Below are 46729 nucleotides of genomic sequence, written 5' to 3' on the forward strand. Positions count from 1 at the left end.
GCCGCCCGGCGCCGGGGCCGCCGGGCCGTCGTCGCCCGCACCGCTGGCCACCTATGCCGTGCTGCCGCAGGCCGGCCTGGCCACGCTGGTGCAGCCGGTGGTCCCGGCCCGGCGCTGGACCTGGCCGCAGGCCTTGCCGCGTGGCCTGCAGCCCGCCGGGCGGGCACTCGCCGCGCTGGCGCACCTGGGCCACTTGGCCGTGTCGGTGCGCCAACGGGGCATCCTGCTGCGCGTGGCGCTCACCGCCCTCATCCTGCACCGCTGCCTGCCGCCGGCCCGCCGTGAAGGCGATCCCGCCATGGACACCTGGGGCGAGTGGTGGGCCGGGCTGAAGGTGGTCGTCCAGGCCAGTGAGCGGCGCGAGATGCGCTACCGCCTCACCCTGGCCCTGCAGGATGTGGTCCACGACCCCGGCGGCCGCTGGCGCCAGGCGCTGCCGACCGAGCTGCACCTGCATGGGCTCAAGACCGTGGACCCCGGCGCCAGTTGGGGCGAACTCTGGGATTGGGGCCTGCAGCGCCTGGGCTGGCGCTGGCGGGGTCGCACCGGGCCGGCCCCCCGCCTGCGGCCCAGCTACCTGGAGCAGGTCACGCAGCTGCAGGTGCGGCTGACCGACGCTGGCGGCCGCCTGCAGGCCGACACCCGACGCTGGCCCATGGACCTGCGGCAGATGCTCGGCGAGCTGCCGCTGCGCCTGACCGGCGGGGGCGACCTGCCCAGCGCCTTGCTGGCGCTGGCCGCGTACCCCGGGGTCTTCGGCCGACTGCTGGTCAAGACCCGCCTGATCGACTTCCGTCTGCCCGTACGCTCCGGCCGGCCCCAGCGCGACGGGGCCTCGACCGACGAGCTGACCCTGCGTGTGTGGCAGGACGGCCGCGAGCACCGGCTCATTCCCCGCACCTACAAGCTGGAGGTTCCGCTCGGCCTGTCCAGCAGCGATCCACCCGGGCAGGACCTGCGCCGCCGCATCGCCCTGCGCCTGCACCGCTACCGCGCCCAGCCTGACCGGCCGCCCACGGTGCAGGCCGGGCATTGGCAGGATCAGCCGGTGCGTCGGGTGCGCAGCGTGCTGCTGGTCCACGCCTTCGGCCAGTCGGGCCGTAGCTTTACCCTGGACTCCGCGCCGCAGAGCCTGGCCGGCACGCTGGTGGAGTCCGGCTACGAAGTCTGGGTGCTGGACCACCGGCTCAGCACCCGGCTGCCGGCGCACCACCTGCCGTCCACCATTGACCAGATCGCCCGCTACGACCTGCCCGCCGCGGTGCGACATGTCCGCCAGGTGCTGGCCCGCGAACTGGGGGACGGTCCCGGGCAGGCGCCCCTGCAGGTCTTTGCCATTGCCCAGTGCATCGGGGCGGCGGCCAGTGCCATGGCCCTGCTGGCCGGGCGCCTGCAGCCCCCAGGCCAGCCGCCCGCCCTGGCGGGGCTGGTGATCTCGCAGACCCATCCCCATTGCGTGGCGTCGCCCCTCACCCGGGCCCGCACCTGGCTGCCTGCCTTCCTGCGCGACACCCTGCGGCTGCCGCGGGTGCCGTTTGCGGTGCGCGATGGCGCCGAGAGCGGTCTGCTGGCCATGGCCGACCGACTCTTCAGTGCCCTGCCCATCGCGCCGCAGGAGCAGTGCCCCGCCCGGGCCGAGGGCGATCACGACGAGGACGACTGCGCCACCTGCCGCCGCATCCGCTACATCGAGGCGCCGCTGTTCAAACACCGCAACCTGGCCTATGCCACCCACCGTGACCTGCCACGGCTGTTCGGCGATGCCAACCTGCGCCTGTTTGCCCACGCCGCCCGTTGCACCGAGGCCGAGCACCTGGTCAACGAGGACGGCGCCCCGGCCTATGTCAGCGACCGCCAGGTGCTGCGCCATTTCCGCCTGCCCCTTATCTTCCTGCACGGGCAGGAGAACGAATTGTTCGACGTGGAAAGCGCCCGCCGCAGCGCGGCCCACTACGCCCGGGTCCATCCGGAGTTGGCCGACCTGGTGGCCCGCGCCCTGGGCCAGCCCGAAGGGCCGCAGCACCCGGCGCGCGCCGCCTTCATCGTCCCCGGCTATGGCCATCTGGATGTGCTCATCGGCCAGCAGGCCCGTGCCGACGTGTTCGAGCCCCTGGTGCGCGCGCTGGACCACCTGGGCACCCAGGACGTGCCCCGCCCCCGGCCCCACCGTCTGGGCGCCACCCTGCGCCTGCCGCTGGACGGGCCCTGCCTTGGCGGCCTGCGGCGGGAGGCGGGGCGGCTCCACCTGGAACTCGCCTTCCGGGTGGATGACCGCTTCAGCGATGGTCAGCGCGGCCCGCAGGCCGCTGCCGGCGACCGCACCTGGGCCTGGGTGCGCAGCCACCCGGGCGGGCTGGGCGATCCCCTGGCCGCCGGGCTGCACGCGCTGGCACTGGAGGACTGCCCGGCGCTGACCGGCGACCTTGGGGGGCAGCAACCGTCCTGGCGCCGCGATGTGGCCCAGCGCCGCGTGGCCAGCGGCGCACTGGCCCTGCCGACGGCGGGGCTGGCCGACCGCGGGGGCCTGGCGCTGGAGGCCTTCACCGTGCATGAGGTGATCGTGGGTGACGGCGCACCCTGGCCCGCGGACGTCCTGCCCTGTCCCCCCGGCCTGGACCTGGCGCAGCCCGGCCCGGCGCTGGCGGCCTGGCTCGAGGCCCTGTGGCAGGGGCGCCGCCGGCGCCTGCAGGACCTGGCCGAGGAAGACCGGCCGCACCAGCGCACCGCGTCCATCCTGCGTCTGCGTCCCGAGCATCCCGAACAGCGTCTGGCGCAGCTGGCGCCCGCGGTCCTGCAGCCTTGGTTGAGGCCGGAGGACGACGGGACCTGTCACCTCGCGGTGGGCAGCTGCCGCTATCCGGGCTTCGCCGTGGACGCGGCACGGGTGGACACTTGGCTGGCGGACCTGGAGCAGGCCCAGCGTGAAGGCGCCGCCGCGCCTGCCCTGGCCCTGTTGCTGGGCGACCAGATCTATGCCGACGCCACCGCCGGCTTTGCCGACGCCCTGAGCCCGGTGGAGCGCTACTGGGACCGTTACCGGCAGGCCTTCTCCCGGCGGCGGCCCGATCCCCTGGGCGGGCCGCGCCCTGCCGGCCTGGGCGACTGGCTGGCGGGCTTGCCCAGCCTGTTGGTGCCTGATGACCATGAATTCATCGACAACCACCCCGACGGGGCGCCGCTGGTCAAGGCGCCGCCGGCGCACCATCGACGGGCTCAGGGGGTCACCCGGGCCGTGGCCCACCAGGCGCTGCGGGCCTACCAGTTCGCCCACACCCGGGGTTGGCAGGTGGCCGACGGGGCGTGGCAGCTTTCGCTGGGGCCGGTGCGCCTGCTGGTGCTGGACACCCGCAGTCACCGTCGGCCCGCCACGCCCGATGGCGACCCCGGCGCGCTGTTCAGCCCCGGACAGTGGGACGCGGTGACGCGGTGGCTGGCCGAGGCGCCGCGCACCGGGCAGCTCCAGGTGCTGGCCACCGGCTCGGTGCTGCTGCCCGGCCTGTGGCGTCACACCCCCATGCAGGCCGGGCAGGTGGACACCCTGCAGGCCCGTCCGGCCGAGCGCTACCGCCTGCTGCAGGCCCTGGCCCAGGCCCATGCGCAGAGCCTGGGCGCGGCGCGCTTCCTGCTGCTGTCGGGGGATTACCACCTCTGTGCAGCCGCGCGCCTGCAGCGGCAGGGCATGCCGCTGGGTGCCTGCCTGGTGGTGCCGCCGCTGTTTGCGCCGCTGCCCTTTGCCGACGCCCGGGCCGAGGACCTCCACTGGCAGGAGGAGCTGCCTGACGGCCTGGCCCTGGAGCCGCTGGAGGTGCGGCGGGGCAGCGGCCTGGGCCGGCTGTCGGTGCAGCGGTGTGAGGGCGGCTACCAGGTCCGGTTCCGGGCGCGGTTGCGCCGCCTGGAGCTGTTTGACGACCCTCAGGCCGTGCAGGAGGTGGACTGGACGCTGACGCTTTGAGCGGCGCCGGTCTCGTGTCCCGGAACCGCTGGGCTCAGGCCACGGCGGGCAGTTCGGCCAGGCGCAGCCCCATGCGGGCCACGGCATAGACCGCCTGGGCCCGGCTGTGCACCCCCAGCACCTGCAGCACCACGGCCACATGGGTCTTGACGGTGGTGTCGGAGATGCCCAGCTCACGGGCGATGGTCTTGTTGGACTTGCCCTGCACCAGGCGCAGCAGCACCTCGCGCTGGCGCGGGGTGAAGTTGGGTTGCTGCTCCTCCTGGTACTCGCTGGCCAGCGCCAAGGCGGGCAGGTACACCCCGCCCTGCAGCACCTGGGCCAGGGCCTTGGACAGGTCCACGGAGTCGTGGGACTTGGGGATGTAGCCCAGCGCGCCCTGCTCGATGGCCTGGCGGACCACGGCCGGGTCCTCGCCGCCGGCCAGCACCACCACCGGCACATCGGGCGCCACCTCATGCACCCGCACCAAGGCGGTCAGGCCGCTGACGCCAGGCAAGTTCAGGTCGGTGCAGACCAGATCGGGTGGCGACGTGGCCTGCAGATGGGCCAGCCCTGCCTCCAGGGTGGCCGCATGGACCACCTGCATCCGGGGATCCAGGCGCTGCAGCAGCAGCTCCAGGCCTTCACGGAACAGCGAATGATCGTCGATGAGCAGGATCTTCATGCGTGGCGGCAGACGGTGGCGTACAGGAAGTTTGGGCGGCAGGCGGGCAGGGCCCGGCACGCCGCCGTACACGAAGTCCGGCAGTATGCCCAGGCCCGCCGCACCGTGAATCCTCCGTTTGGAGTGCCGCCACCGGGTCCGGTCGCTGGGGCTGCTTCTGGCACACTCGCGCGCTTCCTGAATCCCGCCTGCTGCCTGCCTTGGACACCGCCCAGAAGATCCTCATGCAGATCGCGGCCGAACTGAAAGTTCGCCCCGCGCAAGTCAATGCCGCCGTCAACCTGCTGGATGGCGGGGCCACCGTGCCCTTCATCGCCCGCTACCGCAAGGAGGCCACCGAGGGCCTGGACGACATCCAGCTGCGCGAGCTGGAGGCCCGCCTGGCCTACCTGCGCGAGCTGGAGGACCGCCGCGCTGCCGTGCTCAAGAGCATCGACGAGCAGGGCAAGCTCACGCCCGAGCTGCGTGCCGCCATCGACGCCGCGCCGACCAAGCAGGAGCTCGAAGACCTCTACCTGCCCTTCAAGGTCAAGCGTCGCACCAAGGGCCTGATCGCCCGGGAGGCCGGGCTGGAGCCCTTGGCCGACCAGCTCTTTGCCGATCCCACGCTGGACCCGCTGACCCAGGCGCAGGCCTTTGTGGCCGCCTACGAAGGCGGCGCGGCCAAGCTGGCAGAGGCCGGCTTTGCCGACGCCTACGCCGTGCTGGACGGCGTGCGCGACCTGCTGGCCGAGCGTTGGGCCGAAGACGCCGCGCTGGTCGGCAAGCTGCGCACGTGGCTGTGGGACGAGGGCCTGCTCCGGTCCAAGCTGGTGGAGGGCAAGGACCCCCACCACGCCGACCATGCCAAGTTCCGCGACTACTTCGAGTACGACGAGCCCATCCGCACCGTGCCCAGCCACCGTGCCTTGGCCGTGTTCCGTGGCCGCACCCTGGAAATCCTGGACGCCAAGCTGGTGCTGGACGAAGAGGTGGTGCCGGGCCAGCCGACCCTGGCCGAAGGCCGCATCGCCCACCACCTGGGCTGGCGCCACAGCAAACGGCCCGGCGATGAACTGATCCGCAAGACCGTGGCCTGGACCTGGAAGGTCAAGCTGGCGCTGAGCCTGGAGCGCGATCTCTTTGCCCGCCTGCGCGAGGAGGCGGAGAAAGTGGCCATCAAGGTCTTTGCCGAGAACCTGCGCGACCTGCTGCTGGCCGCCCCGGCCGGCAAGCGCGTGGTCATGGGTCTGGACCCGGGCATCCGCACCGGCGTGAAGGTGGCCGTGGTGAGCGACACCGGCAAGGTGCTGGCCACCGCCACCGTGTACCCGCATGAGCCCAAGTGCGACTGGGAGGGCAGCCTGCACACCCTGGGCAAGCTGGTGGCCACCCATGGGGTGAACCTGATCGCCATTGGCAACGGCACCGCCAGCCGAGAGACCGACAAGCTGGCCGCCGACCTGATCAAGCGCGTCGCCGCCCTGGCGCCGGACGTGAAGCTGGAGAAGGTGGTGGTGAGCGAAGCGGGCGCCTCGGTCTACTCCGCCAGCGAATTCGCCAGCAAGGAGCTGCCGGACCTGGACGTGAGCCTGCGGGGCGCCGTCTCGATTGCCCGTCGCCTGCAGGACCCGCTGGCCGAGCTGGTGAAGATCGAGCCCAAGAGCATTGGCGTGGGCCAGTACCAGCACGACGTCAACCAGAGCGAGTTGGCCCGCACCCTGGACGCCGTGGTGGAGGACTGCGTGAACTCCGTGGGCGTGGACCTGAACACCGCGTCCGCCCCGCTGCTGGCCCAGGTCTCGGGACTGTCCAACACGGTGGCCAACAGCATCGTGCGCTGGCGCGACGCCCACGGCGCCTTTGCCAACCGCCAGCAGCTGCTGCAGGTGACGGGGCTGGGTCCCAAGACCTTTGAGCAGGCGGCGGGCTTCCTGCGCATCCGGGGCGGCGACAACCCGCTGGACCTCTCCGGCGTGCACCCCGAGACCTACCCGGTGGTGGAGAAGATCATCACCGCCGCGGGTCGGCCGGTGGCCGAGCTGATCGGCAATGCGGACGTGCTGCGCAAGCTGCGGCCCGAGGCTTTTGCCGATGCCAGGTTCGGTGCCATCACCGTCAAGGACATCCTGATCGAGCTGGAGAAGCCTGGCCGCGATCCGCGTCCCGACTTCAAGGTGGCCCGATTCAACGACGGCGTGGAAGACATCAAGGACCTGCAGGAGGGCATGGTGCTGGAGGGCACGGTGTCCAACGTCGCCCAGTTCGGCGCCTTTGTTGACCTGGGCGTGCACCAGGACGGCCTGGTGCATGTGAGCCAGCTGTCCCACAAGTTCGTGAGCGACGCCCGTGAGGTGGTCAAGACCGGCGACATCGTCAAGGTCAAGGTGCTGGAGGTGGACCTGGCCCGCAAGCGCATCAGCCTGACCATGAAGATGGACGCCCAGCCGGGCGCCAAGCCGGGTGGCCGGGGCGACAACCGCTTCCAGCCCGCCGGCCGGCAGGAGCGCGAAGGGGCAGGGCGTGGGGCGGGTGGAGCCGGTGGGGGCGGACGCGGTGCCCCGCAGCCGGCGGCCCAGGGCGCCATGGCGGCGGCCTTCGCCAAGCTCAAGCGCTGAGCGCGCCTTCGGCGGTCCCCGCGTCAAACGTTGCCCAGGTCACGCCCATGAAGGCCCTGCAGATCCTGGCCGGACCGGCCGCCCTGGCGCGTCTGCGTGAGGGACCCCTGCGCCCGCAGGAGGTGCGGGTGGTGCCCGGCGCTGCCGGGGGGCCCAAGGGCTTGATCCTGGGGCCGATGGACCGCTTCCTGTTCGGCCACTGGCTGCCCCAGGGCGGGCACACCGTGCACCTGCTGGGGGCGTCCATCGGCGCCTGGCGCCTGGCGGCGGCCTGCCTGCCCGACCCGGTGGCGGCGCTGGACCGCCTGACAGCGGACTACATCACCCAGGACTATCCGCACGCACCGGGCCAGGCGCCTACCGCGGCCACGGTCAGCCAGGTGTTTGGCCAGACCTTGGCGGCCCACCTGGGCGGGCAGGGCGCGGCGCTGCTGGCCCATCCGCAGTACCGGCTGCATGTCTTCACCAGTCACGGCCGAGGCCGTTGGCTGCAGCGGGAGGGCGCGCGCTGGCGCACGGGGCTGGGCTACGGCCTGGCCCTGGCGGCCAATGTGTGGCGCCGTCCGGCCATGGCCCGCTGGCTGGAGCGGGTGGTGTTTTCCGACCCGCGCAGCCCGCTGCCCCTGCCGCTGGACGACTTTCCTGGCCAGCAGGTGGCGCTGACCGCCGGCAACCTGCTTCCCGCCGTGCTGGCCAGCTGCTCGATCCCGTTCTGGCTGCAGGCGGTGCATGACATTCCTGGCGGCCCGCCCGGTGCCTATTGGGATGGCGGCATCACCGACTACCACTTCCATCTTCGCTACGACCGGCTGGGTGCCCCCGCGCCGGGGCAGGACCCGGGCTGGGCGCTGTATCCGCACTTTCAGCCCACGCTGGTGCCGGGTTGGCTGGACAAGTCGCTGTCCTGGCGTCATGGCGCCACGCCGGCGCTGGACCGGGTCATCGTGCTGGCGCCGCGGCCGGAGTGGCTGGCACGCCTGCCCAACGCCAAATTGCCCGACCGCCAGGACTTCAAGGTCTATGCCCAGGACCTGCCCGGCCGCATGCGCGCCTGGCGCCAAGCCGTGGCCGAGAGCCAGCGCCTGGCCGACGAGCTGTCCGACTGGCTGGCGGGCGGCCCCGTGCCACCCATTGCGCCCTTGCCCTGACGGGGGGCAGGCGCGCGGGGCGCTCAGGCAGGCAGGGTGGCCGCCGCCATTTCGTCCCGGCCCAGGCGGGCGGCACGCACCATGGCCGCAGCGCGCTCGGCAATCATCACCACTGCGGCATGGGTGTTGCCGCTGACGATGCGCGGCATCACCGAGGCGTCCACCACCCGCAGGCCGTGCAGGCCCTGCACCCGCAGCGTCGGCGACACGACGGCCAGCCGGTCCTGGCCCATGCGGCAGCTGCCCACCGGGTGGTAGATGGTGTCGGCGTGTTCGCGGATGAAGGCGGCGATCTCGTTCTCGGTCCGGGCCGCGCGCGACGCGGCCCGCTCCACACCGCCCAAGGCCATCAGGGCCGGTTGGGCCAGCACCCGGCGGCTGAGCTGCACGCCCCGCACCAGGCGGTCCAGGTCATCGGGGTCGCTCAGGAAGGCCGGATCGATGCGCGGCGGTACCTCGGCATGCGGACTCTCCAGGCTGACCCGACCCCGGCTGCGCGGCTGCAACAGGCACACATGGAGCGAGAAGCCGTTGCCCCACACCAGCTCCCGGCCATGGTCCACCAGTTGGGCCACCACGAAATGCCACTGCAGGTCTGGCACCGTCTCCTCCTCATGGCTGCGCAGGAATCCGCCGGCCTCGGCAAAGTTGGTGCTGATCAACCCGCGCCGCTCCCGGCGCCAGGGGCCCCAGGCCCGCGCCAGGGCGGCCAGGCCATCCACCGAGAGCGCCACTCCCCCGGTGGCCTGGGGGGCCTGCACCGCCAGCACCACGTCGGGGTGGTCGTGCAGGCCGAGGCCCACACCCGGCAGCGCATGCCGCACCGGCAGGCCCAGCCGCAGCAGCTCAGCCGGCTCTCCGATACCCGAGCGCAGCAGCACTGCCGGCGAGAGCAGGGCACCGGCGCACAACAGCACCTCATGGCGGGCCTGCAGCGTCTGCAGGTCGCCTGCCAGGCGCACACGCACGCCTCTGACACGCCCGTCCTCCACCACCAGGTCCTGCACTTCCGCCCAGGTGTAGACCTTCAGGTTGGGACGCTCCAGGTGCGGGCTGAGGTAGGCACGGGCGGTGCTGCAGCGCTGACCGTCGCGCTGGGTCACCTGGTACGCCCCCACGCCTTCGAGTTCCGGCCCGTTGAAGTCCGGGTTGTGGGCCCAGCCGGCCTGGACCCCGGCATGGATGAAGGCCTCGCGCAGGGCCGGCGGGCTGCGCAGGTCGGCCACATTGAGCGGACCGCCTGTGCCATGCCAGCGGCTGGCGCCGCGCTCGTTGTGCTCCGCCCGGCGGAACCACGGTAGCACCTCGCGCCAGCCCCAGCCTGGGGCGCCGTGGTCGCGCCAGTGGTCATAGTCGCTGGGGTGGCCGCGCACGTAGACCATGGCATTGACCGAGCCGGAGCCGCCCAGCACCTTGCCCCGCGGCTGGTAGCCCCGGCGTCCGTTCAGGCCCGGCTGCGGGGTGGTCTCCAGGCCCCAGTTGTGGCTGCCGGTGCGTGCCATCACCGCCAGGCCCGCCGGCCACTGCACCTGCCGGCTGGTGTCGGCGGGGCCGGCCTCCAGCAGGGCCACCCGCACCTCCGGGTCCTCGCTCAGTCGGGCAGCCAGCACACAACCGGCGCTGCCGCCGCCGACGATGACGTAGTCGAAATCCATGCGCACTCCCCAGGACCGGCGGGATGCGCCATGTTCGCCGGCTGGCGACGGCCACGCCTCGGCACAAGCCCGGGGGGCCGGCTTATACTTGCCACTTTCAACCGGCATCAGGACTTGGAAAGGCAGCACGGGTTATGACACCGCGAACTACTCCCTCCCATCCGGAAGAGGTTTAGTCGGCCGCGGCTCAACTCCTGCGCATTCCTGCGCCAGCCCATACCCCCCAAGACGCGGCCTCCAGGCCGCGTTTTTGTTTTCCAGCAGGGTGCACCGTCGCCGGCCCGTCCGGGCCCCGCGCGCCACCCGCCCCAGGAGCTTTGCATGATCACGATCACCCTGCCCGATGGCTCGAAACGCGAGTACCCGGCACCCCTGACCGTGGCCGACGTGGCCGCCTCCATCGGCACAGGCCTGGCCAAGGCGGCGCTGGGCGGCAAGGTGGGCTCGGGCGAGGCCGCCCGCCTGGTGGATACCAGCTTCCTCCTGGCGCAAGACACGGCCCTGGCCATCATCACCGACAAGCAGCCCGAGGGCCTGGAGCTGATCCGCCACTCCACGGCCCACCTGCTGGCCTATGCCGTCAAGGAGTTGTTCCCCGAGGCCCAGGTCACCATCGGCCCGGTGGTCGACAACGGCTTCTACTACGACTTCTCGTACAAGCGCTCCTTCACCCCCGAGGACCTGGCCACCATCGAGAAGAAGATGACCGAGCTGGCCAAGAAGGACGAACCGGTGGTGCGCCGCGTGCTGCCCCGCGATGAGGCTGTCGATTACTTCAAGGGCCTGGGCGAACACTACAAGGCCGAGATCATCGGCAGCATCCCGGCCGATCAGGAGGTGAGCCTGTACCGCGAAGGTGCCTTCGAGGACCTGTGCCGCGGCCCCCATGTGCCCAGCACCGGCAAACTCAAGCACTTCAAGCTGATGAAGGTGGCCGGCGCCTACTGGCGCGGCGACCACCGCAACGAGATGCTGCAGCGGGTGTACGGCACGGCCTGGGCCAGCAAGGACGACCTGCAGCAGTACCTGACCATGCTGGAGGAGGCCGAGAAGCGCGACCACCGCAAGCTCGGCCGCGAGCTGGACCTGTTCCACATCGACGAGCACAGTCCGGGCACCGTGTTCTGGCACCCCAAGGGCTGGACCCTGTGGCAGGAGGTCGAGCAGTACATGCGCCGTGTGTACCGCGAGAACGGCTATCTGGAGGTCAAGGGGCCGCAGATCCTGGACAAGACCCTCTGGGAGAAGACCGGCCACTGGGATAAATACCGCGAGAACATGTTCACGACGGAGTCGGAGAAGCGTGACTATGCGCTCAAGCCGATGAACTGTCCCGGCCACATCCTCATCTTCAAGCAGGGTGTGAAGAGCTACCGTGACCTGCCGCTGCGCTACGGCGAGTTCGGTCAGTGCCACCGCAACGAGCCCACCGGCGGCCTGCACGGCATCATGCGCGTACGGGGCTTCACCCAGGACGATGGCCACATCTTCTGCACGGAGGACATGATCCAGTCCGAGGTGGCTGCCTTCACCGCGTTGCTCAAGAAGGTGTACGCCGACTTCGGCTTCACCGACATCCTCTACAAGCTCTCGACCCGCCCCGAGAAGCGCATCGGCACCGAGGAAAGCTGGGACAAGGCGGAGGCCGCGCTCGCACAAGGCCTGAAGGCCGCCGGCTGCGACTTCGAGTACCTGCCCGGCGAGGGCGCCTTCTACGGCCCCAAGATCGAGTACACGCTCAAGGACGCACTGGGCCGCCAATGGCAATGCGGCACCATCCAGGTGGATCCCAACCTGCCCGAGCGCCTGGATGCGGAGTTCGTTGGCGAGGATGGTCAGCGCCACCGTCCGGTGATGCTCCACCGGGCGATCGTGGGCAGCCTGGAGCGGTTCCTGGGCATCTTGATCGAGCAGCATGCGGGCGCCCTGCCCGTCTGGCTGGCTCCCACGCAGGTGGCGGTGGCCGGCATCACCGATGCGCAGGCAGACTACGTGCAAGATGTGGTCAGAACACTCCAGAAGCAGGGTGTTCGGGCGGTGGCAGATTTACGCCATGACAAGATCACCTATAAAATCCGCGAGCACTCGATGCAAAAGGTTCCGTACATCCTCGTCGTTGGCGACAAGGAAAAGGCAAGCGGGGCCGTCGCGGTGCGTGCCCGGGGCAACAAGGACCTGGGCGTGATGTCGCTGTCCGACTTCCAAGAGAAGCTCGCCAGCGACATGGCGTCCAAGGTCTGAGGTTCACCCCGGTTTTCTCGCACCGGTTTCATTCATACACCAGTCCCCCCGCTTGCCTGGGGGCCTTTTGAGGGTTTGCACCATCGCTACCTTTGCCGACCGGCGGATGCCGAACGTCGAGCGCAAGCATCGACTCAACCGCGAAATCACGGCCCTGCATGTGCGCCTGAACGGCGTCAACAACGAGCCGCTGGGCATCGTCGCCATCCAGGACGCCCTGCGCATGTCGGCCGAGGCCGACGTGGATCTGGTGGAGATCGCCGCCCAGGCCGATCCCCCGGTCTGCCGCCTGATGGACTACGGCAAGTTCAAGTATCAGGAGCAGAAGAAGGCCGCCGAGGCCAAGGCCAAGCAGAAGGTCATCGAAGTCAAGGAAGTGAAGTTCCGTCCAGGCACGGACGACAACGACTTCGACATCAAGCTGCGCAACCTGCGGCGCTTCATCGCCGAGGATGGCGACAAGGGCAAGGTCACGCTGCGCTTCCGCGGTCGTGAGATCACCCACCAGGAGCTTGGCATGAAGATGCTGGAGCGCATCCGCGAGGAACTGGCGGATGTGGCGGTGGTCGAGCACATGCCCAAGCTCGAAGGCCGCCAGATGATCATGGTGCTGGCGCCCAAGAAGAAGTGATCCCGGGCCGCTGCGGCGGCCGCCACTTCACGAGATTCCATTTTTCCCGCGATAATGCGGGGTTTGCTGCTGGCGGTTGGTCGCTGCCAGTGGCGTTGTCCGTGGTGTGCCGGCTTGTGCCGGTGTGCGGCGGACGTCCAAGCCGTTGCAGGCCAACAAGCACCGCCGGTCGTCGGCGGTCGCCTGCAGGGGTCACCTACAAGGAGCAGTCATGCCCAAGATGAAGACCAAGAGCAGCGCCAAGAAGCGCTTTCGCGTGCGTCCGGGCGGTACCGTCAAGCGCGGTCAGGCCTTCAAGCGTCACATCCTGACCAAGAAGTCCACCAAGACCAAGCGTCAACTGCGCGGTGCTGCCAACGTGCACGAGACCAACATGGGCCACATGGCTCAGATGCTGCCGTTCGCCGGCCTGTAATCCACCTCAGACACAAGGAGTTAGAACATGCCTCGCGTCAAACGTGGTGTTACCGCCCGCGCTCGTCACAAGAAGATCCTCGCCCTGGCCAAGGGTTTCCGCGGTCGCCGCAAGAACGTCTTCCGCATCGCCAAGCAGGCGGTGATGAAGGCGGGCCAGTACGCCTACCGTGACCGCCGCACCAAGAAGCGCGTGTTCCGCCAGCTGTGGATCGCCCGTATCAACGCCGCCGCGCGTGGTCTGGGCCTGACCTACAGCCGCTTCATCGCCGGCCTGAAGAAGGCCCAGATCGAGCTGGACCGCAAGGTGCTGTCGGACATGGCCATCCACGATCCGGCTGGTTTTGCCGCCATCGTCGACAAGGTGAAGGCCCAGCTGAGCTGATCCCGACTCGGTGCCACCGCTGGCCCCGCCGGCGGTGCGCCCGTCCGACCTCCAAGGCCGTCACCCACCGGGACGGCCTTTTTTCATTTGTCCTCCGCTGCACGCCTTGCGCTGCACGCCCCCACGATGAACGAACTCGATCAACTGGTGAGCCGGGCCGAGGCCGACTTCGCCGCCGCCGCCACGCCCGCCGACCTGGAGAACGCCAAGGCGCGCTACCTGGGCAAGGCCGGCCAGGTCACTGAACTGCTCAAGGGCATGGCTGCGCTCCCGCACGAGGAGAAGAAGGCCCGTGGTGCCGAGATCAACGTCGCCAAGCAGAAGATCGAGGCCCTGCTCAACGCCCGCCGACAGGCACTGGCCGACGCCGAGTTGCTGGCGCAGCTCAAGGCCGAGTCGCTGGACGTCACGCTGCCGGGTCGCCTGCGGGGCACGGGGGGGCTGCATCCGGTCTCCCGCACCATGGAGCGCATCGAGGCCATCTTCGGCTCGATGGGCTTTGACGTGGCCGACGGTCCCGAGATCGAGGAGGACTGGTTCAACTTCACCGCACTGAACACGCCGGCGGATCACCCCGCGCGTTCGATGCATGACACCTTCTACGTGGACACCCAAGCGCCGGACGGCTCCGGTCATCTGCTGCGCACCCACACCAGCCCGATGCAGGTGCGCTATGCGGTGCAGCATGTGCAGACGCACCGTGCGCGCCTGGATGCGGGTCTGCCTATGCCCGAGATCCGCGTCATTGCGCCGGGCCGCACCTACCGCGTGGACTCCGACGCCACCCATTCGCCGATGTTCCACCAGTGCGAAGGCCTGTGGATCGGCGAGAACGTGAGTTTCAAAGACCTGAAGGTCGTCTTCGCCGACTTCTTCCGCACCTTCTTCGAGACTGACGAGCTCGACATCCGCTTCCGTCCCTCGTTCTTCCCGTTCACCGAGCCGTCGGCCGAGGTGGACATCGCCTTCGGCTCCGGACCGCTCAAGGGCCGCTGGCTGGAGGTGGCCGGCTCGGGACAGGTGCATCCGAACGTGGTGCGCAACTTCGGCCTGGATCCGGAGCGCTACATCGGCTTCGCCTTCGGCATGGGCCCGGACCGCCTGACCATGCTGCGCTACGGCGTCAACGACCTGCGGCTGTTCTTCGACGGCGACCTGCGCTTCCTGTCGCAGTTCCGCTGAGCTGAACCTGGGCGGCCGGTGCCGCCCCCCCGCACGAACACCTGATCCGAAGAGCATCAACATGCAATTCCCCGAGTCCTGGTTGCGCGAGTTCTGCAACCCGCCGCTGTCTACCCAAGCCCTGGCCGACCTGCTGACCATGGCCGGCCTGGAGGTGGAGGAGATGGCACCCGCCGCCCCGCCGTTCACCGGCATCGTGGTGGCCGAGATCCTGGAGGCTGAGCAGCATCCCAATGCCGACAAGCTGCGGGTGTGCAAGGTCCATGCCGGCCCCTTCAGCCCGGATGGCCCGCTGCAGATCGTCTGCGGCGCCCCCAACGCCCGTGCCGGCATCAAGATTCCCCTGGCCACGGTGGGGGCTGAGCTGCCCCCAGGCGAGGACGGCAAGCCTTTCAAGATCGGCAAGGGCAAGCTGCGCGGTGTGGAGAGTTTTGGCATGCTGTGCTCCGCCCGCGAGCTCAAGCTCAGCGAAGACCACGGCGGCCTGCTGGAGCTGCCGGCCGATGCGCCGGTGGGCACCAACCTCCGCGAGTACCTGCAGCTCGACGACACCCTGTTCACCCTCAAGCTCACGCCCAACCTGGCGCACTGCTTGAGCGTGTACGGCATTGCCCGTGAAGTCTCGGCCCTGACCGGCACGCCGCTGACCACACCCGCCATCGCCGCCGTGGCGCCGCAGCATGACCAGCAGTTGCCGGTGCGCATCGAACACACCGACCTGTGCGGCCGTTTCTCCGGCCGGGTGGTGCGGGGCGTCAACCCCAAGGCCCAGACGCCCGACTGGATGGTGCAGCGCCTGGCCCGCTGCGGCCAGCGCACGGTCAGCCCGCTGGTGGACATCTCCAACTATGTGATGTTCGAGTATGGCCGCCCCAGCCACATCTTTGACCTCGACAAGATCCAAGGCGGCCTGCAGGTGCGCTGGGCGCGCGAGGGCGAGACGCTCAAGCTGCTCAACGGCAACACCGTGACGCTGGATGCCCAGGTGGGCATCATCGCCGACGAGCAGGCGGTGGAATCGCTGGCCGGCATCATGGGCGGCGACGCCACCGCGGTGTCTGACGACACCCGCAACATCTACATCGAGGCCGCCTTCTGGTGGCCGGCCGCGGTGGCCGGCCGCTCGCGCCGCTACAACTTCTCCACCGATGCCGGCCACCGCTTCGAGCGGGGCGTGGACCCGGTGGGCACCGTGGAGCACATCGAGCGCATCACTGCCCTGGTGCAGTCCATTTGCGGCGGTGAGGCCGGCCCCATCGACGACCAGCAGCCGGCCATGCCGCAGCGCGCGCCGGTGACGCTGCGCGTGGCCCGGGCCAGCAAGGTGATCGGCATGCCCGTGAGCCAGGCCGACTGCGCCGGTGTGCTCGGCCGCCTGGGCCTGTCCTTCACCGAAGGCGAGGGCACGCTCACCGTCACGCCGCCGAGCTGGCGCTTTGACATCGCCATCGAGGAAGACCTGATCGAGGAAGTGGCGCGGGTCATCGGCTTTGACAAGCTGCCGCAGACTCCGCCACTGGCGCCGGTGTCGGCCCGCGTGCGGGTGGAAGCCCAGCGCAGCCGTCACACCGTGCGCCACGCCCTGGCCGCCCTGGATTTCCAGGAGACGATCAACTTCAGCTTCGTCGAGGCCCGCTGGGAGCAGGAGCTGGCGGGCAACGCCCACCCCATCCAGGTGCTCAACCCCATCGCCGCACCGCTGGCGGTGATGCGCTCCAGCTTGGTGGGCAGCCTGATCCAGGTGCTCAAGTACAACCTGGCCCGCAAGGCGCCGCGCGTGCGCGTGTTCGAGCTGGGCCGTGTCTTCGTACGCGATGCCAGCGTGGCCTCCACCGTCAGCACGGTGGCCGGCGTGCGCCAGCCCATGAAGGTGGCGGCCCTGGCCTGGGGCCCCAAGGCCTGCGCCCAGTGGGGCGTGCCGGAGAAGGCCGTGGACTTCTTCGACCTGAAGGGGGATCTGGAGGCGCTGATGGCGCCGCGTCGCGCCACCTTCCGTGCGGCTGAGCATCCGGCGCTGCATCCCGGTCGCTGCGCCGAGGTGTTGCTGGATGGGGTGTCCGTCGGTCACATCGGTGAACTGCACCCGAAGTGGCGCCAGGCCTATGACCTGCCCAGTGCGCCGGTGCTGTTCGAGCTGGATCTGGATGCCGTGCAGCAGCGGGTGGTGCCGGTCGCCCAGCCGGTGCCGCGCCAGCAGTCGGTGCTGCGCGACCTGGCGCTGGTGGTGGCCGAGGGCGTGCCGCATGACGCGCTGATGGCCAGCCTGCAGGATGACCCGCAGCAGCTCATCCGGCAGGCGGTGCTGTTCGACATCTACCGCCCGTCGCAACCCACGGCTGACATCGCCGCGGGTGAGCGCAGCATGGCGGTGCGCCTGGAGTTGCGTGACGACGACGCCACGTTGACCGAGGAGCGCATTGAGGCGACAGTCGCCAGCGCCGTGCAGCGTGCGGCCCAGGCCCATGGCGCACGTCTGCGCGCCTGAGTCCGCAGGATGGAACGCCGCGCAAGCGAGGGAGACGACGGATCCATGAGCAAGAACGAGCCGGGCGCGGAGCGCCCCCTGATCGACGGTCCCATCCTCACCGAGGTGGAGACCCCCACGCTCACCAAGGCTGAGCTGTCTGAACTGTTGTTCGAGCGGCTGGGCCTGAACAAGCGTGAATCCAAGGACATGGTGGACGGCTTCTTCGACATCGTCAGCAGCACCCTGGTGGCGGGGTCCGATGTCAAGCTCTCAGGCTTTGGCAACTTCACCATTCGCCGCAAGGCCCCGCGACCCGGCCGCAACCCGCGCACCGGTGAGCTCATTCCGATCGCGGCCCGCCAAGTGGTGACCTTCCACGCCAGTCACAAGCTCAAGGACATCGTCCAGGGCGAGCTGCCGCCCGACGACGGGGCCTGAGCCGGTTTCCAGCCCCCCGTGGTCAACGCCCCTCCTTGTGAGGGGCGTTTCGTTTGCGGGGGAGGTGCTGCAACCCGGGCTTTGCCCAAATGTTTCGCGCTACGCAAATGTGGCCCGCTGCGCTACCCTTGCCGGTTTGGGCGCCAAGCCGTTGCGCCCTTCCGGGCGCTTTCCTGAAGCGCCCGCCGCCTTCCCCACCGAGAGACGACTCCCCCGACCGCCATGACCGTTGAGCGAGGTGCAGAGTCCCTGCCAGACATTCCCGCCAAGCGCTACTTCACCATCGGTGAGGTGGCGGAGCTCTGCGCCGTCAAGCCGTATGTGCTGCGCTACTGGGAGCAGGAGTTCAGCCAGCTGCGTCCGATGAAGCGACGCGGCAACCGACGCTATTACCAGCACCATGAGCTGCTGCTCGTGCGCCGCATCCGTGAACTGCTCTACGAGCAGGGCTTCACCATCAGCGGGGCGCGCAACCAGCTGGGGGGCGGCAGCGGTCCTGCAGGGCCCGAGGCGGTCGACGCCATGCCGGAGGCCGGGGAGGCGATGGCCCTTGGCGCGGTGGGCGGGACCTCGGTTGAGATGGCGGCGGACGAGTCCGTCCCTCTTGCGGCCTCTGTGCAGGCGCCAGAGGCGGTTGAGGGCACGCCTGGCGTGGTCGATTGGGCCTTTTTTCGGACCGAACTCAAAAACATCAAAAAACTCTTGCAGGACCCGTAATGTCGTGCCTATAATGCTATCTTTCAGTCGGGGTGTAGCGCAGCCTGGTAGCGCACTTGCATGGGGTGCAAGGGGTCGCGAGTTCGAATCCCGCCACCCCGACCAAGAAATGCAGAGCCCGGTTCCAAAAGGAACCGGGCTTTTTGCATTCTGGCCGGCCGAATTTTTCGAAAGATCGACCCGCGAATGGCGGGTGCGTGTCTGCTGGTGTGGGGCAGCGCGGTGCGCCGCGGCCTGTGCAGCCAAAGGCGGCTGCCAGCGCGTCCGAGGGTGGGCTTGCCGCAGCCAGGCGGGCTGCGCGCGGTGCAAGCCCCGGTGGCGGCAGCCTGCTGCGTGGTCAGTCCGACAGCGTCACCACCACGGGCGTGTGGTCGCTCGGGCGTTCGTTTCGACGGGGCTGCTTGTCGATGGTGCAGTCCTTGACCTGGGGGCGCAGCGCTTGGCTGACCAGGATGTGGTCGATGCGCAGGCCCTGGTTCTTGCGGAAGGCCAAGTTGCGGTAGTCCCACCAGCTCCAGCTCTTCGGGGGCTGCTCGAACAGTCGGAAGGCGTCGTGCAGGCCCAGGCTCAGCAAGGCCTGGAAGTGCCCGCGCTCCTCGGGCGTGCAATGGATCTGGCCGGCCCAGGCGGCGGGGTCATGGACGTCACGGTCCTCGGGGGCGATGTTGAAGTCACCCATGAGCACCAGCCGTGGGTGACGCACCAGCTCGCCGGCCAGCCAGTCGCGCAGCGCTTGCAGCCACGCCATCTTGTAGGTGAACTTGTCCGAGTCGGGGGCCTGCCCGTTGGGGAAGTAGCCACCGATGACCCGGATGCCTCCCACCGTGCCGGCGATCACCCGGGCCTGCTCGTCGGCGAAGCCTGGGATGTTGCGCTGCACCTCGTCCAGCCCAGCGCCGGCGCGGGCCAGCAGGGCCACGCCGTTGTAGGTCTTCTGGCCATGGAAGGCCACTTCGTAGCCGGCGGCCTGCAGCTCGGCGACAGGAAACTTGTCGTCGGTGAGCTTGGTTTCCTGCAGCACCAGCGCGTCCACCGGGTGGGTGGACAGCCAGTCCAGCAGCTGTGGCAGGCGCACCCCCAGGGAGTTGACGTTCCAGGTGGCGAGTTGCATGCGGGTGTCCTTGTGGGCGGGGGGCGGGGCAGTGGGAGCGTGCGCTCAGATGTGGAGCCAGGCGAGGATGCCGATACCGACCCCGGCGATGCCGGAGCCGATGGTGGCCCATTCCAGCCAGCGCCGCTTGGTCAGCAGGGCGATGGCGGCCAGGGCGATGGCGATCTGCAGCAGGGTGGTGGCCTGTGCCCAGCGGTGATGCTGGTGCATCTGGGCCTCGGACTGTTTGTCCCAGTCCCTGGACTCCGCCTCCAGCTTCTCGGCCTGGACCTTGATGTCAGCCTTCTCGGTTTTGTAGCGCGCGATCTCCTGCTGATAGGCGGATTTCTTGTCGTCAGGCACCAGGGTCAGGGCCAGTTCGGCCAGGTTCTGCTTGCCGCTCTTGGCCTGGTAGTAGTTCCACTGGTTGGAGGCCTCGGTCTTCTTGATGGCCGCGTTGTTCTTGTACAGGGCGGCATTGGCCTGGGTGGCACCACCTTGGTAGGAGAACAGGGCGCCGATGCAGGCCAGGATGGCGGTGATCACCGCCAGCTGGCCGGCCATGCCTGCCGGTTCGTGCTGGGCGGCGTGCTCCAGTTCATGGTCGTGAGGGCCGTGGACGTGGAATCCGTGTCCGGACATGGGTTTCTTTCTGGTTGAAGGTGAGGTGGAAAGGGGTCAGGCCGTTGGCGTGATGCGGGCGCGGCGGCGGTAGGTGACGAAGGCAAAGTGCAGGCCGGGGTCGTGGGCGCTGGTGCCGGGCAGGCGTTCAACCTCGTCGAAAGCCTCTCGCGGCCAGGCCGGAAAGTACGCATCGCCGGCCATGGGCTGGCCAATCTCGGTCAGCACCAGGGTGTCGGCGGCGGGCAGCGCGGCCCGGTAGAGCTCGGCGCCGCCGATGACGAACAGTGGGCCGGCCTCAGCGGCGCCCAGGGCCAGGGCCTGGTCCAGGGCGTGGCAAGGTTCGGCCCCGTCGGCCTGCCAGTCGGGTTGCCGGGTGAGCACCAGGTTGCGTCGGCCGGGCAAGGGGCGAAAGCGCGGCGGCAAGGAGTCCCAGGTCTTGCGGCCCATCAGGACGGCATGGCCGGTCGTCAGCCGCTTGAAGTGGGCCAGGTCTTCCGGCAGGTGCCAGGGCAGGCGGTTGTCCAGGCCGATGACGCCGTTCTGGGCCACGGCGGCGACCAGGCAGAGGCGGGAGGCGGAGAGGTCGAAGGGCATCGGCGCATTTTCGCAGCCGGAGGCGTCCGACCGCCCGGGTCGCCGCCTGCGCGGCGCTCAGGCCGCCAGCGGCCAGGCCGATGCGGGGAGAGCGGGGGTTTGCAGGTCGATGTCCGGGTGGTCTGTGCCCGTCATGAAGCCCAGCAGCGGATGGTCGCGGTGCGCCCACTCACGCCGGATGTGGGCCACATCGAGGCTCAGGATGCGGTGTGGCAGCTGCCCGGCGTGGGCCAGGGGCACCCAATGGTCGTCGGACCAGACATTGGCAAAGCCGATGCGCTGGTAGATGCGGATCAGCGCCGCCCGGCGGGCGCCGATGACCAGCCAGCGCAGGCCGCGGGCCTCGGCCACCAACCAGGTGGCCTTCATCAGGGCCAGTCGCACCTGCGCATCAGCGTCGGGCATGACGGCCAGGCGCGTCACCTCGGCGCGGGCTTGCTGTCGCAGGTGGGCCGGCAGCTCGACGCTGGCTTCCAGCATCAGGGGGCCTTGGTGGCTGAACTGCATGCGAGCGGTGCCCACCGCACGCCCGCTGGCCTTGTCGCGGCACAGCAGCACCAAGGTCTCGGGGGCCAGGTCCAGCGCATCGGCTTCGGCCAGGGCCTGCCGCCAGTCCGGCAGGCGACGCCCGTAGGCTTCGGCCCGCACGGCACAGGCGGCGGCCAGGTCTTCAGGGCCTTGGCAGGGGTGCAAATGAAAGCTCAGGGACTGGCGCGGGCGTGCGGTTGACGGTGGCGCCGAGCTTTGGAGGCGCTGGCGGCACTGGAGGCTCAGTGAGGCCGGCGAGGGCTGGTCAAGCGGCGCGGCAGCTGGCGGGAACACGACGTCGTTCATGGTGGGCTCCTGGGCGGTAGGGAGGGTCATCGCCATGCGGCGATGTCCAGAGCCTAGGGAGCGCTGCGGCGCCTCAAGGGCCGCAGAACACGTCGGGAGGTGCAGTTATTAACGCAAAAGGCAGGGGTTGTGCTGCGCTAGGTGGCAGGCGTGGGCCTGACGGGCTGCGACAGAGCAGGGATGCGGTGGGAAAGGGGCGCGGGTGGGCCGCCGGGCAGCGGTGGTCGGGTCAGGTCAGACGGCGACTGGCGCCTTGATGGCCGGATGGTGCTGGTAGTCCAGCACCTCGAAGTCCTCGAACTGGTAGTCGAAGATCGACGCCGGCCGCCGTTTGATGTGCAGCACCGGGTAGGGCAGGGGCGAGCGGGCCAGCTGGGTCTGCACCTGCTCGAAATGGTTGGTGTAGAGGTGGCAGTCGCCGCCGGTCCAGATGAAGTCGCCCACCTCCAGATCACACTGCTGCGCCAGCATGTGGGTCAGCAGGGCGTAGCTGGCGATGTTGAACGGCACTCCCAGGAAGATGTCGGCGCTGCGCTGGTACAGCTGGCAGCTCAGGGTGCCGCGGCCGCCCGGTGTGGTGGCCGGTGCCACGTAGAACTGGAAGAAGGCGTGGCAGGGCATCAGGGCCATCTGGCCCAGGTCGGCGACGTTCCAGGCGCTGACGATGATGCGGCGGCTGTCCGGGTTGGTGGTGAGCTGCTGCACCACCTCGCTGATCTGGTCGATGTGGCCGCCATCGGGTTTGGGCCAGTTGCGCCACTGCACGCCGTAGACGGGGCCGAGTTCGCCATCGTCGCGCGCCCACTCGTCCCAGATGGTGCAGCCGCGCTCCTGCAGCCACTTCACGTTGCTGTCACCGCGCAGGAACCACAGCAGTTCCAGGATGATGCTTTTCAGGTGCACCTTCTTGGTGGTCACCAGCGGAAAGCCTTCCTGCAGGTTGAAGCGCATCTGGTGGCCGAACACGCTGCGGGTGCCGGTGCCGGTCCGGTCCCCCTTGGCCACGCCGTGTTCCCACACATGGCGCATGAAGTCTTCGTACTGCGAGCGGATGGGGCGGTCGGTCACGGCGGTGCGGGGGCGAGAAGGTCGGGGCGCGGATTATCGCGGGCGGCGGGTGGCCCTGATCGAGGCGTGTCGAACTGCATGGCCGCCAGCCGGGCATACAGGCCGCCCCGGGTCACCAGCTCGGCATGGGAGCCGGTTTCCACGATGCGGCCGTGGTCCAGCACGATGATGCGGTCGGCGCGCTGCACCGTCGCCAGGCGGTGGGCGATGACCAGGGTGGTGCGGTCTTTCATGGCCGCCTCCAGGGCGGCCTGCACCATGCGCTCGCTCTCGGTGTCGAGCGCGCTGGTGGCCTCGTCCAGCAGCAGCAGGGGCGGGTTCTTGAGGATGGCGCGGGCGATGCTGATGCGCTGGCGCTGTCCCCCGGACAGGCGCACGCCGCGCTCGCCCAGGAAGCTCTGGTAGCCCTCGGGCAGGGCGCGGATGAACTCGTCGGCGAAGGCGGCGCGGGCGGCGGCGATGACCTCCTCGTCGCTGGCCTCGGGCCGGCCGTAGCGGATGTTCTCCATCGCACTGGTGGAGAAGATGACGCTGTCTTGCGGCACGATGCCGATGCGCGCGCGCAGCGCTTCCAGACCGGCCTGGCGCACGTCCACACCGTCCACCTGCACCTGGCCGGCGGCCACGTCGTAGTAGCGCAGCAGCAGCTGGAAGACGGTGCTCTTGCCCGCGCCGCTGGGCCCCACCAGGGCCACGGTCTCGCCGGGACGAACCTCCAGATCCAGGGCGTCCAGCGCCGCCTGGGCGGGCCGCGAGGGATAGTGGAAGCGCACGCCGGCCAGACGCACCGCGGAGCCGCCCCGCGTGGCGGGCAAGGGGACTGGCTGGGCCGGGGCCTGGACGGGTGAGCAGGCGGCCAGCAGCTCCATCAGGCGCTCGGTGGCACCGGCCGCGCGCAGCAGGTCGCCATAGACCTCGGAGAGCACCGCCACCGAACCCACGAAGACGATGACGTAGAGCACCGTCTGCCCCAGGTGGCCTGCGCTGATGTCGCCGTGCAGCACCGCCTGCGTGCCCAGGTACAGGCCCCAGAGCAGCGCGCCGAAGGTGGCGGTGATGATGAAGCCCACCAGCAGGGCGCGGATGCGCGAGCGGCGCCGGGCGGTGTCAAAGGCCGCTTCGCTGGCGGCGGCAAAGCGCTGGGCCTCGCGGCTTTCCTGGGTGTAGCTCTGCACCACCGGCACGGCGTTGAGCACCTCGGCGGCCACGGCGCTGGCGTCGGCCACCCGGTCCTGGCTGGCGCGGGACAGACGGCGCACCCGGCGACCGAACACCACCGCCGGCAACACCACCACGACCAGGATCCCCAGCACCTGGGCCATGACCGCCGGGTTGGTCACCACCAGCATGAGCAGCGCTCCCAGACCCATCACCAGGTTGCGCAAGCCCAGGCTGAGCGAGGAGCCCACCACAGCCTGCACCAGCGTGGTGTCGGTGGTCAGGCGCGAGAGCACCTCGCCGGTGGCCGTGGTCTCGAAGAACTCCGGGCTCTGGCGCACCACATGGGCATACACCGCGCTGCGCAGGTCGGCGGTGACGCGCTCGCCCAGCCAGGTGACGGTGTAGAAGCGCAGCGCCGAGAACAGGCCCAGCGCCGCCCCCACCGCAAACAGCAGGCCGAAGTGGCCGCGCAGCGCCATCACCCGGGTGCCGGGGTCGGCCGCCGCCAGGTCCGGATGCACCAGGCCCTGGTCCACCAGGGTGCGCAGGGCCACCGGCAGCGCCAGGGTGGCGGCTGCGGCCAGCACCAGGAAGAGGACCGCCAGGCCGATCTGCAGGCGGTAGGGGCGCAGGAAGGGCAGCAGGCCTGAGAGGGATCGGGGCGACTGGCCGCGCGGGCGCTCGCCGGAGGCGGGGGGTTTGGACATGGGCGGGCAGTGTAGGCAAGGCCACAGGTCCTGCGGGGGGCGCCGCAAAGGCCCGCCTAAATAGTGGCCTATTCAATCATTGCCTTATCAATCATTGACTAGGCAAATAAAATCTCGAAATGGCTCCCGATACCCCTCCCACCACGGGCTTCTACCGCCCGGGCCAGTACCAGCCCGACCAGAGCGTGGGCTACCTCATGCGCCGGGTGCTCAGCTCCATGCTGGCCCAGATCGATGCCGACATGGCCTCCGAGGACATGACCTACGTGCAGTGGCTGCCGCTCTACAAGCTGGCGCGTGGCGAAGGGGCCTCGATGGCGGCCCTGGCGCGCGACCTGGGCATTGACCCGGCTGCGCTCACCCGTTCCATCGACCGCCTGGAGACCAAGGGACTGCTGCGCCGCGAGCGCTCCGCCACCGACCGGCGGGTGGTGCAGCTGGTCCTGACCCCCGCGGGCGAGCAGGCGGCCGAGCGCATGGCGCCAGTGATGGCCAATGTGCTCAACCGCCACCTGCAGGGCTTCTCCGAGGCCGAATGGCAGACCCTGCTGGGCCTGCTGCGTCGCATGCTGGCCAATGGTCAGGCGGCACCGGGTGTCCCGGTTGCCGTCCTGGGGCCCCGCACGGGCGACGCACCTTCCACCCCTTCAGATACCGATCCGCGATGAACTTGCCCAGACCCGCGATGCCACCTGCGTGGCTGCTGCCGGGGGCGGTGCTGGCGCTGCTGGCCGGCTGCGCCCAGCCCGGACCGTCCCATACCCCCTTGGCCCTGACCACGCCGGCCCAGGTGGGCTTGGCGCCCGAGGACGCTGGGCAGGCCGCCCCCGCCCCGCTGGCGGCCACCCTGCTGCCGCCCACACCCGAGGCCGCCGGCTTGGGTGATGCCGCCTTGACGGCGCTGATGCGCGAGGCCCTGGCCGGCCAACCCAGTCTGGCGGCCGCGCGGGCCCGCCTGGCCCGCGCCCAGGCCGCTGCCGGTCTGAGCCAGGCCAGCCATGGCCCGCAGGTCCAGCTCTCGGTGGACGCCACGCGGCAGCACTACACCGCCAACGGCATGATTCCGCCACCGGTGGCCGGCAACACCTACAACAGCGGCACGGTGCAGGTCGGCGCCAGCTGGGCGCCCGACTTCTTTGGTCAGCATGCCGCCGAGCTGGCCGCCGCCGTGGGCCAGGCCCGCGCCGCCGAGGCTGAGCAGGTGGCCGCTGCGCAGCTGCTGCTGGCCCAGATGGCCCGGGCTGAGGTGAACCTGGCCCGCTTGCTCGCCCAGCAGGACCTGCTGGCGCGCAGTGCCACGCTGCGCCAGCAGGCGCTGGCCCTGGTGCGGCAGCGGCACAACGCTGGCCTGGACACCCAGGCCGATGTGGCACAGGCCGAGGTGGCGCTGAAGGACCTGGCCACCCAGCAGGCCGCGCTGGCCGAGCAGGTGGCCGCCGTACGCCTGCAGTTGGCCTCCTTGGCGGGCCAGCCCGCCCGCGTCATGGACGACCATGCGCCGCGCCTGTCGGCGCTGCGCCTGGCACCGCTGCCTGCGCAGCTGCCGGCTGACCTGCTGGGCCGCCGCCCCGACCTGGTGGCTGCGCGCTGGCGGGTGGAGGCCGCCACCCAAGACGTCAAAGGGGCCCGTGCCCAGTTCTATCCCAACCTCAACCTCACCGCCTTCATCGGCCTGAACGCCCTGGGCCTGGACCAGGTGCTGCAGGGCGACAGCCGCCAGTGGGGGGTGAGCCCGGCACTGCGCCTGCCCTTGTTTGACGGCGGGCGCCTGCGTGCCCAACTGGGCGGCCGTCAAGCCGAGGCCGATGCCGCCATCGCCCAGTACAACGGCCAGGTGTTGGAGGCGGTGCGCGAGGCGCGAGACGCCCTGGTCAGCCTGCTGGCGCTGGAGCAGCAACAGGTACAGGCGCAGGGTGTGGCCGAGTCGCTGGGTCGGGCGCAGGACTTGGCCGGGCAGCGGCAGGCCGCCGGCCTGGGGGGGCGACTGCCGGTGCTGCAGGCTGAACTGCAGGCCCTGGCCCAGCAGCGGCTGCTGCTGGACCTGCAGGCCCGGAAGCTGGATGCCGGCGTGCTCCTGCACCGCGCCCTGGGCGGTGGCTGGTCCTGAGGGATCGCCCTGCGGCATTGGTTGCGGTCCCTTCCGGGGCCTTTTCATGACGACCCGCGTGGTGCCGGTCAGAGGCGGACTCCACGCCCCCAAGACGGGATGAGAACTTTCATGGCTGAGACACTTCCTGAACAAGAGGCGGGCCAGGCCCGCCGCCGTGGCCTGACCGCCATTGGGTTGGCCGTGTTGCTGGCAGGTGCCGGCTACGGCATGTGGCACTGGCTGGCCGGGCGCCACCTGGAGCACACCGACAACGCCTATGTGGCCGGCAACGTGGTGCAGATCACCGCCCAGCAGCCCGGCACCGTGGTGGCCATCCAGGCCGATGACACCGATTACGTGCGTACCGGCCACCTGCTGCTGCGCCTGGACGACGTGGACGCCCGCCTGGCCCTGGAGCAGGCCGAGGCCCAACTGGCGCGCAGCGTGCGGGAGGTGCGCCATGTGTTCGCCAACAACAGCACCTTGCAGGCCCAGCTCCGCAGCCGTGAGGCGGAGGTGGCCCGCGCCCAGGCGGACCTGATCCGCGCCCAGGAGGACACCGCCCGCCGCAGCGGCTTGGTGGCCAGTGGTGCCATCGGCCGCGAGGAGCTGGAGCATGCCCAGGCGCAGGTCAAGGTGGCGCAGGCCAGCGTGGCGGCCGCGCAGGCTGCCCTGCTGACGGGGCGCGAGCAGCTCTCGGCCGGCCGCACCCAGACCGAGGGCCTGAGCGTGGCCGACCACCCGGCGGTGCAGGCGGCCGCCACCAAGGTGCGCGAGGCCCACCTGGCGCTGCAGCGCACCCAGCTGCTGGCGCCGCTGGATGGCCATGTGGCCAAGCGCGGCGTGCAGATCGGCCAGCGGGTGCAGGCGGGTGCCCCCTTGATGACCGTGGTGGCGCTGGACAAGGTCTGGGTGGACGCCAACTTCAAGGAGAGCCAGCTGCAGACCCTGCACATCGGCCAGCCGGCCACGCTCACGGCGGATGTGTACGGCAAGGAAGTGGTCTTCCACGGCACGGTGGCCGGCCTGGGCGCCGGCACCGGCGCGGCCTTTGCCCTGCTGCCGGCGCAAAACGCCACCGGCAACTGGATCAAGGTGGTGCAGCGCGTGCCGGTGCGCATCGCATTGGATCCGGCCGAGCTGGCAGCGCACCCGCTGCGGGTCGGGCTGTCGATGACGGTGGTGGTGGACACCGCCGACCAGCGCGGCAAGACCCTGGCGGACGCCCCGCGCAGCACACCGGTGGTGGCCACCGAGGTGTTTGCCGCGCAGCAGAAGGCGGCCGATGAGGATGTGCGCCGGGTCATCGCCCGCGCGCTGGCGGGGCGGGCGTCGTGAGCGCGCCGGCGCCGCCGGCCGGCCCGAGGCCCCTGCAGGGCACTGCACTGCTGCTGGGCACGGTGTCGCTGTCGCTGGCCACCTTCATGAACGTGCTGGACTCGTCCATTGCCAATGTGTCCATACCGGCCATTGCCGGGGACCTGGGGGTCAGCCCGGCGCAGGGCACCTGGGTCATCACCAGCTTCGGCGTGGCCAATGCGATCTCGGTGCCGCTGACGGGCTGGCTGGTGCAGCGCCTGGGCGCTGTGCGGCTGTTCGTCTGGTGCGTGCTGCTGTTTGTGCTCACCAGCTGGCTGTGCGGCTTTGCGCCCTCTCTGGAGTGGCTGGTGGCCTTTCGCGTGGCCCAGGGGCTGGTGGCCGGACCGATGATCCCGCTGTCGCAGACCCTGCTGATGGCCAGCTACCCGCGTGCCAAGGTGGGCACCGCGCTGGCCCTTTGGGGCATGACCACCCTGGTGGCGCCGGTGGTGGGGCCGCTGCTGGGCGGCTGGATCACCGACAACATCAGCTGGCCCTGGATCTTCTACATCAATGTGCCCGTGGGCCTGCTGGCCGCCGGCCTGACCTGGGGCATTTACCGCCACCGCGACACGCCGGTGCGCCGCATCCCCATCGACGCGGTGGGCCTGGGGCTGCTGGTGGTCTGGGTAGGCGCCTTGCAGCTGATGCTGGACAAGGGCAAGGAGCTGGACTGGTTTGCCTCCACCGAGATCGTGGTGCTGGGCCTGGTGGCGCTGGTGGGCTTTGCCGTGTTCCTGGTGTGGGAGCTGACCGACCGCCATCCGGTGGTGGACCTGCGCCTGTTCGCCCGGCGCAACTTCGCCTTCGGCACGCTGGCGCTGTCGGTGGCTTACGGGCTGTTCTTTGGCAATGTGGTGCTGATGCCGCTGTGGCTGCAGCAATGGATGGGCTACACCGCCACCTCGGCCGGCATGGCGCTGGCGCCGGTAGGGGTGTTTGCCATCCTGCTCACGCCGTTGGTGGGTCGGCAGGTCGGCCGCTGGGACCCACGGCGCATGGCCACCTTCGCCTTCCTGGTGTTTGCGCTGGTGCTGTGGATGCGCTCGCAGTTCACCGTGCAAACCGACTTGGCGCATGTCCTGGTGCCCACCTTCATCCAGGGTGTGGCCATGGCCTTCTTCTTCATCCCGTTGACCACGTTGCTGATGTCGGGGATCCCGCCCGAGCGGGTGCCCTCGGCGGCAGGACTGTCGAGCTTCGTGCGCATCACCGCGGGCGCCATGGGCACCTCCATCGCCACCACACTGTGGGATGACCGGGCGGCGCTGCACCATGCGCACCTGACCGAGCCCCTGGTGCAGGGGCAAGGCGTGTTTGCCCAGACGCTGGAGAGCCTGCAAGCCGCAGGCCTGAGTCCGGAGCAGGCGCTGGCCCAGGTCAACCGGCTGATCGACCAGCAGGCCTACACCCGCGCCGCAGACGACATCTTTTCGGTGTCCGCGTGGATCTTCCTGTCGCTCATTGCGCTGGCCTGGATGACCCACCGCCCGGCGCCGGCCGGCGGCGGTGCGGCGGTGGATGCCGGCGGGGCGCACTGAGCGCTTGGCACCACTTCAGTGACCGTCCGTCCGACCGATAAGACCGGAGTCCGTGCCTTCTGGCCCATCTGGCGGTGGCGGCATGCCTTGGCAACCGGCTGTTTCAATTTATGCTGGCGGCTGAATGTGTCCGACGTCCGGGTTGAGGTGGGTGGGCGTACGGCATCCCTGAAGGTGACAAGCAATGCAAGACAGCATGAGCAGCGGCGTGGCGGTCCATGGACACTGGGGCATGGCCCTGGCACGGCTGCTGGCGCGGTGGGGCTGGCGCTCCGCATGGTTCTTCAACGCCATGGTGGCGGTGGGGGTGGGCCTGCTGGTGGCCGTGGTGGTGCGGCTGCTGGACGGTGCCACCTGGGCCGGTGCGGCCCTGGCCGGCGCGCTGGCCATGGTGCCGGCGGCCGTGGCCGGCGGAGTCACCCTGCATCTGGCACGCCTGCTGGCCCAGACCTCCCGGGCGCCCGACGTCATGGGCGTGGAGGAGGAGCAGGAGAACGTGCACTCCCGGCGCCAGTTCATGCGGCTGGCCGACCGCGAATGGTCCCGCTGCCGGCGCTACGGTGACGACGGCGCCCTGCTGCTGATCGACGCCGACCACATGCGCCGGCTCAACGACACCATGGGCCAGCGCTGCGGCGATGCGGTGCTGCAGGAGATCGTGCGGCGAGTGGGGGCCACCATGCGGCAGTCGGACATCCTGGCCAAGTTCAGTGGCGCCGAGGCCGCGGTCTTCCTGCCGCACACCGATCCGCTGGGCGCGCTGGACGCCGCCGAACGCATCCGCCAGCAGGTGGCCAGCCAGCCTTTCCGGTGGGACGATGCCCACATCGTGGCCACCGTCAGCGTGGGCGTGGCCCATGTGCACGCCGGGCAGCTCTCCCTGGATGGGCTCATCCATGATGCCGAGGCTGCCCTGACCATGGCCAAGGAGGCCGGGCGCAACTGCGTGCGCGCCGCGCCGATCCAGCCGCGGCACAACGACGCCTCCTCGCACCCGATGTCCCCTCCGGTCAAGTGAGGGCGCGGCCTGTGGGGCCGTCATGCAAAAGGCGCCGTAAAGGCGCCTTTTGTTCTTGGCGGTTGCCACAAGGGGCAGCCCGCGGGGGCCACCGGCTTCAGGCCGGCACGCGGTAGCTCTGGCTGGTCATCAGGTCCACGCCGCACTGCAGTTCGCGGATCCACTGGATGAACTCCTTGACCGCCGGGCCGTAGAGCGGCGCACCGTGCTGAGGCACCATCAGGTCGATCTGCAGCGTGCTGACCATGTCGGCCCACATGCGCAAGATCTTGTTGGACACCATGTAGCGGCGGTGGAAGCCTTCCATGGTGGGCAGCACCTGGGCCAGGGACGTCACCGGGCTCTTGGCCGCCTCGCCGCTGAGCATGGATACGCCCAGATCGCCCGAGAACAGGATCTTGCTGACCGGGTCGTAGAACTGGAAGTTGCCTTCGGCGTGCATGAAGTGCGCCGGCAGGGCGATCAGGTCATTGCGGCCGATGCGGATGCGCATACCCGGATCCGGGATGCCCACCACACGGCCGGCGGTCTTGCCCGGCTTGCAGAAGTGGGGCACGAAGCGCTCCCACAGCTTGGAGACGTAGATCTTGGCCGTGGGGGTGGCCGTGGTCCACCGGTCCAGCGCGGCAATGATGTCCGGGTCGGCGTGGGAGGCGATCAGGGCCGACAGGCGCTGCGGCGGGAAGTGCTTGGTCATCTCCAGGTACAGCTCGCTGTAGGCCAGGTTGCCGCCCGGGTCGATGATGGCGCCGGTGTTGTCGTCGGTGATGAGGAACTGGTTGGACTGGACCGCCTCGCCGAAATGGTCGTCGGCGAGGTCGGTGAACATCAGGCACTCGTGCCCATCGCGGTTGTACAGGGTGACTGGCATGACTTCATTCTAGGGAGGCGGTGCCGCCCCTGGGCAGAAAATTAGCAGGGATCAAGCTTAACCGGTCAGGCGCGTCAAGAGGCCGTCCAGTGCCTGCTGCGGCGCGAGCCGATCCGGGGCCAGTGCCACGCGTTCCATGCCACGCAGCCAGGTCAACTGCCGCTTGGCCAGTTGCCGGGTGGCGGCGCTGCCGCGGGTCTGCACCGCCTCCACCAGTGCAGGTCCTTCCAGTCCGGCTTCCAGGGCTTCCCAGCTCTGGCGGTAGCCCACGCAGCGCATGGATGGCAGGTCGGCGTGCAGATCCGGCCGTTGCCGCAGGGCGCGCACTTCCTCCAGCAGGCCCTCGGCCAACATCTGCGCAAAGCGCTGGTCGATGCGCCGATGCAGCCAGGCGCGATCCTGCGGCTCCAGTGAAAAAAGGAGATGTTCCTGCGCCGGCTGGGAGGTGGCGCCCGGGTTTGACCGGGTGTGGAAGCTCGAGAGCGGTCGCCCCGTCTGTCGCCAGACCTCCAGTGCGCGCTGCAGGCGCTGGGTGTCGCCCACAGGCAGCCGGGCGGCGGTGACGGGATCCACCTGGCTGAGCCAGGCATGCAGACCGGCGTTGCCATGCGCGACGGCGTATGCCTCGATCTCGGTGCGCACCGCCGGCTCAGTTGCCGGCATGGCATCCAGGCCGTCGATCAAGGCCTTGAAATAGAGCATGGTGCCGCCCACCAGCAGCGGCAGCCGGCCCCTTGCGCGGATCTCGTCCATGAGACGTCCGGCGTCGGTGACGAACTGTGCGGCCGAGTAGGCTTGCGAGGGCTCCAGCAGGTCGATCAGGTGGTGTGGCACCGCCGCGCGTTCTGCGGCGGTCGGCTTGGCTGTGCCAATGTCCATGCCCCGGTACACCAGGGCTGAGTCCACGCTGATCACTTCGAGTGGCAGGTGCTGGGCCAGGGCCAGGGCCAGGGCGGTCTTGCCGCTGGCGGTGGGGCCAGCCAGACCCACCCAGCGCAGCGGGGGCTGCAGGGGGGCGGCGGGGGGCATCATGAGGTCATCCATGGCAGGGCAGACGGGACGGGGCCGTGGCCCGCGCACTCAACGGGGCGGCACCGGCAGGGCCGCGGCGGCGCCGAAGCGTTCACCGTGGCGTTGCACCAGGGTCCAGCCAATGGTGCTGGTGAACACCGCGCACACCGCCACGCCCTGGGCCAGGGTCAGCAGCCGCCCATCCAGCATCTGCCCCAGCCACAGGCCGGCCAAGGCCGCACCACCGGCCAGCAAGGCGCCCGAGAGGGCCGAGGCGGTGCCGGCGGCCTGCGGGAAGGGGCCGACGGCGCCGGCCTGCCCGCAGGGCTGGTGGATGCCATGGCCGAAGCAGTAAAGCCAGTGCGCAGCCAGGATCAGGGGCAGCTGTTCCACGCCGGACATCGCCAGTCCCAGCAGGCTCAGGCCTCCGGCCAGTGTGAAGCCGCTGCCGCGGCGCACCGCACCGGCCAGGCCCACCGTGCGCAGCCAGCGGCGGCAGCAGTAGGTGCCCAGCAGGTAGACGCCGGAGGCGCCGGCCATGACCAGGCCGTAGCCACCGGGCTGCAGGCCCAGCGCGCCCAGATAGACAAAGGAGCCACCGGCCAGCAGCAGCACCAGGCCGGCATAAGTGCCGGTGATGAGCAGCGACCAGGCCTGCCAGCCAGGGTGGGCGACGATGGTCGCCATCTGCCGGCGCAGGGGAGGGCGGAGCTGACCCAGCACCGGCGCGGGCCGGGTCTCGGGCACACGCCGCGCCACGAACACCAGCACGGCCAACCCAGCGCAGCCCAGGGCGGCCATGGCTGCCCGCCAGCCACCATGGACGGTGAGCAGCCCCCCCAGCGGCGGACAGATCAGCGCGATCACGCCCAGGCCGGACAAACCGCGGGCCATGACCTGGGCGCCCTCATGCGGCGCGTAGAGGTCGCGGACCATGGCCCGTGCGCAGACCACAGCCGCGGCCAGCCCCACGCCCTGCAGCATGCGCGCCGCCACCAAGCCGGCCATGCCCGGCGCCAGGGCGGCCGCAGCGCCGCTGAGCGCATACAGGGCCAGACCGCACAGCAGCACGGGCCGGCGGCCCAGGCGGTCGGACAGCGGCCCCATGACCAGTTGGGCCACGCCGAAGGCCAACAGCGCCATCGACATGGTCAGCTGCACCGCGGCCATGCTGGCCTGCAGGTCCTGGCGCAACAGCGGCAGGGCAGGCAGGTACAGGTCGGTGGTCACCGGCTGCAGGCCCAGCAGCAGGGCCAGCGCCAGGGCGGCCACCCCCGTCCCCAGGGTCGTCGGACCGGAGGATGGCTTTGCGCCCGCCGCCTCCGGGGCGTGGTCCGGGTCAGAAGCGCTCATGCTCGCCCAGGTAGCGCCACTGGCCAGGCGGCAGCTTGCCCAGCACCACGCTGCCGATGCGCACCCGCTTGAGGCCGGTGACCTTCAGGCCCACCAGTTCACACATGCGGCGGATCTGGCGCTTGCGGCCCTCGCGCAGCACAAAGCGCAGTTGGTCCTCATTGGCCCAGCTGACCTTGGCCGGTCGCAGCTGCACGCCGTCCAGGCTCAGACCGTGGTTGAGCAGGCCCAGGGCCTCCTCTGACAGTGCCTGACCGTCCAGCGGCTCCACCCGCACCAGGTATTCCTTCTCGACGGTGGAGTCCTCGCCGATCAGGGTCTTGGCCACGCGGCCGTCCTGGGTGAGCACCAGCAGGCCGTTGGAGTCGATGTCCAGGCGGCCGGCCGGGGCCAGTCCACGCGCATGCCCGGGGTGCCATTCACGGTTGTAGGGGTCCTCGGCCCAATGGTTCTCCGGGGTGATCAGCACGCTGGCGGGCTCGTAGCCATCTTCGGCCTGGCCGCTGACGTAGCCGATGGGCTTGTGCAGCAGCACGGTCACCCGGCGGGCCTGCTCTTGGCGGGCGCGGGCGTCCACCTCAATGACCACGTCGCCTTCAACGCGCTGGCCCAGGTGGGCCATGCGGCCGTTCACCCGCACCCATCCCGCCTCAATCCATTCGTCGGCTTCCCGGCGCGAGGCCATGCCCCGCTCGGTCATCACCTTGGACAGACGCACGCCCGTCGGCTCGTCGTCCTCGTCATGGCCGGGCCGCTGGCGCTGCGGCGCCATGGCGCCACCGCCGGCACGGCGGTGGTCGTCGCGCGGCGCGGGTCGGGGCCCACGGTCCGGGCGCGGTGCCTGACCCCGTTCGCCGCCCTGCGGGCGGTCACCGTAGGGCCGGTCACCCCGTGGGCGGTCGCCGTAGGGGCGGTCACCCCGTGGGCGGTCGCCGTAGGGGCGGTCGCTGTACGGACGGTCGCCATACGGGCGGTCGCCATACGGGCGATCCGCCGGTGCCCGGTCGTGACGTGGCCGGTCGCCGTGGCTGCGGTCGCCATAGGCCCTGTCGCCCTGCGGACGGTCACCCTGGGGCCGGTTGCCAAAGGATCGCTCGCCGTACGGGCGGTCCTGTCGGGGTCGATCCCCTTGTGGCCGATCTCCACGCGGACGGTCACCCCATCCCCGGTCTGCGGCCTGGAAGCCCGGATTGGGGCGGCCAGGGCCGCGGTCTGCGCCCGGGCGTCCGGCGGCACGCTCGCCGCCCCGGTCAAGGCGGCGGTCATCGGGGCGTGGCGGGCGGCGCTCATCCCTCGGGAAGGCGGGACGGCCTTCCCGGCGATCGTCATGCCGATCATCCCGGCGCTCTGGCCGCGGGCCCATGCGGCGGTCGTCCGGGCGGCCTGTTCCCTGGCCGTCACGGCGCGGCTCGCCGCGATCCGGGCCGCGGAAGGGGCCCCGGTCGTCGCGGGGCGGGCGGTCGCCGCCGCGCGGGCCGCCACGGTGGGCAAAACGGTCGCCGCCTCGGTCTTGGTAGCGATCCTGCGGGCGGTCACCGCCACGGAAGTCGCCGCGGGGGCCGCCGCGCGCATCCCCACGGAAATCACTGCGGAAATCTCCTCGGGGCGAGGCCCCGTCGCCCTCGGGCGGCTTTACGCTGACCTTGACTGCGGGGTGGCTGGCGCCCTGGGACGCCGGCGCGTCGGGGCGGAGGGGGGTGCCGGTGTCCTCGCGGTCACGTTGGACGGGGCGGCGAGGGGCACGCTGAATGTTGCGGTCGGAGCGCATGGGCTGCTTTCAGGGTCGAAAAGAATGGCGGGCCCACCTCGGGCGACGCCGGAGGCCGCAAGGGTCAGCGGCCGCGAAGGAACAGGTTGTCCAGGTCCTTCATGCTCATTTGCCGCCAGGTAGGGCGGCCGTGGTTGCATTGGTCGGCGCGCGCTGTGGCTTCCATCTGCCGCAGCAGCGCGTTCATCTCTTCCAGGGTCAGCCGGCGGTGGGCCCGCACGGCGCCGTGGCAGGCCATGGTGGCCAGCACTTCGTCACGGGCGCGCGCCACCACGCGGCCGGGGCCGGCGTCGCCGTGCTCACCCAGCTCCTTCAGGACGGAGCGGGCCAGCTCCACCGGATCGGCCTGGGGCAGGGCCGCCGGGCGTGAGCGCACTGCCAGCCGGCCTGGGCCCAGCGGGGCCACGTCCAGGCCCACGTCCAGCAGGTCCTGGGCGTGGGTCTCGGCGCAGGCCATCTCCAGCGGCGTGGCGGCAAAGGCCACGGGCAGCAACAGGGGCTGGCTGGGCAGGCGGTCCTGCTGCAGGTCGCGTTTGAGTTGTTCGTAGACGATGCGCTCGTGGGCGGCGTGCATGTCCACCACCACCAGGCCCTGGTGGTTCTCCGCCAGGATGTACACGCCGGCCAGCTGGGCCAGGGCCCGCCCCAGGGGCCAGACAGGCGTCGGCTCCGCGGCCTCGGCACCGGATGCGCCGGGCGCCGCCGCCGGCAGGGCGGGGGCGACGACCGAGGCGATGGTGGCGCCCTTGGCGGTTGGGTCGTCCGGTGCGATAGGGGTTCCCGCGTCCCGCACTGCCGCAGCGGGGGGGGGCGCGCTTGGCGGCGTCGGCAGCGGCGCGACCGCCGCGGCGTTCCAGGCGCCACGGGGTTCCTGCGCCCACAGGGTGCCCAGCTCCTGCAGGCTCAGGCGCTGCTGGTGAGGCACCGTGGCCGCGGGTACGCCGGCCACCGGCGGCAGGGCAGAGGTCCGCGGCGGCGGCGCGGCTGGGTAGGCAGGCGCCTGCCCGTCGGCTGGGCGTGGCGTGGCGACTGGGGGCGCCATGGCGGGGGCCGCCTCCGGGGACCCCGCCGATCCTGCCGCGCCCAAAGCAATGGCCGAAGCCGACGGGGCGGCGCTTGGAGCGCCAGTCCATCGCGTATCGGCCTGCGCGCCCGGGGTGGCCAGGGTGTGCTCCACCGCGCGCCGCACGGCCTGATACACCTCGCCGGAATCACGAAAGCGCACCTCCACCTTGGCCGGGTGCACATTCACGTCCACGCGCGTGGGGTCGATATCCAAGAACAGCACGAACGCCGGCTGCTTGTGGCCATGCAGCACGTCTTCGTAGGCGCTGCGCAGCGCGTGGGCAATGAGCTTGTCCTTGACGAAGCGGCCGTTGACATAGACGTACTGGTGATCGGTCCGCGCCCGGGCGGCCTCAGGCAGGCCCACACGGCCCAGCACCCGCAGTGGGCCCACCTGCCGGTCCAGCGGGCGGCTGGCGGTGACGAAGTCGGGGCCCAGCACGTCGGCCAAGCGCTGCTCATGGTCGCCGCGGCGCCACTGCTCCACCAACTTGCCGTCGTGCCAGACGGCAAAACCCACGTCCGGGCGCGCCAGGGCATGCCGGCGCACGGCGTCCATGGCATGGGCCAGCTCGGTGGCCGGGGCCTTGAGGAACTTGCGCCGGGCGGGCGTGCTGAAGAACAGCTCGCGCACCTCCACGCTGGTGCCCACGGCCCGCGCGCCTGGGGCCAGCTCGCCGGTGCGCGCGTCCAGCCGGTGGGCGTGGGTGGCGTCGGCCGTGCGGCTGAGCACGCTCATCTCTGACACCGAGGCAATGGCCGCCAGCGCCTCGCCGCGAAAGCCCATGGTGGACACGCCTTCCAGCTCCTCCAGGCTGCGGATCTTGCTGGTGGCGTGGCGGCGCAGCGCCAGGGGCAGTTCCTGCGGCGGAATGCCACCGCCGTCGTCTTCCACCAGGATGTTGCGGATGCCGCCGGCCGTCAGCCGGACCGTCACCTGGCGCGCGCCGGCGTCCAGCGCGTTGTCCACCAATTCCCGCACCACCGAGGCGGGCCGCTCCACCACTTCACCGGCCGCGATCTGGCTCACCAGCTCGTCAGGCAGCTCCTGGATGGGGCGGCGCAGCGCCGCGGCAACGATGTCGTTCATCCCCGTATTGTAGAAAGGGGGCGTTGCGGGCGTGGCGCCGCACCGGCCATGGCCCTGCGCCGTGCGCTCAGCGCACGAATTTGCCGTTGGGTCTGACCTGCACCATCTCCACGAAGCGCGAGCCGGTGTGGCTGTCGGTGAAGTCGATGTCCACCCCCGCCAAACGCATGCGCAGGCTCTGCATCACCTTCTGCAGGCCTGCGCGCGTGGGCTCCTTGCCGCAGCGCCGCAGCGCCTCGAGCATCACCATCGCGTTGAGATAGCCCTCGAAGCTGTAGTAGCTCACGGGCACCTGCGCCGTCTCGGCCAATTGCTGGTAAGCGCGGGTGGTGGGCTCCACCGCCGCCCAAGGCAGGGGCACCACCTGGCAGATGGCCAGGCCGCGCAGCTTGTCGCCCAGGTCGGCGGCCACCCGCTCGCCCGCCACGGTGGACATGCCGTAGTAGCTCGGGGCCAGCCCTCGGGCGGCCATGCCGCTCATCAGCCGGGAGACCGGCGGACCGCTGAGGAACATCACCACCGCCTGCGGGCTGGCCTTGGCCAGAGCGTCGATGGCCTCGTCGATGTTGGAGCCGTCGTTCTTCACGGGCGCCGCCGCGGCCAGGGGCTTGCCCTTGGCAAAGGTGGCCATCGCCTCGTTGAGCATGCTCACCACCTCCACCCCGCCCGGGTTGTCCAGGTGGGCCACCGCAATGCGGTGGATGCCCAGGGTCGTCAGGTGCTGGACGATCTTCTGGGCTTCGCGGCCATAGGGCGCGCGCAGGAAAAAGGCATGGCCCTGGGCCTGACGCCGCGCGGCGTCAGACACCGCATAGTTGCCCACCAGCACCGCGCCCGATGCCTTGAGCAGCGGCGCCACCGCCGCGGTGGTGCCCGAACCCACGCCGCCAAAAAAGGCGAAGACCTTCTTCTCCTCCAGCAGCAGGCGGTAGTTGGCCACGGCCCTGTCGGGCTTGAGCTCGTCATCCAGGGTCTCCACCCGGATGCGCCGGCCTGCCACGCCGCCCTTGGCGTTGGCATCGTCAAAAGCCAGCTTGGCTCCGGCGTTGAAACCCTGCAGCGAGACGCCCAGCGGGCCGCTGAGCACGCAGCTCTGTCCCAGCAGGATCTCGTCCGTCGACACGCCGGGCTCCGCTGCATGGCTGAGCTTCATCCAAGGGCCGGCCAGGCCCAGGCCGGCGCCTTGGGCCAGCAACTGACGACGGTGCATGAAAAGTCTCCGAGTTGAAGCTTTCCCCGGTCGGAACATCATGTTTTTCCGGGGAATATGCAATTTATTAATTCAAAGTGTGAATCATTTGGCGGGCGAACGCATTGGGGTTTCAGCCGGTTGCACGTCCCCGCGGCGCCGGGGGACTCTGGGGGCCTGCCGATAATGCCGCCATGGACCTGATCGCCCAGCTGTTTGACTTCATCCTCCACGTGGACCAGTACCTGGCCCAGTTCGTGGCCGCCTACGGACCTTGGGTCTACGCCCTGCTGTTCCTCATCATCTTTGTCGAGACCGGGCTGGTGGTCATGCCCTTTCTGCCGGGTGACTCGCTGCTCTTCATCGTGGGGGCCATGTGTGGCACCGGCCTGATGCAGCTGGAGATCGCCATGCCGCTGCTCATGCTGGCAGCCACCGCCGGCAACCAGACCAACTACAGCATCGGCCACTACTTCGGCCCCAAGGTGTTCCAGTGGGAGGAGTCACGCTTCTTCAACCGTCGGGCCTTCCTGCAGGCCCATGCCTTTTACGAGCGCTACGGTGGCATCACCATCGTCGTGGCCCGTTTCATGCCCTTCGTGCGCACCTTCGCTCCCTTTGTGGCCGGGGTGGCGCAGATGACCCGCCGCACCTTCACCTTGTATGACGTGGGCGGCGGTGTGCTGTGGGTGGGCAGCCTGACCACGGCCGGCTACCTGTTTGGCAACGTGCCCTGGGTGCAGCAGCACCTGGACAAGATCATCTGGGCCCTGATCCTGGTGCCGGGCTGTCTGGCCCTGCTGGGTGCCTGGCGCGCCCGCCGCCGCAGCGCCGCGGCATGAGCGCCCCCGCCGCTGAGGCCTGGGCACTGCTGGACGGACTGCCCGGCGAACCCGCACGCCTGTATCAAACCCTCTTGGCCGTGGTGGAGAGTCGCGACGACCACGACCTGCAAGCCTGTTGGGACGCGGTGCAGGCCCGCCAGCGTGCCGGTGCCCACGCCCTGCTGCTGGCCGACTACGAATGGGGCGCGCGCCTGCAGGGCGTGGCCGATTGGCCCGCAGACGACGCCCCCGGCCGGCTGCAGGTGCTGCTTTTCGCACAGCAGGTTGTGCTGTCGCCAGCACAGGCTCAAGCCTGGCTGACCACGCAGGACCCGACTGGCGAGACCACCCTCACCGAAGACCCGGACCAGCCTGGCCAAGACCTGCCCGGCCCCGCCGCTGTGCTCGACGCCCGGCCCAGCATCGACGCCGAACGCTTCACCGCCGACATTGCCGCCATCCAGGCGGCCATCCGCGCCGGCGAAACCTACCAAGTCAACCACACCTACCGTTGGCAGGGCCAACTGGCCGGTCATCCGGTGGCCCTGTACCGGCGGCTGCGCGCCCTGCAGCCCGTGGCCTACGGCGCCTGCATCTGCTGGCCCCAGCCCGATGGCACGCCGCGCTGGGTGCTCTCGCGCTCGCCCGAGTTGTTTCTGCGGCATGACGCGGCCACCGGATGCCTGCAGGCTGAGCCCATGAAGGGCACCGCCCCGCGCCAGCAGGACCCCGCGTACGACGCCCAGGCCGCCCAGAGCCTGGCCGCTGACGTGAAGAACCGGGCCGAGAACCTGATGATCGTGGACCTGCTGCGCAACGACCTGGGCCGGCTGGCCCAGGTGGGCAGTGTGCAGGTGCCCCAGCTTTTCCAGGTGCAGGCCCTGGCCACCGTCTTCCAGATGACCTCCACCGTGCAGGCCCGCCCACGGCCTGACGTGGACGTGCCCGCCCTGCTGCGGGCCACCTTTCCCTGCGGCAGCATCACCGGCGCGCCCAAGCGCCACACCATGGGCCTCATCCGTCAGCAAGAGACCTCGCCCCGCGGGCTGTACTGCGGTGCCATTGGTTGGGTGGATGCGCCGCCGGCGCAGGGCGGGCTGCCCTCACTGGCCTGGTCTGTGGCCATCCGCACCCTGGAGGTGACGCAGGACCAGGTGCGCTGGGGCGTGGGCGGCGGCATCGTGCAGGACAGCGTGGCCGACAACGAACACGCCGAAACCCTCTGGAAGAGCCGTTTCGTCTTTGCCACCGATCCTGGCTTTGCCCTGATTGAAACCCTGCGCATGACCGCAGGCGGTGAGCTGCCCTGGCTGGACACCCACCTGGCCCGCCTGCGCCACAGTGCGGCCCGGCTGCGCTGGCCGCTGGACGAGGCCGCCTTGCACCAGCGCCTGCAGGCCCTGGCCGCCCAACACGCCAACCCGGCCGCCGCCCACCCTCAAGCCCCAGCCTGGCGGGTGCGCCTGACCCTGGCCCACGACGGCCAGCTGGGGCTGACTTGCGCCCCCTTGCCCCCGCTGCCGGGCCTGCAGCCGGACCCCCTGACCGGCCTGCCCGGCACCGTGGACCTGTGCTGGGCCGCCCAGCCCCTGGCCCAACCCGGGCCACTGGCCACACTCAAAACCACCCGGCGCGCGGTGTACGACCAGGCCGTGCGCGAGGCCGAAGCGCAGGGCTGCTTTGACAGCCTGTTGGTGGATGCCCAGGGCCAGGTGCTGGAGGGCGGGCGCAGCAACCTGCTGGTGCGCCTTGGCGGGCGCTGGTTCACCCCACCCGTGGCCGCGGGCGTGCTGCCCGGCGTGGCCCGTGCCCGCCTGCTGGCCGACCCCGCCTGGGGCGTGACCGAGGCCACGCTGCACGCCGCTGACGTGCACGGCGCCGAGGCCCTGGTGGTCTGCAACGCCCTGCGTGGACCATTGCGCGCCCGCCTGCGCGAGGCGAGGTGAGCCGCGCAGACGCTCATGCCCTGATCCCCTGAACTGCTGGGTGAACCCCCCTGTTTGCCGTCTTACGGCTGTCACACAGGGCGCCCACAATGCAAAGCACTGCGATACACCAATCGGCCGCAACAGTGGGCGGAACGCCGGAACCCGTCACCGGTGTCGCAGGACCCCATCCTCCTCACGGAACAAGCCGTGCCGGGGCGATGGTCGAGAAGGGCCACCCTGCAGCGCAGCCGGTGGCCCTTGTCCTTTGGGGCCTGCCGATTGCCCTTTGCCGGCCAGCGCGCAGTCGGCGCGGGTGGCGGTGCTGTGACCACCGCTGACCCTTCAGGCCAAGCCCTCAGGCCTGCCCCGTTCCCGCCGGCCCTGGCACCTGCCCCATCAGCAAGCGTGCCGCCTGCGCCAGCGCCGGTGCGTCCAGCCGCTCCAGCGCCACCGTCCGGCCCTGATCCCATTGCAGGTAGTCACTGCGCTGCGAGCGCTGGTAGGCCGGGTCGTAGTGGTGTTCGATCAGCTCCGCAAACAGCGGCGGCAGGTCTGCCGCCTGGGTCCAGGCGCGCCAGCGGTCCAGGCGTTCATTGGGCTGCTGGCCCTGCAGGCTCTGCAACAGCGCCAGCAGTGGGCGGGTGTCCCGGCCCAGGTGGGCATAGTCCTCCAGCAGCAGGGGCAGGCGGGCCTGCGCCGGCGCCTGCACCACCCAGCAGGGGCTGGCCCGCAGCCGGTCCAGCACCGTGGTGGGCAGCGCCACCCGGCCAATCTTGCGGCTCTCGGCCTCCACCCACACCGGCTGGCTCAGGTCCAGCGCCCGCAGCCGCTGAAACAGCGCAGACTCAAACGCCTTCTGGCTGGGCTGCGGCTGACCCGGCCAAGCCCCCAGCAGTGAACCTCGATGGCGCGCCAGCGCCTCCAGGTCCAGCACCTGCGCCCCCGCCTGCGCCAAGGCCGCCAACAGGCGCGTCTTGCCGCTGCCCGTGGCGCCGGCCACCACCTGCAGCCGCAGCTGCGGCGCCAGGTGGTCAATCTGCTCGATCACATGCCCGCGCCAGCGCTTGTAGCCCCCTTGCAGGATCTGCGCGTCCCAGCCCACCAGCCGCAGCCAGGCCACCATGGAGCCGCTGCGCAGGCCGCCGCGCCAGCAATACACCAGCGGGCGCCACTCGGGCGGCTGGTGGCTGAAACGCTCGCGCAGGTGGCGCGACAGGTTGGCCGCCACCATGGCACCACCAATGCGCCGCGCCTCAAACGCCCCGGTGGTCTTGTAGATGGTGCCCACGATGCGGCGCTCCTCATCGTCCAGCACGGGGCAGTTGACCGCCCCGGGCAGGTGGTCCTCGGCAAACTCCGAGGGCGAACGGGCGTCAATGACCGTGGAGAACTCCCCCACGCGCTCGGGGGTGACAGGACGGGGAGGGCTCATGGCGCAAAGGGAAGGAGAGGCGAAGGGCTGGATTGTCCCCGACCCCCCGCACGACGAAGGGCAGTGAAGTCGCCACCAGCGGCCCGGACTTTGCTACGCTGCGCCTCGGCAGGGCCGTGGCCTCCACAGAAGTGGGGAGACCGAACGGCCCGGCCGGACCGCCCTGCGCCACACCGCCCACAGAGCGGGGCTTCAGGGCCCTCAGCAGTGCATCAGGGGGGATTCCACATGAACGCGCAGCAATTCGACGCCATCGTGTCGGGTTTTTATAGGGCGGCCACGGGGGCCTGTGAGTGGGAGGCGGCGTTGGAGCCGGTACGGGCTGCCTTTGACGCGAGGGCCGCCATCCTGCACATGGCAGACGTTCAGACGGGGCGCTTGCTGGGCCTCGACTGTGGTGGGCCAGACATGCAGGAAGGCCTGCTTGCTTACCTGAGGGAGTATCACCAGATCGACCCTCGCCGTGAGGCTGTGCTTCGTGACCCCGCTGCTGTGATCGGCCGATGGTGGCATTGCAACGAGCATCTAGACGACAGTTTCGTTGCCAGCAATGCGTTTTATCAGCACTTTTTGCCGGGATATCAGACTCGCTATCTCGCGACCACGATGCTTCCGGTCTCAGAGCGCATCGGAACGATCTTTGCGTTTGAGATCCCTGCCCACCGAGGCCCTCTGAACCCTGACGAGCGCGAATTCGCCCGCCGCCTCGGCACCCATCTGCACGACGCCCTGCTGGCCTACGAGCGCGTGCGCCAGCTCATGCAGCAAGCGCTGGCCGGGCATCAGCTGCTCGCCAGCTACCCATACCCGATGTGGCTGTTGGATGCCCAACGTGGCATCACCTTCGAAAACCCCGCCGCCGTGGCCGAGCGTGAACGCGGTGACCGCGTGGCCGAGGTGGGCCAGCGCCTGGTGCTGGTGCGCTCCGCCGCCGACCGCCAGCTGGGCGAATGCCTGCTGCGCCTGCACCAAGCCGGCCACGGCGCCCAAGCCACCGTGGACCTGCGCCCCACCGAGGCCGACCCACCCCTGTGGCTGCACCTCTCCCTGCTGGTGCCCGGCGCCACCCTGGGCGCCTTTGGCGAGCGCCCCATGGTGCTGGCCACCCTGTTCGACCCCCAGCACGTCAGCGCCCTGGACCCTTTCGCGCTGGCGCAAATGTTCCGCCTCACCCCCACCGAAGCCAAAGTGGCCGTGCGCGTGGCCGAAGGCCTCACCGCCGAACAAATCGGCCTGCAGCTGCACACCGCCCAAAGCACCGTGCGCACCCACATCCGCGAAGTGCTGGCCAAACTCGGCGCCAGCCGCACCGCCGACGTGGTGCGCCTGCTGCGCCAGGGTGAGGCGTTGTGGGCGGCGAAGCGCAGGGCGGATGACCTGGCTGATCACCAACCCAGGCCCCGCAGCGGCGACCGCTGAGCAAGCGCCTCGAAATCGGTCATGGGCAGTTGGCCCTCTCGCGAATACCTGAAATTTCGGTTTCCGGACGCACGCACCATTTTCCGTTTGATCCCGACCATGACGCCACCTGTAATTAAAAGGAGATAGGGGGTCGGCTCAGGAATAGCCTGCGCAGAGATTACGTCGCCATTTCGAACCGCTATCGCGTAAAGTTCTGAAGTTACCGGCGCGTGCCCTTGTGTTCCATCGTTGGTACCGAATGTCCAAGCGTATTGGGAGGATGGCGCATACGATGTACTAGACCAATACTAAAACGCTTGAATATTACTACATAGTGCTGCGTTTGATATTTGGGTGAGACTATCGCCAGTTTGGTTTAACACGCTCTGTGCCGCGGAATTTCCGAGGTCAAGAACAAAGAAGTGACCTAATTCACTGTTGGTGCAACCATATCCAAAGTAGTAGGTTCCGTATGCGCCGCCGGGAGAGAAACTGTGACTGCAACTGCTGTCGGTGGCGTTCAATGTGGGAAGTCGCCAGTCGTCATATCCGCCGTAACTTAGATTGGCAGCCCATTGATTCGCATTGTTTCATGACATAAGTCCATCAGAATCGTAGTCGCTCGTTTTGGCTAGATTCATGTCCGCAATCCATGTTATATTCAGTGCGCTGTCGTAAACCATTCCTCCACTGCGCTGGTATAAGGCTGCATTCGAAACCCCGAGTGCGCCCATCAAGGCTATTGCAACGAGTGCTTTCATTTGGTTCCTCTTTCTGAATTGATAAGGGGCAGTCCCAATCAGATTTGGGTGTCAGCGATTTGGGGATGCAAAGGTAAATTGGGTGGCGTAGTTATCCGCCTTCAAAGTTCTGTTGAGTCTGATGCAGGTGGCTGATACAAGCCCTTTCGAGCACAGTACGTCTTAGGTCCTTCGGTTTAAGGCAAGGTGCTGAGTTGTTGCAGCCACCCGGACATGACCTCCGGGAAGCGATTGGGCGGCAGGCTGTTGCCGCCCTGGTCTTGCAGGGCTTGAGACATGTTTGTTTTCTCCCTCCGGAGGACACCGCTCTCGCAGCAGCGCGGTAGCGGGTTCCTGCCAACGTCGATGACAGCTGCGACGGGAAGACCTCGTCGCTGAGATGAAAGTGATCGCGGTCAGGCCCTTGTTCGCCTCCTCAAAACTGTGGAGCTGCGCCTGCGGTGTGGTGCCAGCGGCACGCCAGATCAAGCCTTGCGGCGGCTGCTCCGCGGCTTGTGTCGCCGTCCCAGCGCAGCCAGGCCCATCAGGGCCAAGCTCCAAGTGGCGGGTTCTGGCACGGCGCTGGCGCTGGCCAGACCCACGGTGATCTCACTTCCGCTGTCCTCATAGGCCCAGCGGAGCAAGGTGACGCCATAGAGGTCTGTCGGTTCTGGCCCACGTGCGGCTACCGTGAATTCAACCCATCCATAAACCTCATGGAACGTGTTGGGTGCGTCGTAGAGGTCAAAGGCGAACGCTGAGAACTGATGGGTCTGTCCGTCGAGCACCAGGTTGGTGGTCTCCACCCCTTGCCCATTCACATAGTCGAACTTGGCGTAGGGCGTCTCAGCCAGAGGTGTTGTGGCTCCCACGGTTTGTCCGGCGAACGCCAAGCCACGGCCAAGCACATTGCCACTCCAGCCCAACACACCGCGACTCCCATATCCTAGGCCGCCATCGGCATTGGCAAACCCCAAAATGATGGCTGGCGGGTTTTCCCCGGCGGGCGGGTCGGTTGCTGGAATGAAGTCCTGAGAGTAGACCGGCACGTCCCAACCACTGTTGCCACCTGGCGGTACAAAGGCCGTGCCATAAAACATGCTGCCAGCGGAGAAGTTGGTGCCGGTCACCACCGTGGCGCTGGCGGGCACTGCCGCCTGGCCGGCCAGAATGCCGATGCCAACAAAAGACCAGAGTGTCTTGGCCATGTTCAAGCTCCTGAAGTCGATCAGGCGCGTCCAAGCGCCCTAGGCAGGTGGATCCCGTCAGCCGCGCGGGATGGCGGATTTCCGGCTGCGGCGCCAAACAGGCACGGCTGCCAAACCGAGCAAGGCCAGGGTGGCGGGTTCAGGGTGGTGTCAACCCTGAAGTGCAACACCGAGCCCCGACCCATGCAGGCGCTTGAATCGCTCGGCCTCGACGATTTCCATGAACACCTCGCGGGGCGTTCGGAAGTCGAGGATCTTGCGGGGGCGGTC

At 69.7% G+C, this 46729-nt stretch carries 37 protein-coding genes and 1 tRNA gene; 20 read left to right on the forward strand and 18 right to left on the reverse strand.

Features of this window, described 5'->3' with window-relative positions:
- Window positions 1-3952, forward strand: a 3952-nt coding sequence (locus tag G3A44_RS19190; protein ID WP_203561483.1) for an alkaline phosphatase D family protein, incomplete at its 5' end; no start/stop codon positions are given.
- Between the two features lie 34 nt (window positions 3953-3986).
- Here the strand turns inward: G3A44_RS19190 and G3A44_RS19195 are convergent.
- Window positions 3987-4619, reverse strand: a complete 633-nt coding sequence (locus tag G3A44_RS19195) for a response regulator (RefSeq protein WP_163459372.1) — start codon at window positions 4617-4619, stop codon at window positions 3987-3989.
- Window positions 4620-4843: 224 nt separating this feature from the next.
- Between G3A44_RS19195 and G3A44_RS19200 the strand changes: the two genes are divergently transcribed.
- Both G3A44_RS19200 and G3A44_RS19205 read left to right on the forward strand, forming a co-directional pair.
- Window positions 4844-7216 carry a Tex family protein gene (locus G3A44_RS19200; RefSeq protein WP_163459373.1) on the forward strand — a complete coding sequence of 791 codons (2373 nt, stop codon included), beginning with the start codon at window positions 4844-4846 and terminating at the stop codon, window positions 7214-7216.
- Between the two features lie 47 nt (window positions 7217-7263).
- On the forward strand, window positions 7264-8364 hold the full coding sequence (locus G3A44_RS19205) for a patatin-like phospholipase family protein (RefSeq protein WP_163459374.1): 1101 nt from the start codon (window positions 7264-7266) through the stop codon (window positions 8362-8364).
- A 23-nt stretch (window positions 8365-8387) separates the two neighbouring features.
- Here the strand turns inward: G3A44_RS19205 and G3A44_RS19210 are convergent, their stop codons facing one another.
- Window positions 8388-10019 carry a GMC family oxidoreductase gene (locus tag G3A44_RS19210; RefSeq protein ID WP_163459375.1) on the reverse strand — a complete coding sequence of 544 codons (1632 nt, stop codon included), beginning with the start codon at window positions 10017-10019 and terminating at the stop codon, window positions 8388-8390.
- 321 nt (window positions 10020-10340) lie between these two features.
- Here G3A44_RS19210 and thrS point away from each other — a divergent pair, with 321 nt between their 5' ends.
- From thrS to G3A44_RS19255, 9 genes are all read left to right on the forward strand, one after another.
- The gene (thrS, locus tag G3A44_RS19215; RefSeq protein ID WP_163459376.1) at window positions 10341-12260 is read left to right on the forward strand and encodes a threonine--tRNA ligase; all 1920 of its coding nucleotides are present in this window, start codon (window positions 10341-10343) and stop codon (window positions 12258-12260) included.
- Window positions 12261-12366: 106 nt separating this feature from the next.
- On the forward strand, window positions 12367-12891 hold the full coding sequence (gene infC / locus G3A44_RS19220; protein ID WP_163459377.1) for a translation initiation factor IF-3: 525 nt from the start codon (window positions 12367-12369) through the stop codon (window positions 12889-12891).
- Window positions 12892-13102: 211 nt separating this feature from the next.
- Complete coding sequence (gene rpmI / locus G3A44_RS19225) at window positions 13103-13306, forward strand: 50S ribosomal protein L35 (RefSeq protein ID WP_037483023.1); 204 nt, start codon at window positions 13103-13105, stop codon at window positions 13304-13306.
- A gap of 27 nt (window positions 13307-13333) precedes the next feature.
- Entirely contained in the window at window positions 13334-13690 is a 357-nt protein-coding gene (gene rplT, locus G3A44_RS19230) for a 50S ribosomal protein L20 (protein WP_163459378.1), read from the forward strand.
- Window positions 13691-13816: 126 nt separating this feature from the next.
- Window positions 13817-14872 carry a phenylalanine--tRNA ligase subunit alpha gene (gene pheS / locus G3A44_RS19235; RefSeq protein ID WP_163459379.1) on the forward strand — a complete coding sequence of 352 codons (1056 nt, stop codon included), beginning with the start codon at window positions 13817-13819 and terminating at the stop codon, window positions 14870-14872.
- Between the two features lie 61 nt (window positions 14873-14933).
- Window positions 14934-17357 (forward strand): phenylalanine--tRNA ligase subunit beta, encoded by a 2424-nt coding sequence (pheT, locus tag G3A44_RS19240; RefSeq protein WP_163459380.1) that lies wholly within the window; start codon window positions 14934-14936, stop codon window positions 17355-17357.
- A gap of 45 nt (window positions 17358-17402) precedes the next feature.
- Window positions 17403-17777 (forward strand): integration host factor subunit alpha, encoded by a 375-nt coding sequence (locus G3A44_RS19245; RefSeq protein WP_163459381.1) that lies wholly within the window; start codon window positions 17403-17405, stop codon window positions 17775-17777.
- Between the two features lie 222 nt (window positions 17778-17999).
- The gene (locus G3A44_RS19250; RefSeq protein WP_163459382.1) at window positions 18000-18494 is read left to right on the forward strand and encodes a MerR family transcriptional regulator; all 495 of its coding nucleotides are present in this window, start codon (window positions 18000-18002) and stop codon (window positions 18492-18494) included.
- Between the two features lie 28 nt (window positions 18495-18522).
- Window positions 18523-18599 (forward strand) — tRNA-Pro (locus G3A44_RS19255).
- 232 nt (window positions 18600-18831) lie between these two features.
- On the opposite strand, the gene xth is transcribed toward G3A44_RS19255, so the two are convergent.
- From xth to G3A44_RS19285, 6 genes are all read right to left on the reverse strand, one after another.
- A complete protein-coding gene (gene xth, locus G3A44_RS19260) occupies window positions 18832-19605 on the reverse strand; it encodes an exodeoxyribonuclease III (RefSeq protein WP_163459383.1) in 774 nt (257 codons plus the stop codon).
- Window positions 19606-19650: 45 nt separating this feature from the next.
- Window positions 19651-20226 (reverse strand): DUF4337 domain-containing protein, encoded by a 576-nt coding sequence (locus G3A44_RS19265; RefSeq protein WP_163459384.1) that lies wholly within the window; start codon window positions 20224-20226, stop codon window positions 19651-19653.
- Window positions 20227-20262: 36 nt separating this feature from the next.
- Window positions 20263-20802, reverse strand: coding sequence for a dihydrofolate reductase (locus G3A44_RS19270; RefSeq protein WP_163459385.1), 540 nt, complete (start codon window positions 20800-20802; stop codon window positions 20263-20265).
- Between the two features lie 57 nt (window positions 20803-20859).
- Window positions 20860-21672: an N-acyl amino acid synthase FeeM domain-containing protein gene (locus G3A44_RS19275; protein ID WP_239061976.1), complete on the reverse strand. Its 813-nt coding sequence runs from the start codon at window positions 21670-21672 to the stop codon at window positions 20860-20862.
- Between the two features lie 198 nt (window positions 21673-21870).
- On the reverse strand, window positions 21871-22704 hold the full coding sequence (locus G3A44_RS19280; RefSeq protein ID WP_163459386.1) for a thymidylate synthase: 834 nt from the start codon (window positions 22702-22704) through the stop codon (window positions 21871-21873).
- A complete protein-coding gene (locus G3A44_RS19285) occupies window positions 22701-24572 on the reverse strand; it encodes an ABC transporter transmembrane domain-containing protein (protein ID WP_163459387.1) in 1872 nt (623 codons plus the stop codon). Before G3A44_RS19285 ends, G3A44_RS19280 begins: the two co-directional genes overlap by 4 nt.
- Before the next feature lie 119 nt (window positions 24573-24691).
- On the opposite strand from G3A44_RS19285, the gene G3A44_RS19290 reads away from it, so the two are divergent.
- The 5 genes from G3A44_RS19290 to G3A44_RS19310 all read left to right on the forward strand — a co-directional run bounded on the left by G3A44_RS19290 (window position 24692) and on the right by G3A44_RS19310 (window position 30579).
- A complete protein-coding gene (locus G3A44_RS19290; protein WP_163459388.1) occupies window positions 24692-25240 on the forward strand; it encodes a MarR family winged helix-turn-helix transcriptional regulator in 549 nt (182 codons plus the stop codon).
- 17 nt (window positions 25241-25257) lie between these two features.
- Window positions 25258-26679 carry an efflux transporter outer membrane subunit gene (locus G3A44_RS19295; RefSeq protein WP_163459389.1) on the forward strand — a complete coding sequence of 474 codons (1422 nt, stop codon included), beginning with the start codon at window positions 25258-25260 and terminating at the stop codon, window positions 26677-26679.
- 111 nt (window positions 26680-26790) lie between these two features.
- Complete coding sequence (locus G3A44_RS19300; RefSeq protein ID WP_163459390.1) at window positions 26791-27999, forward strand: HlyD family secretion protein; 1209 nt, start codon at window positions 26791-26793, stop codon at window positions 27997-27999.
- Window positions 28000-28085: 86 nt separating this feature from the next.
- Window positions 28086-29561 carry a DHA2 family efflux MFS transporter permease subunit gene (locus G3A44_RS19305; RefSeq protein WP_239061978.1) on the forward strand — a complete coding sequence of 492 codons (1476 nt, stop codon included), beginning with the start codon at window positions 28086-28088 and terminating at the stop codon, window positions 29559-29561.
- Between the two features lie 184 nt (window positions 29562-29745).
- Entirely contained in the window at window positions 29746-30579 is an 834-nt protein-coding gene (locus G3A44_RS19310) for a GGDEF domain-containing protein (RefSeq protein ID WP_163459392.1), read from the forward strand.
- A 97-nt stretch (window positions 30580-30676) separates the two neighbouring features.
- Here the strand turns inward: G3A44_RS19310 and G3A44_RS19315 are convergent, their stop codons facing one another.
- From G3A44_RS19315 to G3A44_RS19340, 6 genes are all read right to left on the reverse strand, one after another.
- The gene (locus G3A44_RS19315; RefSeq protein ID WP_163459393.1) at window positions 30677-31450 is read right to left on the reverse strand and encodes an oxygen-binding di-iron domain-containing protein; all 774 of its coding nucleotides are present in this window, start codon (window positions 31448-31450) and stop codon (window positions 30677-30679) included.
- 57 nt (window positions 31451-31507) lie between these two features.
- Window positions 31508-32479: a tRNA (adenosine(37)-N6)-dimethylallyltransferase MiaA gene (gene miaA, locus G3A44_RS19320; RefSeq protein WP_163459404.1), complete on the reverse strand. Its 972-nt coding sequence runs from the start codon at window positions 32477-32479 to the stop codon at window positions 31508-31510.
- 51 nt (window positions 32480-32530) lie between these two features.
- Window positions 32531-33814: a Bcr/CflA family efflux MFS transporter gene (locus G3A44_RS19325; protein ID WP_163459394.1), complete on the reverse strand. Its 1284-nt coding sequence runs from the start codon at window positions 33812-33814 to the stop codon at window positions 32531-32533.
- Window positions 33801-34586 carry a pseudouridine synthase gene (locus G3A44_RS23760; RefSeq protein ID WP_239061977.1) on the reverse strand — a complete coding sequence of 262 codons (786 nt, stop codon included), beginning with the start codon at window positions 34584-34586 and terminating at the stop codon, window positions 33801-33803. The genes G3A44_RS19325 and G3A44_RS23760 overlap by 14 nt, the downstream gene beginning before the upstream one ends.
- Window positions 34587-35646: 1060 nt before the next feature.
- Window positions 35647-37737: a DNA mismatch repair endonuclease MutL gene (mutL, locus tag G3A44_RS19335; protein WP_163459395.1), complete on the reverse strand. Its 2091-nt coding sequence runs from the start codon at window positions 37735-37737 to the stop codon at window positions 35647-35649.
- 67 nt (window positions 37738-37804) lie between these two features.
- The gene (locus tag G3A44_RS19340) at window positions 37805-38947 is read right to left on the reverse strand and encodes an ABC transporter substrate-binding protein (protein ID WP_163459396.1); all 1143 of its coding nucleotides are present in this window, start codon (window positions 38945-38947) and stop codon (window positions 37805-37807) included.
- A gap of 173 nt (window positions 38948-39120) precedes the next feature.
- On the opposite strand from G3A44_RS19340, the gene G3A44_RS19345 reads away from it, so the two are divergent.
- Together G3A44_RS19345 and G3A44_RS19350 are read left to right on the forward strand one after the other, a co-directional pair.
- The gene (locus G3A44_RS19345) at window positions 39121-39768 is read left to right on the forward strand and encodes a DedA family protein (protein ID WP_163459397.1); all 648 of its coding nucleotides are present in this window, start codon (window positions 39121-39123) and stop codon (window positions 39766-39768) included.
- Window positions 39765-41696: a chorismate-binding protein gene (locus G3A44_RS19350; protein ID WP_163459398.1), complete on the forward strand. Its 1932-nt coding sequence runs from the start codon at window positions 39765-39767 to the stop codon at window positions 41694-41696. Before G3A44_RS19345 ends, G3A44_RS19350 begins: the two co-directional genes overlap by 4 nt.
- A 337-nt stretch (window positions 41697-42033) precedes the next feature.
- On the opposite strand, the gene mnmH is transcribed toward G3A44_RS19350, so the two are convergent.
- Window positions 42034-43110, reverse strand: coding sequence for a tRNA 2-selenouridine(34) synthase MnmH (gene mnmH / locus G3A44_RS19355; protein WP_163459399.1), 1077 nt, complete (start codon window positions 43108-43110; stop codon window positions 42034-42036).
- Between the two features lie 606 nt (window positions 43111-43716).
- Between mnmH and G3A44_RS19360 the strand changes: the two genes are divergently transcribed.
- Window positions 43717-44529 carry a helix-turn-helix transcriptional regulator gene (locus G3A44_RS19360; RefSeq protein ID WP_163459400.1) on the forward strand — a complete coding sequence of 271 codons (813 nt, stop codon included), beginning with the start codon at window positions 43717-43719 and terminating at the stop codon, window positions 44527-44529.
- On the opposite strand, the gene G3A44_RS24265 is transcribed toward G3A44_RS19360, so the two are convergent.
- The 3 genes from G3A44_RS24265 to G3A44_RS19375 all read right to left on the reverse strand — a co-directional run bounded on the left by G3A44_RS24265 (window position 44496) and on the right by G3A44_RS19375 (window position 46459).
- Window positions 44496-44714, reverse strand: coding sequence for a PEP-CTERM sorting domain-containing protein (locus G3A44_RS24265; protein ID WP_163459405.1), 219 nt, complete (start codon window positions 44712-44714; stop codon window positions 44496-44498). The genes G3A44_RS19360 and G3A44_RS24265 overlap by 34 nt on opposite strands.
- A 387-nt stretch (window positions 44715-45101) precedes the next feature.
- The gene (locus G3A44_RS19370; RefSeq protein ID WP_163459401.1) at window positions 45102-45272 is read right to left on the reverse strand and encodes a hypothetical protein; all 171 of its coding nucleotides are present in this window, start codon (window positions 45270-45272) and stop codon (window positions 45102-45104) included.
- 464 nt (window positions 45273-45736) lie between these two features.
- The gene (locus G3A44_RS19375) at window positions 45737-46459 is read right to left on the reverse strand and encodes a PEP-CTERM sorting domain-containing protein (protein ID WP_163459402.1); all 723 of its coding nucleotides are present in this window, start codon (window positions 46457-46459) and stop codon (window positions 45737-45739) included.
- Between the last annotated feature and the right edge of the window lie 270 nt (window positions 46460-46729).

Origin of the sequence: Ideonella livida (assembly GCF_010499455.1) — a bacterium.
GTDB lineage: Bacteria > Pseudomonadota > Gammaproteobacteria > Burkholderiales > Burkholderiaceae_C > Ideonella > Ideonella livida.

Coding starts and splice junctions, on each gene's coding strand:
- G3A44_RS19300 (WP_163459390.1), top strand. CDS start 26,791: ATGGCTGAGACACTTCCTGAACAAGAGGCGGGCCAGGCCCGCCGCCGT.
- G3A44_RS19270 (WP_163459385.1), bottom strand. CDS start 20,802: ATGCCCTTCGACCTCTCCGCCTCCCGCCTCTGCCTGGTCGCCGCCGTG.
- G3A44_RS19325 (WP_163459394.1), bottom strand. CDS start 33,814: ATGAGCGCTTCTGACCCGGACCACGCCCCGGAGGCGGCGGGCGCAAAG.
- G3A44_RS19305 (WP_239061978.1), top strand. CDS start 28,086: ATGAACGTGCTGGACTCGTCCATTGCCAATGTGTCCATACCGGCCATT.
- pheS (WP_163459379.1), top strand. CDS start 13,817: ATGAACGAACTCGATCAACTGGTGAGCCGGGCCGAGGCCGACTTCGCC.
- pheT (WP_163459380.1), top strand. CDS start 14,934: ATGCAATTCCCCGAGTCCTGGTTGCGCGAGTTCTGCAACCCGCCGCTG.
- G3A44_RS19245 (WP_163459381.1), top strand. CDS start 17,403: ATGAGCAAGAACGAGCCGGGCGCGGAGCGCCCCCTGATCGACGGTCCC.
- G3A44_RS19275 (WP_239061976.1), bottom strand. CDS start 21,672: ATGGCGATGACCCTCCCTACCGCCCAGGAGCCCACCATGAACGACGTC.
- G3A44_RS19340 (WP_163459396.1), bottom strand. CDS start 38,947: ATGCACCGTCGTCAGTTGCTGGCCCAAGGCGCCGGCCTGGGCCTGGCC.
- G3A44_RS19195 (WP_163459372.1), bottom strand. CDS start 4,619: ATGAAGATCCTGCTCATCGACGATCATTCGCTGTTCCGTGAAGGCCTG.
- rplT (WP_163459378.1), top strand. CDS start 13,334: ATGCCTCGCGTCAAACGTGGTGTTACCGCCCGCGCTCGTCACAAGAAG.
- mnmH (WP_163459399.1), bottom strand. CDS start 43,110: ATGAGCCCTCCCCGTCCTGTCACCCCCGAGCGCGTGGGGGAGTTCTCC.
- thrS (WP_163459376.1), top strand. CDS start 10,341: ATGATCACGATCACCCTGCCCGATGGCTCGAAACGCGAGTACCCGGCA.
- G3A44_RS19285 (WP_163459387.1), bottom strand. CDS start 24,572: ATGTCCAAACCCCCCGCCTCCGGCGAGCGCCCGCGCGGCCAGTCGCCC.
- G3A44_RS19310 (WP_163459392.1), top strand. CDS start 29,746: ATGCAAGACAGCATGAGCAGCGGCGTGGCGGTCCATGGACACTGGGGC.
- miaA (WP_163459404.1), bottom strand. CDS start 32,479: ATGCCCCCCGCCGCCCCCCTGCAGCCCCCGCTGCGCTGGGTGGGTCTG.
- G3A44_RS19205 (WP_163459374.1), top strand. CDS start 7,264: ATGAAGGCCCTGCAGATCCTGGCCGGACCGGCCGCCCTGGCGCGTCTG.
- G3A44_RS19375 (WP_163459402.1), bottom strand. CDS start 46,459: ATGGCCAAGACACTCTGGTCTTTTGTTGGCATCGGCATTCTGGCCGGC.
- infC (WP_163459377.1), top strand. CDS start 12,367: ATGCCGAACGTCGAGCGCAAGCATCGACTCAACCGCGAAATCACGGCC.
- G3A44_RS19290 (WP_163459388.1), top strand. CDS start 24,692: ATGGCTCCCGATACCCCTCCCACCACGGGCTTCTACCGCCCGGGCCAG.
- G3A44_RS19315 (WP_163459393.1), bottom strand. CDS start 31,450: ATGCCAGTCACCCTGTACAACCGCGATGGGCACGAGTGCCTGATGTTC.
- xth (WP_163459383.1), bottom strand. CDS start 19,605: ATGCAACTCGCCACCTGGAACGTCAACTCCCTGGGGGTGCGCCTGCCA.
- G3A44_RS19265 (WP_163459384.1), bottom strand. CDS start 20,226: ATGTCCGGACACGGATTCCACGTCCACGGCCCTCACGACCATGAACTG.
- G3A44_RS19345 (WP_163459397.1), top strand. CDS start 39,121: ATGGACCTGATCGCCCAGCTGTTTGACTTCATCCTCCACGTGGACCAG.
- mutL (WP_163459395.1), bottom strand. CDS start 37,737: ATGAACGACATCGTTGCCGCGGCGCTGCGCCGCCCCATCCAGGAGCTG.
- G3A44_RS23760 (WP_239061977.1), bottom strand. CDS start 34,586: ATGGCGCCGCAGCGCCAGCGGCCCGGCCATGACGAGGACGACGAGCCG.
- G3A44_RS19200 (WP_163459373.1), top strand. CDS start 4,844: ATGCAGATCGCGGCCGAACTGAAAGTTCGCCCCGCGCAAGTCAATGCC.
- G3A44_RS19370 (WP_163459401.1), bottom strand. CDS start 45,272: ATGAAAGCACTCGTTGCAATAGCCTTGATGGGCGCACTCGGGGTTTCG.
- G3A44_RS19360 (WP_163459400.1), top strand. CDS start 43,717: ATGCTTCCGGTCTCAGAGCGCATCGGAACGATCTTTGCGTTTGAGATC.
- G3A44_RS19295 (WP_163459389.1), top strand. CDS start 25,258: ATGCCACCTGCGTGGCTGCTGCCGGGGGCGGTGCTGGCGCTGCTGGCC.
- G3A44_RS19250 (WP_163459382.1), top strand. CDS start 18,000: ATGACCGTTGAGCGAGGTGCAGAGTCCCTGCCAGACATTCCCGCCAAG.
- G3A44_RS19350 (WP_163459398.1), top strand. CDS start 39,765: ATGAGCGCCCCCGCCGCTGAGGCCTGGGCACTGCTGGACGGACTGCCC.
- G3A44_RS19210 (WP_163459375.1), bottom strand. CDS start 10,019: ATGGATTTCGACTACGTCATCGTCGGCGGCGGCAGCGCCGGTTGTGTG.
- rpmI (WP_037483023.1), top strand. CDS start 13,103: ATGCCCAAGATGAAGACCAAGAGCAGCGCCAAGAAGCGCTTTCGCGTG.